The sequence below is a fragment of the Ruegeria sp. CDSC079 genome (genome assembly GCF_059610505.1).
In genome coordinates this window covers 560093-617763 of the sequence record NZ_JBXWNT010000001.1, presented here as the reverse complement: position 1 = coordinate 617763, position 57671 = coordinate 560093, and the positions used below count along the sequence as shown (strand labels likewise).

The following is a 57671-nucleotide window of genomic DNA, read 5'->3' as shown; positions in this document are numbered from 1 at the left end:
ACCCAGATTGACCCAGCCAGCACACAGCCGATGGATGCGACCACGAAGATCGACATGCAGATCAACAGGACCGGCCTGCGCCCATATCGATCCGACAGAGGACCCATGATCAGTTGCAGCACAGCAGAAACCGCCAGATATCCCGCAACCGCCAGATTCATAAGGCCGTAATCCACCTGAAAGTCCGCGCTCATATGCGCCAGCGATGGCAGGAACATATTCAGCGTCAGTACCGACAACGCCGTGGCAAAGACCAGCGTGACCAACGACGGAGGTGTTCGGGCTGAATGCATGATGGAACCGTGTGAAAACTTCAGGCAAATCAGCGCTAACACATCGAATGCCGGTTGAACATGCAAGCTGCTGGCGGCGGCATAAAGGCTCTGCTAAGAGCAGCATATGTTACGGATTCAAGACATCACCTATGCCGTTGAAGGCCGCCCTTTGTTCGAGGGCGCAAGCGCAACCATCCCCGATGGCCACAAGGTTGGACTAGTGGGGCGCAATGGCACCGGCAAGACCACCCTGTTTCGCTTGATCCGGGGGGAACTGGCGCTGGAATCGGGCAGTATCGCTGTCCCGAAACGGGCGCGTATTGGTGGCGTGGCGCAAGAGGTGCCCTCGTCCGAGGCCTCACTGATCAATACCGTTCTGGCCGCCGATACCGAGCGCAGCGCGTTGATGACTGAAGCCGATAGTGCCACGGACCCCGGACGCATCGCCGATATTCAGACCCGGCTGGCCGATATAGACGCCTGGTCGGCCGAAGCGCGCGCAGCCTCGATCCTCAAAGGGTTGGGGTTCGATGACGAGGATCAACTGAAACCCTGTTCGGACTTTTCCGGCGGCTGGCGCATGCGCGTCGCGCTAGCAGCGGTGCTGTTCTCGCAGCCTGATCTGTTGCTGCTGGACGAACCGACCAACTATCTGGATCTGGAAGGCGCGCTGTGGCTGGAAAGCTATCTGGCGAAATATCCGCACACGGTGATCATCATCAGCCATGACCGCGGCTTGCTGAACCGCGCTGTGGGGTCGATCCTGCATCTGGAAGACCGCAAGCTGACCTATTACGCGGTGCCTTACGACAAATTCGCCGAACGCCGTGCTGAACGTCTGGCACAGGCGGAATCGGAAAACGCCAAGGCGAAGGCGCGCATCGCGCATCTGCAAAGCTTCGTGGATCGCTTTCGCTATAAGGCGTCCAAAGCAGTTCAGGCCCAGTCGCGCCTGAAGATGATCGAACGCATTCAGTTGGTCTCGACCCCGCAAGAGGCTGCTCTGCGCGCTTTTTCCTTCCCAGAACCCGAAGAACTGTCGCCCCCGATCATTCAGATCGAAGGCGGTGTGACGGGATACGGCGAGACCGAGGTGCTGCGCAGACTGAACCTGCGCATTGATCAGGATGACCGTATCGCGCTGCTGGGCAAGAACGGTCAGGGCAAATCGACCCTGTCCAAGCTGCTGTCTGATCGTCTGCCGTTGATGGCTGGCAAGATGAGCCGCAGCACCAAGCTGCGCATCGGCTATTTTGCACAGCATCAGGTGGATGAGCTGCATGTGGACGAGACGCCCTTGGATCATCTGCGCCGATTGCGCCCGAATGAAGCACCGGGCAAGTGGCGCTCGCGTTTGGCCGGGTTCGGATTGAATACCGATCAGGCAGAAACCAAGGTCGGGCGGCTGTCCGGCGGTCAAAAGGCGCGCCTGTCGCTGCTGCTTGCCACCATCGACGCCCCGCATATGCTGATTCTGGACGAACCGACCAACCATCTGGACATCGAAAGCCGCGAGGCGCTGGTTGAGGCATTGACCGCCTATTCCGGGGCCGTAGTGCTGGTCAGTCATGACATGCACCTACTGTCGCTGGTGGCGGACCACCTCTGGCTGGTCTCGGACGGATCCGTCAAACAGTTTGACGGGGATCTGGAATCTTATCGGTCCCTTCTGCTGGGCCGCGACAAACCTGTTAAGGAAAAGCCGCTGACGGCCAAGCCCAAACGCCCATCACGCGAGGTGGTTCTGACCCTGCGCGCCGATCTGCGCAAATGTGAGGAACGGATCGAGAAATTGACGGATATGCACGAAAAGCTCTCGGCCAAACTGGCGGACCCCAGTTTGTATGAAGACGACAAGATCAACGACCTGGCAATCTGGAACCGGAAATTTGCCGAGGTGGTCAAGGCCATGCAAAAAGCCGAGGCACTTTGGGTGGTTGCAGCAGAGCGGCTGGAACAGGCAGAGACCGCAGCATGATGGATACAGCCTTTCTCATCACCTCGTTTACAACATTGCTTGTGGTCATTGATCCGCCAGCACAAACGCCGATCTTTGTGGCCCTGACACAAGGCATGGATCGGCATGCGCGTTATACAATAGCGGTGCGCGCCTGTCTGACAGCGGCTGGGATTCTGGCCATGTTCGCCGCATTCGGCGAGGCGGTTCTGGGCTTTATTGGCATCTCGATGGAGGCGTTCCGCGTTGCGGGCGGAGTTCTGTTGTTCCTCACAGCGCTGGACATGCTGTTCGAACGGCGCACCAAGCGGCGCGAAAACAGCGCCGAAGAAGAAGAGCATCCTGATCCTTCGGTATTTCCGCTGGGTATTCCCCTGATTGCAGGACCCGGCGCGATTGCCACAATGATCCTGCTGGCCGGGCAGCATCCGGGCATAGAGGGTCTGGCCGTGGTGATCGGCATGATGCTGATCGTAGTGGCGATGGTGTTCGTCACCTACCTGTCTTCAGGCGCGGTGGCACGAATTCTGGGCAAGACCGGGCTGAATGTGCTGACCCGCCTGTTGGGCATGCTGCTGGCGGCCTTGTCAGTTCAGTTTATCTTGGATGGGCTAAAAGCCTTTGGATTTGCGTCATAAATCCCCATATTGGATTCGAGTGACGCAGTAAGGTAGCGGTATGGACGGCGACAGCATTGCAAATCTGGCCTATCTTGGATTGCTGGGCGCAGCGGTCGTGGCCTGGTTTATCTCTCAGAACCGGCAAAGCCTGAACAAAACGTTGCAACAGGCTCTGGCCTGGGTGTTTATTTTTATCGGTATCATTGCCGCCTATGGACTGTGGGGCGATATCCGCAGCACTGTGGGCCCTGCCCCGCAGATGACCGTGACCGGAGAAAGCATCGAGGTGCCGCGCGCCTATGACGGGCATTACTATCTACCGGTTCTGGTCAATGGAGAGCCCATCACCTTTTTGGTCGATACCGGCGCCAGCCAGATTGTGTTGAACGAGGCGGATGCAAGACGCATCGGTGTTGACCCCGATCAGCTGAACTATTTCGGGCGGGCCCTGACGGCCAATGGCGAGGTGCGCACCGCCCCGATACGGCTGGACAGCCTTGAACTGGGGCCGATCACGGATCGCAATGTCTCGGCCTGGGTGAATGAAGGGGCGCTGGATCAGTCCTTGCTGGGCATGGATTACCTGCACCGGTTCTCGAATATTCAATTCGCGGATGGGCGTCTGATCCTGTCGCGCTGATGCCCTCTCGATATTGAGAACATAATAAGAACATGCTAGAGTAATAGCATGTCCACACATCTTCTTGGCCGCAAGCCTGCACGACAAATGGCGGGGCTGCAGCTCCATCCGCAGATCACTCTGCAACTGGCCCGCGTGCACGAGGCCTGCGGCCCCGCCCGGCGCAGCTTTGCCATGTGGTTGGCCGGTCAGGCACAGGGGCCGGTGTTGTGGATTTCCCCCGCGTGGGAGGCCAGCCAGTTGCACCCGGGTGGGATGATGGCCTTTGCCGATCCTGCTCGGTTCCTGTTTGCCCGCCCCAACCATGCCGAGGACCTGCTGTGGTGCATGGAAGAAGCGTTGCGCAGCGGGGCAACCCCACTGGTGATCTGCGATCTGCCCGAGGCGCCCGGCCTGACGCCGGTCCGACGGATGCATCTGGCCGCGGAACAAGGCGGCACGATGGGGCCAGCCCCGCTGGGCCTGTTACTGACCCCTGGCGATGGCGGCGCACAGGGGGTTGAAACCCGCTGGCACATGGCTGCGGATCATCACGCCGGGGTTCCCTGCTGGACCCTGACCCGCCGTCGCGCCCGCGCCCTGCCCCCGGTCAGCTGGCAGGCCACCCAGACCAAGCCACATGCCGGGCTGAACCTGACGCGGATCAAGGCCCAAGATGTGTATTGGGGGGAATAAGTTACGCGGCTCACGGCACTTGTGACTAGCCAAGTGCCACATCCAACCCTAGCGTTCCGGTATGAGCCATCCAATCCATGACAGCCGCTATTCTTGGCTTCGCCTTCTGATCACCCTCGCAATCGCTACGGTGGCGAATGTGGGCATGTGGGCGGTAATCGTCGTGATGCCCGCGATCGAGGCGCAATTCAGCGCCGGTCGGGCCGAAGCCTCATTTCCCTATGTCTTGTCGATGATCGGGTTTGCACTGGGGAACATGTGGCTGGGGCAACTGGTTGATCGGTTGGGCGTGACCAAGGCACTGATCGGTGCCGCCCTTCTGAGCGCGGTCAGCTATCTGTTGGCAACATGGGCGCCGAATATGCTGCTCTTGTCACTGGCCCATCTGCTGTTGGGGTTGGGCACGGCTGTTGGTTTTGGCCCTCTGATCGCGGACATCTCACACTGGTTCATGAAACGCCGCGGGATTGCGGTGGCGTTGGTTGCCAGTGGAAACTACCTGTCCGGGGCGATCTGGCCAACGCTTCTGTCAGGCATCCTTGCACGTGAGGGATGGCAGCAGGTCTATCTGACGCTGGCGGTCATAACGCTGCTCGTTGTCATACCCCTGTCTCTGCTGCTGCGCCGGCAAGTCCCGATCGAGGCCCATCAGACCGCCGCCGCCAATGCGCAGATCAACGCGCGCAGCGTGGGAATATCGCCGCGCAGCTTGCAATACGTTCTTGGTCTGGCCGGAATCGGCTGTTGCGTGGCCATGTCGATGCCGCAGGTCCATATCGTGTCCTACTGCGTCGGGCTCGGATATGGCCCGGCGGTCGGAGCCGAGATGCTCTCGCTGATGTTGCTGGGCGGCGTGGTCAGCCGAGTGATCTCGGGGTTGGTCGCCGACAAGCTGGGCGGGTTGATGACATTGCTGGTCGGCTCTTTCCTGCAATGTATCGCCCTATTTCTGTTCCTTCCCTATGACGGGATGGCCTCACTTTACATTATCAGCCTCATGTTCGGTCTGGCGCAGGGCGGCATTGTCCCCAGCTATGCGCTCGTCGTACGTGAATATATGCCCCCGCAAGAGGCCGGAGCACGCGTTGGCTTTGTCATGATGATGACCATCATGGGCATGGCACTGGGCGGATGGATGTCCGGGTGGATTTACGACTTAACCGGAAATTATCAACTGGCCTTTATCAATGGCATCCTCTGGAACGGGCTGAACATCGCTATCCTGCTGATGTTGCTAAGGCGATCACGGCCCCGCAGGCTGGAGGTCATGATATGACCCAACTGACAAGGCGCGCTGTACTGTCCGGGTTGACCACCCTTCCATTTGCGCACCCGGCTCTGGCCGGGTTGCGTCCCTATGAACTGGTCCACAATGGCACTTCCGTAGATTTTACGTTCGAGCTGTCCGGAATCACACAGTCCGGAACCATGCCGATACGATCTGCAGATATCCGAATTGACATGACCGACCTGGCCAACAGCCGGGTGGATGTTTCGCTGAACGTTGCCAAGGCGCGCACCAACCTGCCCTTTGCCCGCAAACCCATGCTCAGCGCTGGGGTTCTAGACGCCACAGGATTTCCCACAATTCATTTCACCTCGACCGATATTCAGCTTGGCAACGGTGGACGTATCTCGAACGGGGCCGAGATCACAGGAGATCTGACCTTGCGTGGTGTAACGCGACCAATCACATTGCGCGCCAATATTTTTCGCCCGCCCGGCAGCGCCCGAGACAACTTGAATAACCTCTCCGTCCAACTCAGCGGTTCACTGAACCGTCACGAATTTGGCGCCTCGGGTTATTCCGACCTCGTAAAGGAAACTGTTGGCCTTGATATCCGGGCCAAGATCAAAAAGACTGGATAGATCAAAAACGACGCCACAAAGTCGATAAGCCGCGCGCACCGCGCTGGAAATATCGCAATCTGAGCCCATCATGCGCACGATCATTTCCTTTGCCGCCCTATTTCTTTCCGTCATTCTGCTTCAACTGTCCACCGGTGGCGTTGGCCCGCTGGATGCGATTTCCGGCCTGACCCTGAATTTCACCACCGGGCAAATTGGTCTGTTGGGCTCGGCCCATTTCGTTGGCTTCTTTGTGGGATGCTGGTGGGCCCCGCGCCTGATGGGAAGCGTCGGCCATTCGCGGGCATTTGCCGTTTGCACAGCTTTGGGCGCAATGGGGTTGCTGGGGCACACCCTGACGGACAACGCTTATATCTGGGCGGCCCTTCGAATCGCGTCAGGCGCCTGTGTCGCCGGGTGCTACACAGTGATCGAGGCCTGGCTGAACGCAAAAGTCACGAATGAGACGCGCGGGCGCGCCATGGGCACCTATCGCATCGTCGATATGGGCGCGTCCCTCTGCGCCCAGCTGATCATCGCAGTTCTGCCACCAGCATCATATGTCTCGTATAACTTGCTGGCGATCCTGTGCTGCGCTGCCCTGTTGCCGCTAACACTGACCCGCGCCAGCCAGCCCGAAACGCCCGACGCCCCGCGCTTGCGCCCGAAACTGGCCTGGAACAGCTCTCCTCTGGCGGTGGCCGGGGTGGTGGTTGCCGCGTTAAGCTCGGCGTCCTTTCGGATGGTCGGCCCTGTTTACGGGCAAGAGGTTGGGCTTGGCGTCGATCAGATCGCGTTTTTCCTGGCGTCTTTCGTGCTGGGCGGCGCGTTGGCGCAATATCCGATGGGATGGCTGGCCGATAAATACGACAGGCGCTGGGTACTGATCTGGCTTTCGGTTGCCGCCGTCCTAAGCTGCGGTGTGACCATGGCCGCCGGCAACACCGGAACCGTCGGCGTCATGCTGGCCGCGTGTTTGTTCGGCTTTACGACCTTCCCGATTTTCTCAGTTTCATCCGCGCACGCCAATGACTTTGCCACAACCGAACAACGGGTCGAGCTCTCTGCCGCGCTGATGTTCTGGTATGCGCTGGGTGCGATTGCCTCGCCTTACGTGTCATCCACTTTGATCCAATCCTTTGGACCCGGCGCGCTTTTTGCCTTTGTGGCACTTGGCCACGTGTTCCTGATCATCTTTGGTCTGGCGCGGATGCGGTCGCGGCCAACACCCGAGGAACGCACCAGCTATGTCTATTCACCGCGAACCTCGTTTACCATCGGGCGCTTGCTGAAACGATCCCGCGAGGAACGATAGAAAAAGGGCCGGGAAAATCCCGGCCCTTTCGTTTTAGTGTTCGGTGTGAGGTTCCTTGTCGACAACTTCGACCTCTTTCACCGGATCAACCGTCGGCTCTAGCGCGCCGTTGACGATGCCCCCGACCCCGTTTTCCATCGACAGGCCCAGCTCTTCGCCCAGCTTTTTCAGCGCGGGCATCTGCACGGCCATACCCATGATCGAATCCAGCGCCTGGTTCACCACCGGCTTGTCGCCATTGGCGCCTCCGCCACCACCGGCGGCACCGATCCCGCCAACCTGGTGGATCTTGATCGAGTCGATCTTTTCGGCAGGTTTGACCATTTCCGCAATGATCGTCGGCATCGCTTCAATCCGGGCCAGATCAACCTTCAGGCGGATCTGATCAACGGACAGGGCATTGTCAGCCTCGACAATCGCGCGCTTACCTTCCGCTTCGGCCAGCATGTCGTTCTTCTTGGCCTCGGCGCGAATATTCAGCGCATCCGCTTCGGCTTGCGCCTCTTCACGGCGGGCTTCGGCGCGGTCGGCGGCAGCTTCTTTCTCGGCCTGGGCGGCCAGACGGATGGCTGTGGCCTGACGTTCAGCCTCACGCGTCGCTTCGATCAGCACGATCTGCTTCTGACGCTCGGCCTCGGCCACCTGACGGGCGGTAACCACTGCTTCGGTCGCTTTGGTCGCCTCAGCGCGGGCCAGATCGGCAGACGCACGGGCGCGGCTTTCCTCTTCGGATTTCTGCGCGATGATGATCTGACGCTCTTGCTCGGCAACCTCTAATTCGCGCTCTTTCGAGATCTCGGCCTCACGGATTTTACGCTCGCGCTCGATATCGGCGCCACGAATGGCTTCTTCACGGGCAATCCGGGCACGTTCGGTTTCACGCACCGAATCCTCGGTCCGCGCGGCGATCTCGGCCTCTTGCGCCACGCGCAGGGTTTCGATCTGTTGCGTCTGTTCGATGCGGGCCTGCTCTTCGTCCTTGTCGATCAACAGCTTTTGACGCTGAGCTTCCATGGCAGCACGGCGCACTTCTACCTCGGCATCCGCATCAATCTGCGCGCGCTCTTTTTTCGAGGTCGCAATCACCTCGGCCAGCTTGCGCATACCCACGGCGTTAAAGGCGTTGTTCTCATCCAGCGCTTCGAACGGCGTCTGGTCCAACGCGGTCAGCGAGACCGATTCCAGCGACAGGCCGTTTTTCAACAGGTCTTCGGAGACCGCATTCTGCACCTCTTGCACAAAGTCAGCGCGGTTTTCGTGCAGACCGTCCATGGTCATCTGCGCGGCCACGGCGCGCAGACCGTCGATCAGTTTGCCTTCGATCATCTCACGCAGTTGTTCGATATCGAATGTGCGGGCGCCCAGGGTTTGGGCGGCACGTGCGATGCCTTCGTCCGTAGCCATCACCGAGACATAAAACTCGACACCTACATCGACACGCATCCGGTCTTTCGTGATCAGGGCAGCCTCAGCGCTGCGTTGAACTTCAAGGCGCAGCGTTTTCATGTTTACTGGGCTGACTTCGTGCAGAAGGGGGATAACCCAAGCGCTACCGTCCATAATAACTTTCTTGCCGCCAGCACCAGTCTTAACAAGACTGATCTCGCGGGTGGTCCGTCGGTACAACCGTTTCAAAACCAATCCAATTAACACTAGTATCGATAAAACGGTCGCAACAATAATGATCAGGAGTTCAAGTCCCATGCAAAATCCTCCAAGATTGGGGTTTGAAATTTAGTTAGTCTGACAAGCCGACCAGAACGAACCGGTCGCGCCGTCGGTCGCGCAGGACAAGCACTTCGGTGCCTTGTTCCAGCGTATCCTTGTCCTGCAGGGGCTCAGCGCGCAGGTAATGCGCATTGCCAAAGCGGTCCATGACCCGCACTTCGGCCGGGCGGCCTCGGGATGCCGTCCCTTGCGAGATGAAACCGCGACGGCGGGCCAGCATCCGTTCTGACATCGCCTCGGTCTCGGTTTTCGGCAGCAGGCGGGCAAAGACCGCGCTAAAGCCACGCGCAAACCAGATGCCAAAGGCCCCGGCCGGGATCGCGGCCATCCATGAGGGCAGATCAAAGCCCATCACATCACGCAGGCCCAGCTGCAGACCGATGCCCGACAGGCCGAAGCCAGCCAGCAGAACCACCAGCCAGATCATGAACGGCACTTTGCCAAAGCCCAGCCAGCTTGCAGGACCGTCCGAGGCCACAACCGGCGTTTCCGCCGCGACCTCGGCCAGCTCGAACTCACCCAGATCGACATCCGCGTCCAGATCAAGTTCGAAATCACCAATGTCCAATTCCGGAGCGTCAACCACATCAAGGTCAACCTCGCCCTCACCCGCCATCAGGCTTCCACCCAGCAACAGCGCCACCAGTTCCAGCCCCAAAAGGCCAAACAACAGCGCAATCGCAATGGTAAAGGGCACAAATGCACCCTCGAGTAGAAAACTGAGCATCAGTGGGCTGTCTCCGTAATTGTATACTATGGTATGCAGTAAATATGGGGAGTCATGACAAAGTTTCAAGAGGTTGTGATTCTATATTTCAACCTATGGGTAATTAACATGGTGACACAGCGGCAGTCGGGAAATCCGTTCTTTGGGGTTTTTTCGGTGCCTGGGGCCGGAAAGTGGCATCCGGGCAAAAGCCGGGCTTTTGCTGGGCTGTGACATAAGATAGACGAGCCTGCAGTTACATACGCGGAAACGGAACATGGCTCGGATTCTCATCACCTCGGCGATCCCCTACATCAACGGGATCAAGCACCTCGGCAATCTGATCGGCTCGCAACTGCCCGCCGACCTGTATGCGCGGTATCAGCGCGGCCGGGGGAATGAGGTCATGTTTCTCTGCGCCACCGACGAACACGGCACCCCGGCCGAGCTGGCCGCCGCCAAGGCAGGCAAGCCGGTCGCCGACTACTGTGCCGAGATGCATGGCGTGCAAGCCGATATCGCACAGCGCTTTGGCCTGAGCTTTGATCACTTTGGCCGCTCGTCCAGCGCCCAGAACAAAGCGTTGACCCAGCATTTCGCGGGCAAGCTGGAAGATGCCGGGCTGATCCGCGAAGTGAGCGAGAAGCAGGTCTATTCCCACGCCGATGGACGGTTTCTGCCGGATCGCTATATCGAAGGCACCTGCCCCAACTGCGGCTATGACCGGGCGCGCGGTGATCAGTGCGAAAACTGCACCAAGCAATTGGACCCAACTGACCTGATCGAGCCGCGCTCGGCCATTTCCGGGTCAACCGATCTGGAGGTACGCGAAACCAAACACCTGTATCTGCGCCAATCCGCGATGAAGGATCAGCTGGACGCCTGGATCGACTCCAAGACCGATTGGCCGATCCTGACCACATCCATTGCCAAGAAATGGTTACATGACGGCGACGGCCTGCAAGATCGGGGTATCACCCGCGATCTGGACTGGGGCGTGCCGGTCAAGAAAGGCGATCAGGACTGGCCGGGTATGGAAGGCAAGGTCTTTTACGTCTGGTTCGACGCGCCGATCGAATACATCGCCTGCGCCAAGGAGTGGGCTGATGTGACCGGCAAGCCGGATGCCGAGTGGGAGCGCTGGTGGCGCACTGACAAAGGTGCCGATGACGTGCGCTATGTTCAGTTCATGGGTAAGGACAATGTGCCGTTCCATACCCTGTCCTTCCCGGCGACCATTCTAGGTTCGGGTGAGCCGTGGAAGATGGTCGACCATCTGAAATCCTTCAACTACCTGAACTATGACGGCGGCCAGTTCTCAACCAGCCAAGGTCGCGGCGTGTTCATGGATCAGGCGCTGGACATCCTGCCTGCCGATTACTGGCGCTGGTGGCTGCTGAGCCATGCGCCCGAAAGCAGCGATAGCGAATTCACCTGGGAGAACTTCCAGCAATCGGTGAACAAGGATCTGGCCGATGTGTTGGGCAACTTCGTCAGCCGGATCACCAAGTTCTGCCGCTCAAAATTCGGCGAGGCGGTGCCCCAAGGCGGCACCTATGGGGACCGCGAGCAGGCCCTGATCGAAGAGCTGACCCGCCGCGTCCGCGCCTATGAAGGGTTCATGGAGGCGATGGAAGTTCGCAAATCCGCGCAGGAATTGCGCGCCATCTGGGTTGCCGGGAACGAGTATCTTCAATCCGCGGCACCCTGGTCGACCTTCAAGGAAGATCCCGAACAGGCCGCGGTACAGGTTCGTCTGGGTCTGAACTTGATCCGGCTCTATGCCGTGCTCAGTGCGCCGTTCATTCCCGAAACCACCGCCCGTATGCTGAGCGCGATGAACACGCTGGATACCGGCTGGCCTAACGATGTTGCGGCGGCCCTGTCCGCCCTGCCCGCAGGCCACGACTTTGCCGTTCCTGATGTTCTGTTCGCCAAGATCACCGACGAACAGCGCGAAGATTGGCAGGACCGTTTTGCAGGTGTCCGCACCTAAGACACCCGACCGGGAAAAGAATACAGGGGGCTTAACGGCCCCCTTTTTTCATTTTGCGTTTAATCCAGATTGCCGGAAACGCCCTTGCCAGATCAGGAAACTAGCCCTGGCCGATTTTCGTAAACCTGCCGCCCTACAGAAAAATATCCTTGGGTAAGCGATTGCCCTACGGGCTAACACGCTTGAGAAACCTACCAAAACCAGCCATCCTCACAAAGAGTTTAGGCGACTCGGACCGCTGGCGGCGACCCGAGTTGTGTCCAGTTTTTGTTTCAATGGGGCTTCTGCCATGATCCTTGCATCAACACTTTTCAGCTTTCGACCGAATGACCCCATAGCCAAATCCGTTTGGTATGCCGCAGCTTTTGCCCTGTGTGGGTTGGTGGTGCCAGCTGCCGCGCAGGATAAAGGTGACGCCCCACCGCCGAAAGTGTCCATCGCAGCGGCCTACACACAAGAAATCACGGACGAGGCGACTTTCATCGGTCGAGCTGAGGCGCTGAACAAGGCCGATATTGTCGCCCGGGTCAGCGGTTTTCTGGACAGTCAGAATGTTGAAGACGGCGCGATGGTGAATGAAGGCGACCTTATGTTCACGATCGAGCCGGACCTGTATCAGGCGACACTAGATGCACGGAATGCCGATCTGGACCGTGCCGAAGCAAATCTTGAGCTCGCCAAAGTTGACCTGGCCCGTAAAGAAGAACTTTACAAACGCGATGCCACTCCGGAAAGCGAACGGGATATCGCCCGTGCCAACGAACTTGTGGCCATTGCCGAAGTCAAAGCCGCGAAAGCCGCAATCCAACAGGCCGAACTTGATCTGAGCTATACTAAGGTCCACGCACCGTTCACCGGCCGTATCGGGCGGGTCGCTATCAGCGTCGGGGACGTTGTCGGCCCGAACAACCCACCATTGGTGAATATCGTCAGCGAGGCACCAGTGTATGTGAATTTCTCGTTGAACGAGAAACAGTTTACCTCGGTTCTTGAACAATATGGCGAGAATGCATCGTCGCTGGCCGAAAGCCCCAAAAGCCCGAATGTGCATGTAACGCTGCCCAATGGATCGGATCTGGGCGAAACAGGTTCGATTGTTTTCGTTGACAACCATATCGACCCGCTAACTGGAACGATTGCAATGCGGGCCGAATTCACAAATGCCGACCGGCTGATCCTCGATGGTCAGTTCCTGAGCGTTCATATCGAAGCCCTGGAGCCGACCTTGCAGGTTCTGATCCCGCAGGCGGCCTTGTCGCGTGATCAGCGCGGTGATTTCGTTCTGGTCGTTAACGATAAGCAAATGGTCGAACAGCGCTATATCACCACCGGCGACAATGTCGGAACTGCTGTGATCGTTCTAGACGGCCTGCGCGAAGGGGAAAGCGTGATCGTCGAGGGCCTCCAGCGCGTGCGCCCGGGTGTGGCAGTGGATGCTGTCACCGCATCCGAGCAGCCGGGAGAGTAACAGATGTTCTCATCCCTGTTCATCAGCCGGCCCAAGCTGGCCCTAGTTATTTCGCTTGTCCTGACGATCATGGGCGGGATCGGCTATATGGTTTTGCCGGTCGCCCAGTTTCCTGATATTACGCCACCGGTCGTCAGCGTTTCCGCCACCTATACCGGTGCCAATGCCGAAACGGTCGAGAACACCGTCGCCGCGCCGATCGAGGCGCAGGTCAACGGCGTGGATGACATGATCTACATGACGTCCACCTCTTCGGATAACGGCTCGTATTCGTTGAATATTACCTTCGAAGTCGGCACCGACCCCGACATTGCATCCGTTAACGTGCAGAACCGCGTTGCGCAGGCCATGTCTTCGCTTCCGTCAGAGGTGACTTCGTCGGGTGTCGTTACTCAGAAGGCATCGACCAATATGCTGATGCTGGTCACGCTGACCTCACCCAAAAGCACCTATGACAGTGTATTCTTGTCGAACTACGCTTCGATCAACCTGAAAGATGCGTTGGCACGGGTACAGGGTGTTGGTAAAGCCGATGTTCTGACTAACCTTGAATATGCAATGCGGATCTGGATGGATCCCGACAAGATGACCGCCCTGTCGATTTCACCGGGTGATGTCATAGACGCTATCCGAGAACAGAATATCGAAGTGTCTGCCGGTTCGATAGGCTCGCCTCCGGTCCCTGAGGGACAGACATTTCAATATACGATCAAGACCAAGGGCCGGCTGACCTCGGCCGCTGAATTTGGCAATATTGTCATCCGTACTGGTGATGCAGGGGCAATCGTACGCATAAGGGACATTGCCAGAACCGAACTTGGAGCGCAGTTCTACTCGGCTTCGGGGTATTTCCAGGCAGAACCCGCAACGGTTATCGGAATCTATCAAGCCCCCGGTGCCAATGCGTTGGCTGTTTCTGATCGTGTTCAGGCCGAATTGGACCGGCTGTCGCGTTCGTTCCCAACAGATGTTGAATATCAGGTTCCGTTCAACACGACGGACTTCGTGGAACAATCTCTGAACGACGTGGTTTCCACCCTGATGCTGACGTTCGTTTTGGTGATTTCGGTCGTATTTGTCTTTTTGGGCAGTTGGCGTGCCACGATCATTCCGGCGGTTGCTATTCCTGTTTCGCTGATCGGGACGTTCGCGTTCCTGCTGGCGTTTGGGATGTCCCTGAACACAATTTCTTTGTTCGCGCTTGTACTGGCCATCGGGATCGTGGTCGATGATGCCATCGTGGTGGTTGAAAACGTTGAACGCATTATCGCCGACGAAGGGTTGTCCCCGCCTGAGGCGACACGGAAAGCGATGGGCCAAATCACCGGACCCGTCATCGCAACCACACTGGTTCTGCTGGCCGTTTTTGTGCCCGTAACCTTTATGCCTGGCATCTCGGGGCGACTGTATTCTCAGTTTGCAGTCACCATCTCGACTGCGGTCGTGATTTCGTCAATCAACGCTTTGACCTTGTCTCCGGCGCTTTGCGGATTGGTTCTGCGCGCACGCTCGGGTCCGCCCAAGGGTATTCTGGCCCTGTTTGAGCGTTTCATCGGAACGCTGCGTGACGGTTATGTTGTCATTGTCCGAAAACTGTTAATTCTGCCAGTCGCCGGACTGGGCGTCATCGTTGTTCTGGCCATGGGTACAGGGACGATCATGTCGAACACATCAAGCGGTTTTATTCCGCTTGAAGACAACGGCTATCTCTTTGTGGACATCCAGTTGCCAGATGCGGCAACGCTGGAACGCACCGAGACTATCGCAGGTCGGGTCGACGACCAGATCCGCGATATCTCGGGGGTCGCCAGTACGGTTCTGATCAACGGGTTTTCGCTGCTGAACGGCACAACCACAAATGGAGCGACCGTTTTTGTGAACCTCGACAACTGGGACGAGCGGCAAGATCCCGACCTGTCTGCCGATGCCATTCTGGGCAAGGTTCTGGCGATTGCAAATGGCGAATCCGCAGCTTCGATCGTGGCCTTCAACCCGCCACCGATTCAGGGCCTCGGCATGTCAGCCGGTGTGGAAATGGAGGTTCAGCAAGTCGGGGGCGGTACGCCTCAGGATCTGGCCTCGGCCGTTGGGTCCTTCGTCTATGCTGCAAACCAGCGACCCGAGATTGGTCAGGCCTATACAACATTCCGGGCCAATGTTCCTCAGCTATTTGTCGATCTGGACCGTGAGAAAGCGAAAACCCTGGAAGTGTCTGTTGCTGAGATTTTCCAGACGATGCAAGCCCAACTAGGCTCGTACTATGTGAACGATTTCAACCTGTTTGGCCGCGTCTACCGCGTGATGATTCAGGCCGAGGGGAGCTATCGAAACAAGGTCGAAGATATTTCGAACCTGTATGTGCGCTCGACCAAGGGCGATATGGTTCCATTGGGTACGTTGATCGACGTGGAAAACGTGTTGGGGCCAGTCCTGTTAAAACGGCATAACCTGTTCCGTTCGGCAACAGTTACAGCTGTACCTGCGCCAGGGCTGTCCAGTGGCGACGCTATCACTGTGATGACAGAAGAATCCGCCAACGCCCTACCCTCGGGATACGCGTTTGAATGGACAGGCACCGCACAACAGCAGCTTGCATCCGGCAGCCTTGTGATCATTATCCTCGGGCTTGCTGTCCTGTTCGCTTATTTGTTCCTGGTGGGGCAATACGAAAGCTGGTCGATGCCGGTGTCCATTCTTCTATCGGTTATTGTTGCCCTGTTCGGGGCGGTTGCGGCGGTGGCCATCGTGGGCAGCGACATAAACCTGTACACGCAGATCGGGATGATCATGCTGGTGGGGCTTGCGTCGAAGAACGGTATCCTCATCGTTGAATTCGCAATGGAACAGCGTGCCAATGGCCTTTCGATCAAAGATGCTGCAGCCGAAGCCGCCCATCAACGTTTCCGCGCGGTGATGATGACTGCCCTCTCCTTCCTGTTGGGTGTTGTACCGTTGCTTGCCGCGAACGGCGCGGGAGCGGCTAGCCAGAAGGCCATCGGTGTCGCCGTCTTTGGCGGAATGCTGGCGGCAACTCTGGTTGGCGTTATCCTTGTGCCGGTACTTTACGCCCTGATGCAGGGGCTGAGGGAATGGCTCAAAGGGACAAAGAACGACCCCGACCCTTCGGAAGAAGCCGCATAAATCAAAAAAAGCCCCGCCAAAAACGCGGGGCTTTTCTTTAATGGGCCAGGCGCTTTTCGATCCAGCGCTGGATGGCAGCGATCTGATCGGCATCAAGTCTTAGGCCCAGCTTGTTTCTGCGCCAGATGGCATCTTCAGCGCAGCGCACATATTCCTTGGTGACCAGCCATTCCATTTCGCGTTCGGTCAGAGTCGCCCCGAACTCTTCCCCCAGATCCTCAGCGGTCTTTGCATCGGCCAGAATAGCGCGCGCCTCGGTTCCATAGGCGCGCACCAGCCGTTCCGCCCATGTGCGATTCAAAAAGGCATAGTCGAATTCCAGACCGGCAATAAGGTCTTGCACTGCGCTAACGGGGAAATCGCCACCCGGCAAAGAAACACCAGCGGTCCATGGACCGGGCAAATCCGGGAAGTACTCAGCGATTTTCTCAAGCGCACTTTCGGCCAATCTGCGATAGGTCGTAATCTTGCCGCCGAAAACATTCAAAACCGGAGCGCCGCCAAGCCCATTGACCTTCAGAGTATAGTCTCTGGTCGCGGCCGTTGCGCTGCTGGCCCCATCGTCATACAGAGGGCGCACACCGGAATAAGTCCAAACGATGTCTTCGTGGGTCACAGGCTGCTCAAAATATTTTGACGCAAATGCACACAGATATTCCTGTTCAGACTCAGTACAGACTGGAGAAACCGATGGATCTGGGTGATCCTGATCAGTTGTTCCAATAAGGGTGAAATCTCTCTCATAGGGAATGGCAAAGATGATGCGCCCGTCTTCGCCCTGAAAGAAATAGCATTTGTCATGGTTGAATAACCTGTGGGTTACGATATGGCTGCCGCGAACCAACCGAACGCCTTCACGCGAGTTCACGTGGATTTTGTCCTGAATAATGTCCCCGACCCAAGGGCCACCGGCATTGATCAGCATCTTGGCCTGGACGACGCGCGTTTCATCACTCTGCTTGTCGCGGATCGTGACATGCCACAGGTCATCGACCCTTTCGGCAGACAGAACCTCTGTCCGGACCAGAATTTCGGCACCTCTGGCCTCGGCATCACGGGCGTTCAGAACCACCAGACGGGAATCCTCAATCCAGCAGTCGGAATATTCATAGGCAGTTTCGAACCTGTTCTGCAGCGGGCCGCCTTCGGGCGCAGACCGTAGATTCAGCGACGAAGTTCCCGGCAGAATTTTACGCCCCCCGAGGTGGTCATACATGAACAGGCCCAGACGGATCAGCCAGGCCGGGCGACGACCGCGCATCCAGGGCATCACCATGCTCAGCAGGCGCGATGTCGGCGTGTCCGAGTCAAAGCGCATCCCATCGTGGTACGGAAGCACAAAGCGCATCGGCCAACTGATATGCGGCATTGCCCGCAGCAAGGTCTCACGCTCGATCAGCGCCTCGCGGACCAGTCGGAATTCAAAGTACTCAAGATACCGCAGGCCGCCATGGAACAGTTTGGTCGAGGCAGAGGACGTCGCCGATGCCAAGTCGTTCATCTCGGCCAATGTCACCGACAATCCCCGCCCGGCCGCATCACGCGCGATCCCGCAACCGTTAATACCGCCACCGATGATGAATAGGTCAGTAACCTGGCCAGTCTGCTGTGCCATTTGCAGGTCAGTCCTTTTGCTGAAAACGTGCGGCAATTAACCCGTTCGATACTCGGTTCGTCAATGTGGATTTTCGTTTTTTTTCGCGTAACGAACAAGAATAGTGATTTTTTGTTGTTGTCAAACGATGTTTGTTTTCTGCCGGTTGCAATATTGCGAAAAAAGGAACAAAAACGAAAGAACCCAATAACCGGAGCTTCCCTTGTCTCTTTCGTTCCGCCAGTCAGACATCATAGAAATCGCCAAGCAGAATGGTCGCGTCATGGTCGAGGATCTGGCGTTGCAGTTTGGTGTCACGGTCCAAACGATCCGGCGTGATCTTTCCGAGCTTGCGGAACTGGGCAAGCTGGACCGGGTTCATGGCGGCGCGGTCCTGCGATCCGGCGTTTCGAATATCGGTTACGAGGACCGGCGCGCCCTGAATGCTGAAATCAAGACCCGTATCGCACAGGTTTGCGCTGCCAACATACCGGATGGTGCATCGCTTTTTTTGAACATCGGTACATCGACCGAGGCTGTCGCGCATCAGTTGCTAAACCACAAAGATCTTATGGTGGTGACAAATAACATGAATGTCGCGCGTATCCTGGTGGAAAACACGAACTGCCAGATCGTCGTCGCCGGTGGTGTTCTGCGCCGGTCGGACGGTGGTCTGATCGGCAACCTGACCAATTCAACGATTGAACAATTCAAGTTCGATTATGCGGTAATCGGGTGTTCCGCACTGGACGCCGATGGTGATCTTCTGGATTTCGATTTCCAAGAAGTCCGTGTCAGCCAGACTATCATTGCACAGGCCAGACACAGCTTTCTGGTTGCCGATCATTCGAAATTTCAGCGCTCGGCCCCTGCCCGTATTGCCTCGATGTCCGAAGTTGACGTTTTCTTTACAGATCAACCTCTTCCAAGTGGGCTTGCACGTAAATGTAAGGAATGGGGAACGCGGGTCGTATACAGCGGCCGAACCACTGGAGATTCGCATTAAACGCGTAATTCCAAACGTGGTTCTTGTCATAGGCGACCGGCCCTGACAGTATCACAACATATTGCAATCAGTGCACGGCAAGGGGGAGATCCGGGCCATGATCGCGCTTTTATTTGCGTTACTCACAGCCACTATGGGGCTGAATTATTATAGAAAAACCAAAGCGGCCAATGTTGTGTTCTTCATTACCATGGCCCTAAGTGTTTATTGGCTGAAGTTTCATGCCACCAGCCAACTGACCATTCAGCTGTAGGAGGCCACAATGACACCCGAGCTTTCCCGCACCCTGAACGCGTTGGGAACCCTGGCGGTCAGCCTCGTTCTTGTACTGGCCTTCGGATACCAGCTGGCGCTGAACGAACTGCCCTGCCCGCTTTGCTTATTGCAACGGGTCGGGTTCGTAGCGGTGGGCGTTGGTTTGGGCCTGAACCTGCTATACGGAGCCCGGCCGCAGCATTATGCGTTGATGTTGCTTGCGGCACTGTTTGGGATCAGCGTTTCCGTTCGCCAGATCTTGCTGCATATCGTACCGGGTACCGGCCACTATGGTTCGCCTGTTTTTGGGTATCACTACTACACATGGGCCGCGATCTGCTTTTTTCTGATCCTGCTGGGCACGGCAATCTTGCTGCTTTTCGACCGTCAATATCAGGACACAACCGTCGATCAACCACGGTTCGGGGGCAATACGCTGGCCAAAACCGCGTTCTTTGTGATGCTAGGGCTGGCCGCTCTGAATGCGGGGGCGACCTTGTTGGAATGTGGCCCAGGTATCTGCGCTGACCCGCCAACAAGCTACAAATTGATTGACGAACTGGACACCAACAACTGAGGATGGATAAACCTTCCCTCATGGAGGCATCGGAATGGGACTACTGGGGCAGCCGCTAGGCTATTATGACTATCTGACATTTATCGCACTTATACTGCTGCTGGCCGCTGTAATGGCGCTGTTTCTGTTCATAATGGGACTGCCCGGCCGCATCGCAATCAAACGCAACCATCCCCATGCCGAGGCAGTCAAGATCATGGGCTGGATGGGGTTTCTGGCCGTCGTTCCCTGGATTCACGCCTTTATGTGGGCTTTCCACGATGCAGCCACAGTCGATATCCGCCGTTTGCCCGACGATGAACGCGATGCGATACGCAAGGATATCAAACGGTTGGGCGGTGAACTGACTGAAGAATATCGCGATCCGCTGGACCCGGACGAAACACAAAAAAGCTAAGGCTAAAGGAAGTCCCACAATATGTTTGTCGCTCTTGGCATTACGCTTTTCTACATCATTTTTGTCTGGCTGATCTTCTTCAAACTGCAATGGCTTAAGTTCAGTATCGCCTGGGGCATCGTTTCCTTCTGGGTGGGTGCTCATCTGTTATTGATCTTTATGGTTGCGCTGCGGTTCTTCCAGCCATTTTCGATCGACAGCCACGTGGTCCGCTCAACCATACAGATCGTGCCGCGTCTGACTGAACCAACCATCCTTTCCGAGGTTCTGGTCGAGCCGAATACAGAGGTGAAGAAAGGGGATCCGCTGTATCGGTTCGACGACACCGTCTTTGCGCTTGAATTCGAAGAGGCATCCGCACAGTTGGTTGCAGCCCAGCAGAACGCCAAAATTCTGGAACAGGATGTGATCGTCGCGGGTGAAGCCGTCGAGCGAGCCAACGCACAACTGGCATATGCGCTGACCCAGCAAGCACGGTATGAAAACCTTGTCCCAGCGGGTGGTGCCCGCGAGGATGAGCTGGATCGCTGGAACGAGCAGGTCACGGAAGATCAGGCCAAGATAAAAGAGGCCGAAGCCAATCTGGAAAAGGCAAAGCTGGCGCTGGATTCGCAGATCGACGGGGTCAATACCGGAATCGTTCAAGCTCAGGCTCAGTTGGAAAAGGCCCGGTACTTTCTGGACAATACTACGATCTACGCGCCCGAAGATGGTATGATCGTTTCACAACAGGCACGCCCGGGTCTGGTTGTCGGTGACATCCGATTGGGCGCAATCGCCAGCTTTGTGACCAAGGAAAATCCCTATATTCTCGCCACTTACCGGCAGCAAAACCTGAAATTTGTGAAACCCGGGCAACAGGTTGAGGTCGCGCTGGACTTATATCCCGGAGAAATCCTGACCGGCAAAGTCGAGGCAATCTGGTGGGCAACCCGCCAGGGTCAATATCTGCCATCAGGCCGCCTGCCCGGATTTGAACTGCCAAAAATTCCCGGACATATTGCCGTGCAGATTTCGGTCGAAATTCCAGATGGCCACGTCTTTCCCGCCGGTGGACATGCCGCGGTGGCAATCTATACCGGCCAGGGCAAAAGCTTTGAGTTCCTGCGGCGCATCAATATCCGCCTCTATTCCTTCGCAAACTTCATCCGACCACTGGACATTTAAGGACACGCTGTATGACACGGGCCAGGCTAAACCGCAGTTTGATGGGCACAGCCCTGTGTGCCGCGCTGCTGGTGGGATGCGCACCTGTCGGTCCTGATTTTGTGCGACCGAACTCTCCGGTCGTGAAGGAATGGATCGAGGTAAACAACCCTTCAGTCGGTGCCAGCGGCCTCACCTCGCGTAGTGCCCCTGTTGCAAAATGGTGGGAGACCTTCAACGACGCCACTTTGAACCGGTTGATCGCCGAAGCCTATGCCCAGAACCTGGCGCTACAGGTGGCCGGTGCACGCGTATTACAGGCCCGCGCACAGCTTGGGATTGCCTTTGGTGAGCTTTACCCCCAATCGCAGGCCATCGGAGGTTCGATCGAGCGGCGCCAGATCAGCGATAATATCGGGCCGATTTCCGATATCAATCGGATCATCCCTCTGGATACCGAATTCTCGACCTCGCAGGTTGGCTTCGACGCCCAATGGGAATTGGATGTGTGGGGGCAGCAACGCCGGGGTGTACAGGCCGCACGATCCAATCTGGCACTTCAGGTCGCTAATTACGATGACGCTTTGGTCACGCTGACCGGCGATGTAGCAGCGTTATATGTAAGCTTCCGCGCGCTGCAAGAAACTCTGTTCGTGGCACGAGAGAATATCAAGCTGCAACAGGAATCGGTTGATCTGACGCAACTGCGTTTCAACAACGGCGTCACCACTGAATTGGATGTGCAAGAGGCCACCGCCCTGCTGAACAATACCATGGCGCTGGTGCCGGAAATTGAAAGCGATCTTCAACAGACCAAGAATGCTTTGGCTGTTTTACTGGGAACAACACCCTCGCGCATGGCCGGGTTGCTGGGTAATTCCGGTCGTATCCCTTCGGCCCGATCCAACGTCGCCGTTGGAGTACCAGCGGAATTGCTGCGCCGACGCCCGGATGTACGCGCCGCAGAACTGGCCGCTGCCACACAGTCTGCGCAAGTTGGGATCGCGATTGCTGACCTGTATCCCCAGTTCATCCTGTCCGGTTCGATCGGCCTGCAGGCCTCGGGCAGTCAGGACCTGTTTTCATCCGCCAGCAATACTGGGCTGGCCAGTGCCGGAGTGGTCTGGAATGTGCTGAATTATGGGCGGATCAAGAATAATGTCCGCGCCCAGGACGCAGCTTATCAGGCATTGATTGCGAACTATCAAAACACCGTCCTGACCGCTTATTCCGAGGTTGAAAGCGCCATGGTCGCCTATGCGCAATCACGCAAACAGGTGACATTCTACCAAAACAGCGTCACCGCATCGCGCAAAGCTGCCGAGATCGCGGTGAACCAATACCGGGATGGCATCGCCAGTTATTCCCGCGTTCTGAACACGCAAACCGCATTGCTTCGATCACAGGCCAATCTGATCGAAGCCCGCCAGCAGGTCTCGAGCAATCTGGTTGCAGTCTACAAAGGTTTAGGCGGTGGTTGGCAAATCCGGCAAAATCAGGAGTTCCTGCCGGAAACCGTGCTGGCCGAAATGGCCTATCGCACCGATTGGGGAGACCTGCTGCAACAGGCTCCGACCCAAGCCAGCCTGAACTGAGCGCTATTTCGTCAGACCGCGCAAGCCGCCCGAAATCAGAATGTTGACCTCGTAGAGAATACGCGGCGCGGCCAGTCCTCCGGGGCTGGCCAAATAGTTCGGGCTCCATTCTGGTTCAAATTTCTGCTTGAACGAGCGCAGCCCCTCGAAGTGATAAAACTGTTCGCCATGTTCATAGACAAAGCCGCCAATGCGGTTCCACAGCGATGCCAGTTGCCGGTTTTCGATCCCGGAAAACGGTGCCGCCCCCAGCGAGAACCAGTGGAACCCCTGCTCGGCCCCCCATGACATCATCTCGGCAAACAGCGCGTCCATAACAAAACTTGGGCTATCTGGTTCATACCGCATCAGATCCAGCGACAGTTCTGATTTTTGCCCGCCCTGAAACAGGTTAGCAAACGCGACGATCTCACCTGTTTCGCCATTCCGCAGCACCGCGTGGTCGAAATAGGACAGATAGGTTTCATCAAATCCGCCAAGCGCAAAACCTTTCTCGGCCCCAGCTTTTTGTGCCAGCCAGTCATCCGAAATCTTGCGCAACTCGGGCAGGATCGGGGTTAGTTCCTGTTTTGGAATAATCTCGAAAACATACCCTTCGCGTTCGGCCCGGTTCTTGGCCTGACGGAACCGCTTGCGGGATTTTCCGTCCAGCGAGAAATCTTTCAACGGCACCCGCGCTACTTCGCCAATTTTCAGGATCGACAGGCCAAGGTCTAGAAAGGTCGGCAGGTATTTGGTGGAAACGCTGTAGAAGGCACAAAGTTTACCCTCACGGTCCGCCATCTCGCGCAGCTGCCAAATCAGCTGTTTACCGGCGGTTTCATCCCCTACTGGCTCACCTTTGGTGACCAGTGCGTTGCCGGTATCGGCATAAGCCAGAAAAGCGGTTTCATCCGGCGCGATCAGGAACTGCTTGTCCCCGGTCAGGGAAATCTGGGATTCCGTGTCTTCGCTTTCCATCACCAGACGTTCGACTACTTCGGGGATTTCTGTGCGGACTGGAACAGGAATCTCGCGCCCGAACAGAGAGCTAACGGCAACCACCCCAAGGATGACCGCAACCACAAGGCTGGATCGTAGGAACCGCGAGGCGTCGCCGTTCCAGGCAAACTCCCACCACAGGGCATTTTGATATTCGACATGGGAATAAGCAAACAGACCCACCCAAAAGATCACGGCAAGCAATGCAAGAACGCTGACCAGCCAAGGTATGTTCAACCTGAAGATCGACGCGCCGCTAACCCGATAGAAAGCATCCCGGAACATGGCCAGCAGAACGATGCTACCCACCATGCTGAGCGCTTCGTGCGTATCCAGCCCTTTGGTCAGCGAAGCGACAAAACCGGCCAGCATCAACAGCATGGCCACAACCCAAGCCCGGTAAAGCTTGCGAAACAGCCCCCGTGACACAAGGATCAGCAAGACCCCTACCGCACTTCCGGCCAGGTGGGACGCTTCGACAAAGGACAGGGGCAGGAAATCCCGTAGCACACCCAGGTTACCGCTGCTTGCAGGCAACGCGCCGGAGATCAGAAGTATCACACCGGCCACTGCGGCCACGCCTGCGGCCACCATGGGCACGATCGGACGGATCACTCGATAAACCCAAGTGGCTGCACCAGTAATATGTCGACGATGGGTCAATGCCGATGCCACAGCGATCGAGAGTGTGGCGATGAGGAAGGGAAGAAACGTATAGACCAGGCGGTACAGCAGCAGCGCGGCAATGACATCCGACCGGCCTGACGCGCCAAGTCCCGCGATCATAGTCGCCTCGAAGGCGCCAATTCCACCCGGCGCATGGCTGAGGATACCGACCGCAATCGCGCCAATAAAGATGGTGAAGAAATAGGGGTAGCCGATCCCAAGGTCTGTCGGCAGCAGCACATACAGAACCATCGACGCACCAAACACATCGCCCAAGGCCGCCAGCGTCAGCAACCCGGCCAGTTTGCCGCCGGGAAGGTTAAATCCAACCCCGCCATAGGCCAGCCTGCGCCCGCCTTTCGACAGCCAGATGAACAGCGTTGCCAGAGCGATCAAAAGGCCCAATCCTATGACCGTCTCGACCGTATCGCTGATTGGCAAAACCTTCGATATCCCGTCGGGATGAAAGGTCAGCAAAGCCCCCAACAGCAAGGTCATGCCAGACCAGAAAGCGATCCACGAGGTCGCAATGACCCCGGCGACGCGCCCTAGATCCAACCCTAGAGACGCATAGATCCTGTACCTGATCGCCGTGCCCGTGATGTAGGAAAACCCAAGGCAGTTTGACACCGCATAACCACAGGCCCCGGCCATGCCCGCAACCGGCAAAGGGACCTCACCGTCGGCAACGCTCTGGACTGCAAAGACGTCGTATAAAGACAGGGATACAAAGCTAAAAGCGGTCCAGCACAAGGCGATGAACAACAGTGTCCAAGAGGTGTTCGCCACATCCGTCTGAACGGATGACCATTTCACATGTGCAGACAGTTCATGCAGCACGGTCAGGGCGACCAGCATGACGATTACGGGAATGGTGATTCTGACCAGGGGTCGTTCCAGAAAACCGGATACTCTTTCGGCAAGTCGGATGGCCCAGAGTTCTTTGCCTGTATCCTGATCAGTCATGTGATTTCCCTGTTTCAGGTTCGCAGCTGCCTTTGCGCAGGTGGCGAACGCATCGCAACTTTTACACATATTCCTTGCTGCTCAAAGCACTACAGCAATCAGACGCGGCCTTTCCGAGTAGAAAGAAGCAAGTTGGTTTCAGATCGCGTAATCCCCTCGATCCTGCGGATGCGAAACAGGATTTCATCCAGTTCGGCCAGGGTTTCGGTTCCAATCTCGGCAATCAAGTCCCAACCGCCATTTGTCGAATGGACAGCCCGCACCTGCGGCATGGCAGCAATTTGGGCCATGGTGCGCTCGGTGCCGCGCCCTTCGATTTCCAGCATCATCAACCCTCTGACCGGGCTTTGCGCCACATCCTGCCGTGTCAGAACCGTAAAGCCCACAATCTCGCCGGATTGCTTCAAACGTTGCAGACGGCTGCGCACTGTTGTGCGTGTGACCCCCAGTGTTTCAGCCAGTTCCGAGAGTGAAGCACGGGCATCCCGGTGCAGAGCGCTGAGAAGCTTGCCATCCAAATCGTCCATTCAGTACTTCCGTTATGTCACTTGCGGTTCCATTTTGAGCATTTTGATCCCTATCCGCAAGCCACATTGCCGGAGTAGTAGTACATATGGATACAAACAACGTGATTCTGGTTGGCGCCCCGATGGATTCGGGCAAGCGTCGACAGGGCTGCCGGATGGGCCCCGATGCCTATCGGGTTGCGGGGCTTCAATCAGCTCTTTCCGATCTCGGCCTTCACCTACGAGATCTCGGCGATATCACACCTGACATTCCGGATATGTCCGAACATTCGCATCTCTTCGCCCTGCCCGAGTGTGTCGGTTGGACCAAAGCTCTCAGCCGTGTTGCGCAGGAAGTCGCCCCACAAGGCCTGCCAATTTTCATGGGCGGCGATCATGCGCTTTCGATGGGCACGGTTTTGGGCATGGCACAGCACGCCGAGCGGATCGAACGTCCACTGTTCGTTCTCTGGCTGGACGCGCATAGCGATTTCCACACACCCGAGAGCACCGATAGCGGCAACCTGCACGGGACACCCGTAGCCTATTTCACCGGACAGCCCGGATTTGACGACTTCCCACCGGTTTCATCGCCAGTTCCGACCGACCGGGTCGGCATGATCGGTCTGCGCTCGGTCGACCCAGCCGAACGGGCTCGGCTGGAACAGGATCGCGCAATGCTGGCCGATATGCGAAGCATCGACGAAAACGGCATCAAAGCACCGCTGATGGCCTTTCTGGAGCGGGTCCGGGCAGCGGATGGCATCCTTCATGTTTCGCTGGATGTGGATTTCCTTGATCCGTCCATTGCTCCTGCAGTTGGCACAACAGTTCCAGGTGGCGCGACCGAACGCGAGGCCCATCTAGTGATGGAACTGCTGCACGAAAGCGGTCTTGTCTGCTCGCTGGATCTGGTAGAATTGAACCCGTTTCTGGACGAACGCGGCCGCACTGCAAAGTTGATGGTCGATCTGGCCGCCTCATTGCTGGGCCGCCGCATCTTTGACCGCCCCACCCGGAGCTTCTGATGCAATCTCTACAAGCCCCACCAGCCGTTGTGATGATCCGGCCCCATGCGTTTGCTTCGAACCCCGAGACACGCGACGACAATGCGTTCCAGACCTTGGCCAACCGCTCGGCAGCGGCCACGTCTGTCCAAGCACGCGATGAACATGATCAGGCGGTGGCGCTGCTGCGCGACGCGGGTGTTAAGGTTCATGTCTTCGACGATTTCGGAGACCTCGACACACCAGACAGCGTATTTCCGAACAACTGGTTCTCGACCCATCCCGGCGGGCATGTGGCTATCTATCCGATGTTTGTGCCGTCGCGCAGGCGCGAACGTCGCGCCGACGTCATAGAAATGTTGAAACAGGAGTATCGTGTTCAGGACGTGATCGATTATTCCGGGCTTGAACAGGACAGACTGGCGCTGGAAGGCACCGGAGCGATGGTTCTGGACCACATTGGCCGCGTGGCCTACACGGTCAAATCCAACCGCGCCGACCCCGTTCTGTTGGAGCGTTTCTGCACCCATTTCAACTATGAGCCCATCGCATTCGAGGCGCATGATGCCGCAGGACGTGATGTCTATCACACGAATGTTCTGATGGGCATCGGCTCCAAATACGCGCTGATCTGTCTTGATATGATCGCGGACCCCGAACGCCGCGCGACAGTGAAAGCCAGGCTGGAAGAATCCGGTCGCACGGTCATTGACCTGACGCATGATCAGATCGCTGAATTTGCTGGCAACGCCATCGAACTGAGCGGCCTGAATGGTCCCGTGCTGGCGCTGTCCAGCCGGGCACTTGCCGCCCTGACCCCGGTACAAATCGCTACAATCGAAGCCAGCGCGACACCTCTGCCGCTTTCGATTCCCACCATTGAAACTGCCGGTGGATCCGTGCGCTGCATGATTGCGGGCATCCACCTGTCCCGCCGATAGGAGCCCCTAATGCAACCATCTGAAAAGGCCCTGGTGCCGTTTGTGTCTGTCGACAATATGATGAGACTGGTCCACCATATCGGCGTCGAACGTATGATCACCGATATTGCGGCGCAAATCGAAGCTGATTTCAAACGGTGGGAAAGCTTTGACAAAACACCCCGCATCCCTGCCCACTCGCCGCATGGGGTTATTGAACTGATGCCAACCTCAGACGGTGAGGCCTATGGGTTTAAATACGTCAACGGCCACCCCAAGAATACCTCCGAGGGCCTACAGACCGTTACCGCATTTGGACTGCTGGCAGACGTCTACACAGGCTATCCGACCCTGCTGACCGAAATGACCATGCTGACTGCATTGCGCACCGCAGCAACCTCTGCTCTGGTCGGCAGCTATCTTGCGCCCAAATCGGCCTCGACCATGGCAATGATCGGGAATGGCGCGCAATCCGAGTTTCAGTGCCTCGCCTTCAAGGCCATGTGCGGGATTGATACTGTTCGCTTGTACGACACCGACGCGGCTGCCACCGAAAAATGTGCGGCCAACTTGGCGGGCTCTGGCCTCTCGGTCGTGAAATGCAAATCCCCTGAGGACGCCATCGAAGGCGCGCATATCATCACGACCTGCACGGCGGACAAGAAAAATGCCACGATCCTGACCGATAACTTGGTCGGCCCAGGCGTCCACATCAACGCGATCGGCGGCGACTGTCCAGGCAAAACCGAACTGCACAGAGATATCCTGCTACGCTCTGAAATATTCGTCGAATACCCGGAACAAACCCGTATTGAGGGCGAGATTCAGGCCCTTGAAGACGATCATCCCGTCACCGAGTTGTGGCAGGTCATGACGGGACAGGCCGAGGGTCGCAAAGATGATCGTCAGATCACGTTGTTTGACAGCGTAGGCTTCGCGATCGAGGATTTTTCAGCCCTGCGCTACATCCAGTCCGCAGTCCGGGGCACAGATTACTACGAACCCCTGGACATGCTGGCAGACCCTGACGACCCGCGCGATCTGTACGGAATGCTGATGCGAGCGAAATAGAGATACCCTGCCCCCGTGCGCCAGCCGGGGGCAGGTATCACCAAAGATTGACTTTGCCAGATGCCACCAATTACCCGGCCAGCGAAGGCAGGTACAGAACGATGCCCGGAAAGGCGACCAGCAGCGCAATCGTCACGGCGTCGGCGATGAAAAACGGCGTCACGCCCTTGAACACGTCCTGAACGCTCAGATCAGGGCGGACGCCGGCAACGACAAAGCAATTCAAACCGATCGGTGGTGTGATCAGGCAGAACTCGGCCATTTTCACTACCAAAATACCAAACCAGATGGCGCACATCGGACCGGACATCCCAAACGTACTTTCCGCAGCGGTGACGGCCTCGCCCCCGTTCAGCGCCATAACTGCCGGATAGACAACCGGCAGAGTCAGCAGCAGCATCCCGATGGCATCCATGAACATGCCGAGCACCGCATAGGCCAGCAGGATGCAGATCAGGATCAGCATGGGTGACATGGTCAGCGATGTGATCCAATCGGAAAACGCGTTCGGCAAATCGGCGAATCCCAGGAACCTGACATAGATCAGCACACCCCAGATGATCGAAAAGATCATTGCGGTCAATTTGGCTGTCTCGAGCAGTGCGGATTTCAACTCTGCCCATCTCATGCCGTGGAACAAGGCGAAACAGAATACGATGAAGGCACCTATTGCGCCGCCCTCGGTTGGTGTGCCCCAGGCTTTCTCACCAAAGGGGTTATAGACAAAACAGATGATGATCAGGATCACCGCCACAATCGGCAGAGCGCCAGGCAAAGAAGCAAAACGCTGTTTCCAGGTAAAGCCAGTGACCGGTGGGCCGACATTCTTGAACACCACCGCGATACCGACGATCAGCAACCCGTAAATAACCGCCGAAAAGGCTCCCGGTATGAACCCGGCGAGCAACAGCTTGCCCACATCCTGCTCTACGATGATCGCATAAATCACAAGGATCGCAGAAGGTGGGATCAGCGAGGCCAACGTGCCGCCTGCGGCGACAACGCCCGCCGCAAATTGTTTGTTGTACCCTACCTTCAGCATTTCCGGGATCGCGATCCGGGCAAACACCGCAGATGTCGCGACCGATGCCCCCGAGACTGCAGCAAACCCAGCGGTGGCGAACACGGTTGCGACCGCAAGCCCACCCGGAACCCAGGCCACCCAGCGCTTGGCCGCCTCGAACAGCGCGCGCGTCAGGCCTGCGTAATAGGCAAGGTAACCGATCAGGATAAAGGTCGGGATCAGGCTGAGCGTATGGGCTGCAACCTTGGAATGCGGCACTTGCCCTGCGGTTTTTACCGCAACGGTCAGCGCCTTGCCAAATCGGTCAGGATCATATCCGAATTTGGCCCAGAATATCCAAACCAGACCGATCAGCCCCGCCAAAGCCGCGGCAAAAGCCACACGCATTCCGGTGATAACCAGAACCAGCAGACCACCGGTGACCCAGAGGCCAATCTCAATCGAGTCCATATGCTAGTCCTGTCCTTCGAATTGTTCGGCTTCAGCGGCAGCCTGCGCAGCAGCGTCCTGTATCATCGGCACCGCAACTGGGTTTTGTAGGCCCAGCACAAAGGCCCGTCCATAACCCCAGATTTGCAGCACAAGCCGCAAGCAAAGTACCGAAAACGCAATAGGTGCCAGTAACTTGGCAGGCCAGAGCGGGATGCCAATGTCGATCGAGCTGTCCCGGCTCCACAGAGGTGCGCCAAAGTCGAATGATCTGTCGAAATGGGACCAGCTGCCCCAGACCAATGCCAACATGAGCACCAGGATGAGAACGACCGAAATCAACTCGAACAGCCACAAAGCCCGTCCGTGTAGCCGCGAAATGACAATATCCATCCGGATATGGCCCCCATCGCGTTGTACGTAAGAGATACCTAGAAACGCAATCAAAGGCATGGCTTGCTCGATCCAATCGACATAGCCCGGCAATGGCGCGTTATAGGCGTTGCGCCCGCTCACCGAGACAACTGCCAGCACCATTAACCCGAACACGGCAATTCCGCTGATCAGTGCAAGCGTACGCTCGGCCCTTAACAGCAGCTGGTCCAGCCTGCTCAGACGGCTATCATCCGCAAGCACCGTCGCCTGTCCTGCCATTCCGCTGGCCCTCTCTGTATTGGAATCAGTGTCCGGGTACCGCGCTGGGTACCCGGAACGCGTGATCAGTTCCCGCCACGCTGTTGTTTCAACGTCAGTTGAACAAGATCATATAGATCCTGCGCAGGCAGACCCTGCGCGGACATGTCAGCGATCCACTGCTCGCGGATCGGATCAGCAGCCTTGGTGCGGAATTCCTCCAGCACGGCTTCGTCGATCTGAACTTTCTGCACGCCTTTTTCGGTCAACACACCATCCCACTGCTCCAGCAGACCGCCGTAATTGGCGAGATAATGGGCAATGGCCTCGTCGACAGAACTGTTAAGCGCTTCACGATGTTCCGCAGGCAGAGCTTCGTAGGCGTCGATATTGACCACAACCGGACAGTTTACAGTGCCGGGGTTCAGGTTGGCCGTCCACCAGTCGGCTTCGTTGATAGTGCCGAAAGACAAATGTGCGTGCTGAGCAAAGGCCACTGTATCAACAACACCAGATTCCATCGCATTAAACGCCTCGGTCGCGGGCACCGATGTTGGAACACCGCCAACGGCCTCAAACGCCTTGCCCAGCCCGCCAGTCGCACGTACACGCATGCCGTCAAAATCGGCAAGCGTTGAGCGCGGATCACCGGTTCCAACGATATTATACTGGGGCATTGGCGACGTCATGATGATCCGGGCATTCCACTGAGCCATCTCATCCTTAACGGCGGGATGATCATATACAGCGTGGCTGATGGCCACCTCTTCTTCCAAATTGTTCACACCCAGGAACGGCAGTTCAAGTACAGTGATCGCCCGATTTTTGTCGCGGTGATAGCCTGCGCAGAACTGCGCCATCTCGAATGCACCGATCTCAATCCCGTCCAGATTCTCTTTCGGCTTTGACAGCCCGCCATAGCTGACATTGATCGTGAATTCGCCACCGGTTTTTTCGCTGACCAGTTCAGCCAGTTTCTCGACATGTTCGGTAAAGGCCCGGCGTTTGCCCCAGACCGAAGCATTCCATTCTGTTGCTGCAGCTTCGGTAACGAATGCAACAGTCAGGGCGGCGACGGCGGCACCGCTCAACATTTTAGTCATAGTGATTTCTCCCATTGATGCGCCCCCTTTTTTGGGTCGCTTGCGCGTAAAGCTAGCGCCAACATCGATATGTGCCAACCCCTGCCAGACCACCCATCAAAATCTGCAATCCGCCCGCCAGCGCTAACAATCATAAGGTGTATATGAAATGTGTAAATTTCACGGGCGAGCACTTTGAAAACAGTTGAAATATGGTTAACATCTATATTGCTGTTTTAAATATGTTTTTTTACTATCTTACGATTTCCTTTACAACCCCCCCAGAGAGAATGAAATTTATTAACAAATAAACCCTGCTATTTCTGTAATTTATTTCTTTGTTTTCTGATCTCCGTATTATCCTGCATCGGGAGGAAACAGGTCGACATTGCCTGTTCAGCGGGCAAGATTGTCCCAGTGAATTTAAGTCCAGAGGGAGGAACCTCAGAATGACAACCGCTGCTCAGGCAGATGCCAAAGTTTATCCGCCATCCGCAGAAATTTCAGCGCGTGCGCATGTCGATGCCAAGAAATACGGCGAAATGTACACGGCTTCTATAACCGACCCCGTTGCATTCTGGGGCGAACAGGGCAAACGCGTTGACTGGATTAAACCCTATACCCAAGTGAAAGACGTCAGCTATGATTTGGGCTCGGTCGGGATCAACTGGTATGCGGATGGCACTCTGAACGTTTCAGCCAACTGCCTGGATCGTCATCTGAATACACGCGGCGATCAGACTGCGATCATCTGGGAACCTGATGACCCGAATGAACCCGCCCAACACATCACCTATGCCGAACTGCACCGCCGTACCTGCCGGATGGCAAATATCCTGGTTTCCATGGGCGTGCGCAAAGGCGACCGTGTGGTCATTTATCTTCCGATGATCCCCGAGGCTGCATATGCGATGCTGGCGTGCGCACGTATCGGTGCAATCCACTCGATTGTTTTTGCAGGGTTTTCCCCCGATGCCCTGGCTGCACGCGTCAACGGATGCGACGCCAAGGTTCTGATTACAGCTGATGAGGCCCCTCGCGGCGGCCGTAAGACACCGTTGAAGTCAAACGCAGACGCGGCCCTGCTGCACTGCAAGGACACGGTGAAATGCTTGGTTGTCAAGCGTACCAACGGCCAGACCACATGGATCGACGGGCGCGACTACGACTATAACGAGATGGCGCTCGAGGCGGATGACTATTGCGCGCCTGCGGAAATGGACGCCGAAGATCCTCTGTTCATTCTGTATACCTCCGGTTCGACCGGTCAGCCCAAAGGTGTCGTGCACACGACCGGCGGATATCTGGTCTATGCGGCAATGACGCATGAGATCACCTTCGATTACCATGAAGGCGACGTCTATTGGTGTACCGCCGATGTCGGCTGGGTGACCGGCCACAGCTATATCGTCTATGGCCCGCTGGCCAATGGCGCGACCACGCTGATGTTCGAAGGTGTTCCGACCTATCCGGATGCATCCCGCTTTTGGCAGGTCTGTGAAAAGCACAAGGTCAATCAATTCTACACGGCCCCTACCGCTTTGCGCGCCCTGATGGGGCAAGGCAATGAATGGGTCGAGAAATGCGATCTGAGCGATCTGCGCACGCTGGGCACTGTGGGTGAGCCGATCAACCCGGAAGCGTGGAACTGGTACAATGACGTTGTCGGCGGTGGGCGTTGCCCGATCGTGGACACCTGGTGGCAAACCGAAACCGGTGGTCACTTGATGACCCCCCTGCCCGGTGCCCACGCGATGAAGCCCGGCTCGGCCATGAAACCGTTCTTTGGCATCCAGCCTGTGGTTCTGGACCCGCAATCCGGGGTCGAGATCGACGGCAACGGCGTCGAAGGCGTGCTGTGCATCAAGGACAGCTGGCCCGGCCAGATGCGTACGGTCTGGGGCGATCATGAACGGTTCGAGAAGACTTATTTCTCGGACTACAAAGGCTACTACTTCACCGGTGACGGCTGCCGCCGGGACGAGGATGGCGATTACTGGATCACCGGACGTGTGGACGATGTGATCAACGTCTCGGGGCACCGCATGGGTACGGCCGAGGTTGAAAGCGCTCTGGTGGCACATGCTGCCGTGGCCGAGGCCGCGGTTGTGGGCTATCCCCATGATATCAAAGGGCAAGGCATCTATTGCTATGTCACCTTGATGAATGATCGCGAACCCTCGGACGAGCTTGTGAAAGAGCTGCGCACCTGGGTTCGGACCGAGATCGGACCGATTGCCAGCCCGGATGTGATCCAATGGGCTCCTGGCCTGCCAAAAACCCGCTCGGGCAAGATCATGCGCCGTATCCTGCGTAAGATCGCCGAGAATGATTTTGGATCGCTCGGTGACACATCGACCCTGGCTGATCCGTCCGTGGTCGACAACTTGATCGAAAACCGCGCAAGCAAGTGAGGATGTGATGGACGCTGCCACGATCACTACACCCACCGTACTGATCCTTCTCGGCCCCCCGGGCGCCGGGAAGGGTACACAGGCCCGTATGCTCGAAGACAAGTTCGGGCTTGTCCAACTCAGCACGGGTGACCTGTTACGGGCGGCAGTTGCCGCAGGAACCGAAGCCGGAAAAGCCGCCAAAGCTGTCATGGAGGCGGGTGATCTGGTCAGTGACGATATCGTAATTGCAATCCTGCGGGATCGTCTGGCCGAACCGGACTGCGCCAAGGGCGTCATTCTGGACGGCTTCCCCCGCACCACGGTTCAGGCACAGGCGCTGGACGCGCTGCTGTCAGAGACCGGTCAGCAGATCAACGCAGCCATCAGTCTTGAGGTTGAAGACGCTGAAATGGTGATCCGTATTTCCGGCCGTTACACATGTGCCGGATGTGGCGAAGGGTTCCATGATCGGTTCAAAACGCCCGCAGTCGAAGGCAAATGCGACAAATGCGGCAAGACCGAGTTCAAGCGCCGCGCAGATGATAATGCTGAAACCGTCGCCTCACGGCTGGCTGCCTATCACGCGCAGACCGCGCCGCTGATCACTTATTACCAAGACCACGGCGTTCTGAAAGGTCTGAACGCAATGGGCAATATCGAAGACATCGCCGGCAATCTGGAACGGATCGTCAGCGACACAATGAACTAGGGGAATATGGCCCGCCCTCAATAAGGGCCGAATTCCTAAAGGAAAACTTCAAAGGACCCGCTCTGGCGGACCAGAGAAGCCTTGCCTGATGCCACCTGGCATCAAGCATATCGAAAAGTGGCCCCGCGCGCTGGAGGGTTAGGACAACGGGCCGCTCAAAGAGGAAGCGAAGGAGGAACCCGCGATGGCGGATCAATCAACACACTCCGCGCAGACTGCCGAAGCCGATAAGGGCTATTGGCAGGCCAACCTGCGTCTTATCTACATCAGCCTGGTGATCTGGGCGCTGGTGTCGTTTGGATTCGGCATTTTGCTGCGTCCACTTCTGTCCGGCATTTCCGTCGGCGGAACCGATCTCGGCTTTTGGTTCGCGCAACAGGGATCCATCTTGGTCTTTCTGCTGCTGATCTTCAACTACGCCTGGCGGATGAACAAGCTAGACGCTGAATACGGCGTTGAGGAGGAGTAAGACCCTATGGACCAGTTTACCATCAACCTGCTGTTTGTGGGCGCGTCCTTTGCGCTTTACATCGGCATCGCGATCTGGGCCCGTGCTGGGTCCACATCAGAATTCTACGCCGCCGGTCGCGGCGTTCACCCGGTCACCAACGGTATGGCGACAGCGGCAGATTGGATGTCTGCAGCCTCGTTCATCTCGATGGCGGGCCTCATCGCCTTTACCGGTTATGACAACTCGTCCTTCCTGATGGGTTGGACCGGTGGTTATGTGCTGCTGGCGCTGCTTCTTGCCCCTTACCTGCGTAAGTTCGGCAAGTTCACCGTGTCAGAGTTCATTGGCGACCGCTTTTACAGCCAGACCGCGCGTATCGTGGCGGTGATCTGTCTGATCGTAGCGTCTGTGACCTACGTGATCGGCCAGATGACCGGCGTTGGCGTAGCTTTTGGCCGCTTCCTTGAAGTGTCAAACACCACCGGGTTGTTAATTGGTGCAGCCGTTGTGTTCGCCTACGCGGTGTTTGGGGGGATGAAGGGCGTGACCTACACACAGGTCGCTCAGTACTGCGTGCTGATCACCGCCTACACAATCCCAGCCATCTTTATTTCCCTGCAACTGACTGGCAATCCGGTTCCGGCTCTGGGTCTGTTTGGTGATACCGCCAGCGGTGAACCGCTGCTGACCAAGCTGGATGCGATCGTGACCGAGCTGGGCTTTAACGAATACACCGCCCACCACTCGGACACGCTGAACATGGTGCTGTTCACGCTGTCGCTGATGATCGGTACGGCCGGTCTGCCGCACGTTATCATGCGTTTCTTCACCGTGCCGAAAGTGGCTGATGCCCGCTGGTCTGCCGGTTGGGCGCTGGTGTTCATCGCACTGCTGTACCTGACCGCCCCCGCGGTTGGCGCAATGGCCCGTCTAAACATCAGTGACATGATGTGGCCAAATGGCGGCATCGAAGGTGGCGCCGTATCCGTCGAAGATATCGACAACGACGCCCGTTATGACTGGATGGCCACATGGAAGAAAACCGGCCTGCTGGACTGGGAAGACAAGAACGGCGACGGCAAGATCCAGTACTATAACGACAAGAATGCCGACATGCAGGCGCTTGCGGAAGAGAAGGGCTGGGTCGGAAACGAGCTGACCAAGTTCAACCGTGACATCCTGGTTCTGGCCAACCCCGAGATTGCCAACCTGCCGGGTTGGGTGATCGGTCTGGTCGCTGCCGGTGGTCTTGCGGCTGCTCTGTCGACCGCTGCAGGCCTGTTGCTGGCGATCTCGTCCGCGGTGTCACACGACCTGATCAAAGGCGCGATCAACCCGCAGATTTCGGAAAAATCCGAGCTTCTGTCGGCGCGGATCGCAATGGGCGTGGCCATTGTTGTGGCGACATATCTGGGCCTGAACCCTCCGGGTTTTGCAGCGCAGACCGTTGCCCTGGCGTTTGGTCTGGCAGCTGCCTCGATCTTCCCGGCGCTGATGATGGGGATCTTCTCGACCCGCATCAACAACACCGGTGCAGTTGCTGGTATGCTGGCTGGTCTGACTGTGACACTGGTCTACATCTTCCTGCACAAGGGCTGGTTGTTCATTCCGGATACCAACTCGTTCACGGATGCTGATCCTCTGTTGGGTACGATCAAGTCGACTTCGTTCGGTGCGATCGGTGCATTGGTCAACTTCACTGTCGCCTATGTGGTGGCTGGCATGACCAAGGAAACCCCGCAAGAGATCAAGGATCTGGTCGAAAGCGTCCGCATTCCCCGTGGCGCGGGTGCCGCTCAGGATCACTGAGTAGAGATGCGGCCCCTGAGCACCTTGCCAAAGGCCGTGTCTTTCGACTGACTACTCCCGCCCGGCATTCCACCGGGCGGGATTTTTCGAATAGAAACCGAGGAGTATCCGATGCCCCTTCCCCAAGCCGAGATCACGCGGTTTCTGAAATCCGTTCACCCTTACGACGCCCTGCCCGCCGATGATCTGGCAACGCTGTCTGATCAGATCGAAGTTTGGGAGGTCGAAGAAGGATCCCCGGTGTATCAACTGGGCGCGCCCCTGCCCGGCGTATTCGTGATTTACGAAGGACAGGTTGAAATCACTGACAGGAACGGCGCGATTGTCTCTCATCTGGGACTGCGCAATTCTTTCGGGGAACGCGGTTTACTGAAAGACGGTAAAGCCGCGACCAAAGCGCAGGCACACGCAAACTCGGTTTTTCTGGTGATCCCGCCCAACCTGATCCGAGACCTCATTGACGAACATGAAATCGTCGCCAAATTCTTTGATCGGACCCGCACGGAACGCCCCAGCCCCCAAAGCCTTGCAACCAGCGCTATCGACGTTCTGATGGCACATAACCCCGCAACCTGCCCCCCAAATACCACCGTTCGCGAAGCGGCGCAGATGATGAGGGACAGACATATTTCCTCTCTCTGCATCACCAAGGGGGACATTCTTTTGGGGATCGCCACCTTACGAGATATCTCGGGCAAATACGTTGCCGATGGGATGTCTGTGGATACCCCTGTATCGGCAATAATGACGGCAAACCCGGTGACGCTGTCACCGTCGGATATCGGATCGGATGTTCTTCACATCATGATGGAGCGCGGCATCGGCCATATTCCGGTATCCGAAGCTGGGCGTCTGGTCGGAATTGTCACCCAGACAGACCTGACCCACTATCAGGCGGTCAATTCCGCCGAGTTGGTGCGCCGGATAGCAAATGCGCAAACCGCGCAGCAGATGGCAGAAGTGACCGAAGAGATTCCCCGGCTTCTGGTCCAGCTTGTCGCTGCCGGAAATCGCCACGAGATCGTTACACGCCTGATTACCGATATCGCCGACACAGCCACCAGACGTTTGCTGGCAATGGCAGAAAAGCAGCTTGGACCACCACCTGTGCCTTACTTATGGCTGGCCTGCGGATCGCAGGGACGACAGGAACAAACCGGGGTGTCGGATCAGGACAACTGCTTGATGCTGGATGACAAAGTAACCGATGACGACATGCCATATTTCCAGGCACTGGCAAAAATCGTTTCGGACGGGCTGGATAAATGTGGGTACTTTTATTGCCCGGGCGACATGATGGCGACAAATCCACGCTGGTGCCAACCGGTAAGTGTCTGGCGTGATTATTTTCGCGGGTGGATCGCCAAACCAAACCCCGAGGCGCAGATGCTGGCCTCGGTCATGTTCGACCTGCGCCCCATTGGCGGCGCATTTCACCTGTTCGATGACCTGCAGTCCGAAACGCTGGCCGCGGCCCAAGCGAATTCAATCTTTGTGGCGCATATGATCTCGAACTCGTTAAAGCACACGCCGCCGCTGGGCCTGTTACGCGGGTTTGCCACGGTACGCTCGGGCGAACATCGCAACACGCTGGATCTAAAGCATAATGGCGTTGTGCCTGTGGTTGACCTGGCCCGGATATACAGCCTTCAGGGGCAACTGTCCCAGGCCAATACACGTGCCCGCCTGAAAGCAGCTGGGGCGGCAGGCGTCCTCAGCCCCTCAGGTACCCGCGACCTGCTGGACGCTTACGATCTGATCGCCGAAACGCGGCTGGACCATCAGGCCCGTCTGGTGAAAGGCAACAAGAAGCCGGACAATTTCCTGCCCCCTTCCGATCTTTCGGACTTTGAGCGAAGTCATCTGCGAGATGCCTTTGTCGTGGTAAAAACAATGCAATCGGCGGTCGGCCACGGTAAAGGAATGCTGGGCTAAACCCTCAGGAACCTTGGAGAGTATTCATGTTCTTAGAACTGATCGGCACGATATTTGCAGGCGTCGCCCTAGCCGGCATCGTGATGGTGATCAACAAACTGACAGGCGGTCGCCTGCCTCGTTGGTCCGCACCAGTCGCGGCGGGCATTGGCATGATCGGGATGACGATCAACAGCGAGTATTCATGGTTTGACCGCACGCGCGATACGCTTCCAGATGGTCTGATCATCATTCAAGAGGTCGAAAGCCGCGCTTTGTACCGTCCCTGGACCTATGCGATGCCCTTTGTTGATCGTTTTGCCGCAATCGACACCCTATCTGTGCGCACCAATGACCAAGTGCCTGAGCAGCGCCTCGTTGAACTGTATTTCTTTGGCCGCTGGGCACCGGTTTCAAAATTGCCGGTCGCTGTGGATTGCGACAAGAACCAACGCGCCAATCTGGCGGATGGGGCAGAGTTTGGTGACAACGGCCAGTTGCTGAACGCCGATTGGGTAACAGGCTCTACGAACGATCCGATCATCGAGGCCACTTGCGGAGTGTAACATGCTGACCCGATTAAGCCTGCGCCTGCGGATTTTCCTCTTCTTCTGCCTGCTGGCGGTCGGCGGGGTTGCCGTCAGCTCGGTTGCGCTTTGGGTCAGCTACAGGCGAGCGGCGGATCCGGCCCTTTTGGACGCGTTCATCTTTGCAGAGATCGTCATCGGGTTCGGTCTGCTGGCCCTGATCGCCGCTGTCTGGCTATTGTTCGACGATAATGTCGCCAAGCCGATCGAAAGGCTTTCCGCTGAACTGCGCGCACGGGCGCATGCCGGTGTCAGCCGCGACCTCGATCTGCAAGCCGCGCGGTATCTTGGCGACCTGGCCCCTGCGGCTGCCGGTCTGGCCAACCAACTGTCCGACAAGACCATGGGCGTGGCAGAGGCTGTCGCTGCTGAAACCGAGCATCTGGCTGTGGAACAGCAAAGGCTTAGGGCGCTTTTGACTGAAATTCCTGTAGCCATATTGCTGGCTAGCCCCTCTCACAGGCTCGTTTTGTATGACGGACAGGCGGCCGAGGTTCTGGCACAGATTTCGCATCCACGCCTGAATGCGCCACTGTTCGATTACTTCCAGCCAGACGCGCTGCAGAAAGCCTATGCCAAACTGGCCAAGACCGGGATGGAGGCATCCTGTTCGCTGACCAGCATTGATGGGGCGCAGACCTATTCAGCCCGCATGAAACCGCTGGGGGAAACTTCCGGCTATATGCTAATCCTAGATGACAGCGCCGCCAATATAGCGCCTGAGGCTGCCAGACCTCTGGTCTATGACTTTGGTTTGCTGAACACATCCACCGACCAATCATTCGAGACATTGCCTCTGCGCGAGCTTTGTTTTGTTGTCTTCGACACCGAAACCACCGGCCTGCTGCCGCACAAAGACGAGATCGTCCAGATCGGCGCAGTCCGTGTGGTAAATGGACGGATGGTCGAAGGCGAAAGGCTGGATATGCTGGTGAACCCGGTCATGCCGATCCCTGCCGCCTCGACCAAGGTTCACAAGATCACGGATCGAATGGTCGAAGGCGCGCCGGAAATCGCCGAAGCCGGGCGTATCTTTCACGAATTCGCGCGAAATGCTGTAATCGTGGCGCATAATGCACCTTTTGATATGGCGTTTCTACGACGCCACGCCGACTGTATGAAAGTTGAGTGGACGCATCCCGTACTGGATACGGTCCTGCTATCTGCGGTCCTGTTCGGCGCCAGCGACACGCACACTTTGGACGCGCTGTGCGAACGGCTGGACATTACAATTCCGCATGAGCTGCGCCATACGGCATTGGGTGATGCAGTTGCCACCGCCGAGGCGCTGGTTCGGATGCTTCCGATGCTGCAAGCGCGCGGGATGAATACGTTTGGCGAGGTCATCGAAGCAACCCGCCGGCACGGTCGTCTGCTTGAGGACCTGAACTGAGGGCGAAATATGCAACTCAGGCGCAGCTTTTCATGGACAATCCCGACTTGCCGTGGCACCTGAGGCGCGGCCACAGAATGAGCGTGAGATGACGGACCGCACCTTCACCCCAACCCCGGACAACAGCACCGCGTTTCGCGAGGCATTGGGGTGTTTTGGAACCGGGGTCACGGTCGTCACCACCGAAACAGCGCTGGGGCCCCGCGCAATCACGGTCAATTCGTTTTCCTCGGTCTCGCTGACGCCTCCGCTGGTGCTGTGGTGCCTGGCGAAGGATTCAAACCGGTTCGACGCTTTCAAAGACTGCGATCACTATTCGATCCATGTGATGGCTGAAGAGCAGCAGGAACAGGCCCTAAAATTCGCGCGCGAGGGTGCGGATTTTTCACATGCCAACTGGGCCGCAGATCACCGTGGTCGCCCTCGTCTGGCGGATTGTCTGGCGCGGTTCGACTGCCAGCTTCATGCCCGGCACGAGGCAGGGGATCATCTGATCATCGTGGGTGAGGTCGAACATGCCATGTACCGCACCGGCAAAGGCCTGATCTTCAAACGCGGTCAATTCGGCGGCTTTGCTGATCTGCTATAAGCCCTATTCGTCCAGCGATCCGTGGACGGCCAGCGCCTCAAGCTGGGTTTCCTGCGGTGTGATGATGCGAAACGCCTCAAGCACCCCGGTTTCAGACAGCTCACGGGCGACGGTCAGCAGAGTATTGGCGGCGTGATCATCGCATAGCTCTGCCATATGCGCGATCTCTTCCTGCGCAACACCCAGGGCGGCCTCGACCGATGGGGCTCCGTAGAATTGCACGAAATGTTCCGCCAAATTCCGGGCAATCTGGTCGATCTCGGCCTGTTCAACCTGCGTCACCGCTACAAAGGTCACCCGGCCGAATGTCTCAACCCCCAACCAACCATTCGCAAAGGCCTGGCGGGCTTTACCCTCCAAATCGCCTTCGCCCCAATTCGAAAACTCGAACCCGCCGGAAATGCACCACTCACCCGTTCTCGCCGGAGAATGAAACACATTCATGTCGCTTTCATCGAAATGGATCGCACGGGCCAATTTCATTATCCGTTCTCCAGTAAGTTAGTCAGCGGGTGCAGGCGGGTGTCCGCACCATTGCGGATAAGCATGCCAAACCGTTCATCAGTGCCCAAAAAGACCCCGATCTCGCCATAGGGTTCGCCAACACCACGCAGCAGGCCCAACCATTCGCTGTGCAACGGCGCGTTTCCGTCTTCTTGCCAGCGGTTGAGCCATGTCAGCATATGGCGCGACCAGCTTTCAATCAGTTGGACAGGCTGGACCTCGGCACACCCTTCATCATAGAGCGCTGTGATATCCGGGGTCTGGCCTGGCGCAGTGCTGGTCTGTAGCAAGGCCAGCTCCCAGCCGACAATCAACCAGTCGGGCTCAATCTGAGGGTCTGAAGTCGACGCAGCAACCTGAAACTTGCCGCAGGTCGCACCATTCACACAGATAGGGCCGCCCCAGTCCAAATGAACGGCAACCTCGGGCGGGGCCAGAGCGCCCAGCGCATTCTGAAACCCAACTCCGCAAAGCGGCAACATCACCATGGCGTCCTGCAACGGAACCTCAGGTGCAAATACAATGGCAACGCGCAAATGGTTGGCCTGAATGTTGTAGACCACCGTTCCGGCATCACAGCCCAGCGCTGCCATCGCCTGGGCGCGTTCGAACGGGTCTTCCCCGCCCTGAACGCCATGTCCAGTTAGCAACGGAGGAAAGACCGGCTGGGTCATGCATTGCCCTTGGTGATCATGTCGCGGGCAATCTTGCGGAAAGCTTCGGCCTGTGCGCTGTCCGGCTTGCTGACAACGATGGGCGCGCCCCCATCCGCCGCAACCCGGATATCCAGATGCAGCGGAATCTCACCAAGCAACGGAATGCCCAGCGCCTCGGCCTCAGCGGCGACGCCACCATGTCCGAACACATGTTCCTCATGCCCGCAGTTGGAACAGATATGGGTCGACATATTCTCGATCATTCCAATAATCGGCGTCTTGAGCTGATTGAACATATCGATCCCTTTGCGCGCGTCGATCAGGGCCACGTCCTGCGGGGTCGACACCACGATGGCCCCGTTCACCTTGAACTTCTGGCTGAGCGTCAGTTGCACATCGCCGGTGCCCGGCGGTAGGTCGACAATCAATACATCCAATGCGCCCCATTGCACCTGCCCCATCATCTGTTGAAGCGCGCCCATCAGCATCGGACCACGCCAGACGACCGCCTGACCTTCGTTGGTCATCAGTCCCATCGACATCATCGTGACGCCATGATTGCGCAGGGGCAGGATCGTTTTGCCATCCGGGCTGGCCGGGCGGCCAGAGACACCCAGCATCCGAGGCTGTGAAGGGCCATAGACATCGGCATCCAACAACCCGACACGCCGCCCTTCTGCAGCCAAAGCACAAGCCAGATTGGCGGATACGGTGGATTTACCGACTCCGCCCTTACCGGATGCAACGGCGATGATCCGATCGACACCCGGAACGGCCTGCGGACCTGTCTGAGATGGTTTCGGCTTGGGCTTCAGTTCAGGCGGGGCCTTTTCGGAATGCGCAGTCATCATGGCGGAAACCTTGTCGACCCCCTCCACCAACTGCGCAGCCTGCTCGGCGGCGGCGCGCACCGGCTCCATCCGCTCTGCCTGTTTCGGATCAATCTCAAGCACAAAGCGCACTGTATCGCCATCGACATTCAACGCGCGGACAACTCCGGCGCTGACGATATCCTGGCCTGAAACCGGATCGGTGATTTTCTTCAGGTTCGCCAGAACCGCGTCACGAATACTCATGCCATTACCCTTTTGGTTTGCCCGGTCGTTGGGATACGTTTCATTGCATGTGTCTCCGTCTTTTTTTCGTTCATTTGACGCATTCGGGCGCAGGCCGATAAGCTGCCTTTATGCGGGTTACCTTCTTTTGCCTGAGCTTGCTGCTCTCTGCTACCCCCTCTTGGTCGCAAGAGGCGCTGGGGCTTGCCGCCCCGGATGAGGTTACAGACTCTGGTCTGTTGCAACATATTCTTCCGCGTTTTTCTCTCAAGACCGGGATACGCGTCGTTGCAGACGATTCCGGCGCTATGGCTTTGGACGGTTCACCGCCAGGTGATCCGGTATTCGAGCGTCATGGCGTCACCTATCACCTGCGCATACTGGACGACCCAAAGCAGCTTCGGTTTCGGGACTGGCTGCTGTCCGACATCGGCAAGCGCACCGTTGAGAGTTTCGCGCCCGAAAGCGGCCCGCCCTATTCCGCCAGCTTAACGGTCGGGGCCGCGACCGAGACCGACAAGATCGACGGCGACGCTGTCCTGGGTGCGAATTTGTCGATGACCCATTGCGGGCGGTGCCATGTGATCGGTCCAGAGAACCAAATGAACGGGCTTGGCTCCACCCCCTCTTTCGCCGTGCTGCGGGCTATGCCGGACTGGTCCGAACGGTTCGAGGCCTTCTTTGCCCTGAACCCTCATCCCGCTTTCACGCAGATTGAGGACATAACCCCACCCTTCGATCCTCTGCGTCCCCCTCCAATCCACCCGGTCGAGATGACACTAGAGGAGTTAGAGGCCATTCTGGCCTTTGTCTCGGCCATCAAGGCAGCAGATCTGGGCGCGCCGCTACAGCTTCAATGATCCTTTCTTTTCGAGAAATAGTCCTCGGTCGTGACGACTTTGGGTTTCGGGTTTGACTGAAACGGGTTGTCCTTGTGTTGGAACTGCGCGTTCACGCGACAGTTGTCACACATCTGGATCATGCGCGCCTGCTCGGATGTCGCAAACATCGGATGCGTACCAGACAACTTTTCCATGATACGTTCGACGGTCGATTTGACACCAAAGAGAGCACCGCATTCCACACATGCAAAAGGATCTTCTTCGTTCAACACGTCCTGAGACAGGGCCGCATCACTTAAATCCAGTTGCGGAACCAGAGTTATTGCATTCTCGGGACAGATTGTCCGGCACAGACCACATTGCAGACAGGCATCCTGTTGGAAGTTCAGCTGCGGCATATCCGGGTTGTCGGCCAAAGCGCCTGACGGACAAAGGGACACGCAGCTGAGGCACAATGTACAGGCATCCGTATCCACCGCGATGGCCCCATAGGGTGCATTCTCGGGCAAGGGCAACGGGGCTGCGGCCTGCGGGTTCAGCGCCTGTGCGGCCAGTCGCGTAATCTGCCTACGATTTCCCAGCGGCAGAACCGGGTCGGCCAAGGGGGGCGGCACGTCCTGCGCATATAGCAGGTCGGACAGCGCATCGGGATCAGCCTGGTCGATCAGTGCCATCCCTGCAGTCCCAGCGATAGCCTGCGCCAGCGCCAGTTCGCGGTCCAAGGCATCCCTTTCGGTTGTTGGGGCCAGCAGCACATCAACCCGCGCAAACCCATGCGCCAGCGCGGCCAGCATCTCGGCATGGCCAAAGCCCGAGATCACGTTCAGTTCTAGCGGGATCACATCCGCTGGAATCCCGCGTCCGAAACGGGCGGACAGACGGATCATTTCGGCCCCATGCGCGTCATGCACCAACAGTCGGGGTGCTTGCCCGCCTGCACGCCGGTAGGTTCGCGACAGAATGTGCATCCGTGACAGCAGCGCAGAAACGGGCTGATCCTCGTAAGTTATCGCGGTAGATGGGCAAACCGCCGCGCATTCTCCGCATCCCGCGCAAACCATAGGGTCGATGGCCACATGCTCACCCGAAGGGATGATCGCCCCGGTCGGGCAGATATCCAGACAATTTGTACAGCCGACCTGTTCGGCACGGGAATGCGCACAGAGGGATTCTTCCAACCGGACATAGAGAGGCTTTTCAAATGTCCCGACCAGTTGCATGGCCTCAAACGCCAGCCGTTCGACAGCGACCGCATCTTTGGGATCAGCTCGCAAATACCCTTCGCGCTTGGCTGGGGCCTGAACCAGAGGCGTGCCGCCGGTCAGATCCACAACCATATCGCATGAGGAGTTCGCCCCATCGCGCGGTTCGGTCCAGCCAAAGGCCCCGCGTCCTCCGGGTTCAAGCTGCTGCAACGCATCCAGCTTTATCGAAAACCCGCCCAGCGCACCTTTCACAGTACGAACGCGCCCGCGCACCACATCAAAGCTGCGCGACATGGGGTCCATGTCATCAGTAGCCAAGACCGTCACGGCCAACTGGTCCGACAGGCGTTCTGCCACTTCAAAGCTCAGCGCGCCGGGCCCGACGATAAAGCATGTCCCTTCACTGACCACATCCACGCTGCGTGTGATCGGCTGAGGCAATACCGCCTCAGCAGCTAGCGCGGCCATTTTGGGGGCGGCATCCTGCCCTTGTTCAGACCACCCGGCCCGATCGCGCAGATCGACAAAGCCCGGCGCCTCGACACCTAACTCATCGGCCAATGCCAGGAAAACATCCTGCTCTTGCATACAGGCAATTACGACGTTGCCCTCTTGCAGCGGCTTGGCGGCGGATTCCAGTTCTTTCGTACATAATGCGGTGTGAATTCTGGAGCAGGCGACATCGCAAGCTGACGATAGCTTCTCAGCGTCAATGGTTTGCGTTCCCGCACAGTCACATAGCAGCAATCTCGTACCCATAACCTCCCCCGGATGTCCTCCCCAGTCCAAGGTCAGCTTAGAACCTCTGAAGAAAGTAGCAATGCCCGTGGGGGCCGGATCGCCGGAACAAAGCCCGATAAGAGCCGCGAGGACCGTAAACAATCGGTGAAGGGTGCATATTCGACCACCCAAGGACTTGGCAGGAAGCTACTTTGTGTACCATAGTAGACCCTGAGGAAGGCAGGGGAGAGCTTTCCAGGGAGGACTTAGTGGCCAAGGCCGCCAGCCAGATTGAAATGCCAATCGGCGTCGTCGTGCGCAAAACACCCGGGGTTACACGCTGGGCGCAATGGAACTGGCGCGCCGTCGCCGTGCTGCCCGGCGCTGGACCGGCCGATTGGCTGGAGATGCGGCGCGAGGGTGAAGCGGTCGAGTACCACGCGGCCACCCTGCCCCTGACCCTTTGGTCAGATGAGGCCGAAGCCTACATGGTCAACCTGTCGGACGGGCAACCCTCGATCTATCTGGTCCTGCGCGATGCGCTGGATGGAACACAGCCGATGGACGCGGTGCTGGTGACCGCCTCACCCTTCGAAGGACAGGACTACGCCGATACCGGCGAAGAGCTTGTCGAGAAAATCCCAATGACTGATGGGCTGATCGCTTGGGTACGTGATTTCGCACTGGAGCATCATCGCAACGAAGTCTTCGTCAAGCGCCGCCGTGATAAGAAACGCACCGATCTGGTTGAGGACGGCAAAGGGGATGTACGCATCCGGCAAGACTCGGATGTTTTCCGCGCCCCGCGGAGGATTGTGCAATGACAGAAACCCGCGATTTCTGGTCGCGCCGTAAAGCCGCCGTTCAGGCTGAGGCCAAAGCAGAGGTTGTAGCAGCACAAGAACAGGCTTTCGCTGAACAGCGGGGCGAGCTGGAAGAAAAGACTGACGCTGAAATTCTGGCAGAATTCAATTTGCCCGATCCTGATCTGTTGCAAGTTGGTGACGACGTCTCGGGCTTTATGGCCAAGGCAGTGCCTGACCGGTTGCGCCGCCGCGCCCTTCGGCAGCTCTGGCGCCTAAACCCGGTTCTGGCCAATGTCGATGGGCTGGTGGATTACGGCGAAGATTATACAGATGCCGCCTGCGTGATCGAAAATATCCAGACCGCCTATCAGGTCGGCAAAGGGATGCTTGCCCATATCGAAGCTCTGGCCACTCAGGCCGAGGAGGAAGACGCAGACCCGATCCCTGAGGTTGAAGAAACCACGCAAGAGCCTGAGTTGCCCGAGGTAGCCGAGATGCAATCGTCAGAGCCTGTAATGATTTCTGAAATCGACGACCCGGAAGAGGCAGAGCTTACGCCTGCCCCACGCCGCATGAAGTTTGAATACGAAGGATAACCGTATGAACGCAAGCAACGCGCAAAACCTGGACGTCTCAGCCGAGGATCGTCTGCGCGCGGATTTCTATAACTTCCTTGGGCTGCTGCTTGCGGCGCCTCCGGATCAGATGCTGCTGTCTCAGGTTACTGGTCTGACCGGCGATGAAACCGATCTGGGTCAGGCTATCAAGGCCATGTCGCGGGTCGCCAAGGTGACCAAACCCGCGGCTGCCGAACGCGAATTCAATGCCCTGTTCATCGGGCTAGGACGCGGAGAACTGCTGCCCTATGCCAGTTTCTACCTGACTGGTTTCCTGAACGAAAAACCGCTGGCGCAACTGCGCAACGACATGGCGGTTCGTCAGATCACACGGGCGCAGAACGTGTTTGAACCCGAAGACAATATCGCCTCGTTGATGGAGATGATGGCGGGCATGATCGTCGGACGCTTTGGTTCACCCGCCTCGCTGGAAGATCAAAAAGCGTTCTGGAACAAGCATATCGGCCCCTGGGCCGCACATTTCTATTCAGATTTGGAAGCTGCGGAAAACTCGGTTTTCTATGCCTCGGTCGGCACCGCCGGTCGGGTTTTCATGGAAATCGAGCGTGAAGCCTTTCGAATGACGGCGGGATGATCCCGCCATTCGCCAGCGCCCCAAAAGGCGCTAGATCGCAATTGGGAAAGGAGGATCCCATGAGCAAAACCAAGGAAGAAGGCGCCACGCGCCGTGATTTCTTGAAACTGGCCGGAACCGCAGCGCCCGCTGCAGTCGCCGCCGCCAGCCTGAGCGGACAAGCCGAAGCAGCCGAGCTGCCAACGGATGAGACCCGCATGCAGGACACCGCGCATACGCGCGCATATCTGGACAGCGCCCGGTTCTGAACCCCGGACGATGTCACCACCCGACTGACGGTTGCGATTGGCCCTGACGTCGGCACCAACAGGACCAAGCCAGCCATGGAAAACATGGCCAGCAAGGGAGGAAAGAAATGCTTAGGAAAAAGACCAACGGGGTTGCGAGACGCTCCCAGCGGACAAGTATCCTGTCCCAGGTCGGCGAGAAAACCGTCGATCGCCGCGCATTCCTGCGCGGATCGGGCCTGACGATCGGCGGGTTGGCCGCGATCAGCGCCACGGGTGGAACCGTGACGCCAGCCAGTGCCCAGTCAGCGGCCAATCAAGCCGTCGAAAACATCAAATCCATATGCACGCATTGCTCGGTCGGCTGTACCGTCGTCGCCGAGGTGCAGAACGGCGTCTGGATCGGGCAAGAACCCGGCTGGGACAGCCCTTTCAACCTGGGTGCGCACTGCGCCAAGGGGGCCTCGGTCCGTGAGCACGCCCATGGTGAACGCCGCCTGAAATATCCGATGAAAAAGGAAGGCGGCGAGTGGAAGCGCATCAGCTGGGAAGAGGCGATCAACGAGATCGGCGACGGCATGATGAACATCCGCGAAGAATCCGGACCGGACAGTGTGTACTGGCTTGGTTCCGCGAAACATAACAACGAACAGGCCTATCTGTTCCGCAAATTCGCCGCCTATTGGGGCACGAACAACGTGGACCATCAGGCCCGTATCTGCCACTCGACCACTGTTGCGGGTGTTGCGAATACATGGGGCTACGGCGCCATGACCAACAGCTATAACGACATCCACAACTCCAAGGCTATCTTCATCATCGGTGGCAACCCGGCTGAGGCACACCCTGTCTCTCTGCTGCATGTTCTGCGCGCAAAAGAGCAGAACAACGCGCCGCTGATCGTTTGCGACCCGCGCTTTACGCGCACCGCAGCGCATGCGGATGAGTATGTCCGGTTCCGCCCCGGCTCTGACGTGGCTCTGATCTGGGGTATCCTCTGGCACATCTTCGACAACGGCTGGGAGGACAAGGAGTTCATCCGCACCCGTGTCTGGGGCATGGATCAGATCCGCGAAGAGGTCGCCAACTGGAACCCGGAAGAAACCGAGCGTGTGACCGGCGTACCCGGATCACAGCTTAAGCGCGTGGCGCGCACCATGGCCAATAACCGGCCCGGCACGGTGATCTGGTGCATGGGCGGCACCCAGCACACCAATGGCAACAACAACACACGCGCCTATTGCGTGCTGCAGCTGGCTTTGGGCAACATGGGAACGTCGGGCGGTGGCACCAACATCTTCCGTGGCCACGACAACGTGCAGGGTGCGACGGACCTTGGTGTTCTGTCCCACACCCTACCCGGCTATTATGGCCTGTCCGCAGGGGCATGGGGCCATTGGGCGCGCGTTTGGGGTGAAGACCCTGAATGGCTGTCCGGCCAGTTCGCCTCGATCAAGGACAAGGAGGGCAAGGATAAACCGCTGCAGAACGAGCGCGGCATCCCGGTCTCTCGTTGGATCGACGGTGTTCTGGAAGACCCTGCCAACATGGATCAGGACAACAATGTCCGCGCCATGGTTCTGTGGGGGCACGCTCCGAACTCGCAAACCCGCGGGCCGGAAATGAAGACGGCGATGGAAAAGCTGGACATGCTGGTCGTGATCGACCCGTATCCCACCGTTTCCGCCGTTCTACATGATAGGACCGATGGCGTTTACCTACTGCCGGCCTGTACGCAGTTCGAAACCCGTGGCTCGGTCACGGCCTCGAACCGCTCGTTGCAGTGGCGCGACAAGGTGGTCGAACCGCTGTTCGAAAGCCTGCCGGACGAGGTCATCATGGCCAAGTTCGCCAACAAATTCGGCTGGGCGGATCGGTTCTTCCGCAATATCGAGATGGAGGACCCTGAGACCCCGAATGTTGAAAGCATCACGCGTGAGTTCAACTCGGGCCTCTGGACCATCGGCTATACCGGCCAATCGCCGGAGCGTTTGAAAAGCCACATGGCCAATCAGCACACGTTCGACAGAACCACGCTGCAAGCCATTGGTGGGCCAAACGATGGTGAATATTACGGTCTGCCCTGGCCGTGCTGGGGAACGCCCGAGATGGGTCATACGGGGACACCGAACCTCTATGACATGTCCAAACCGGTGGCCGAAGGTGGCCTGACCTTCCGCGCGCGCTTTGGCGTGGAACGTGATGGTGACAACCTGCTGGCCGAAGGGGTCTATAGCGTTGGGTCGGAAATTCAGGACGGATACCCTGAGTTTACGATGCAGATGCTGATGGATCTTGGTTGGGACGGCGATCTGACGGCCGAAGAACGTGCGGCCATTGACGCCGTTGCGGGGCCAAAGACCAACTGGAAAACCGACCTGTCAGGCGGCATCCAGAGGGTTGCGATTGCACATGGCTGTGCGCCCTTTGGCAACGCCAAGGCCCGCACCGTGGTCTGGACTTTCCCGGACCCGATCCCGTTGCATCGCGAGCCGCTTTATACCAACCGGCGCGATCTGGTAGAAGACTATCCGACCTATGAGGATCGTCAGTCCTATCGCCTGCCAACCCTGTATGCCTCGATCCAGAAGAACGACTTTTCAAAGGATTACCCGATAATCCTGACGTCTGGTCGTCTGGTCGAGTATGAGGGCGGAGGTGAGGAATCCCGGTCGAACCCCTGGCTGGCCGAGTTGCAACAGGACATGTTTGTCGAGATCAACCCCCGTGATGCCAACAATCTGGGCATTCGCGATGGGGCTCAGGTCTGGGTCGAAGGGCCTGAGGGCGGCAAGGTCAAGGTGATGGCGATGCTGACCAACAGGGTTGGTGCCGGCGTGGCCTTTATGCCATTCCACTTTGGCGGCCATTTCCAGGGTCAGGATCTGCGGGACAAATACCCCTCAGGCGCTGATCCCTATGTGCTGGGAGAAAGTTCGAACACCGCCCAGACCTATGGCTATGATTCAGTAACCCAGATGCAGGAGACCAAAGCGACTCTCTGCAAGATCTCAGCAGCGTAAGGAGGACGACAATGGCTAGAGCAAAGTTTCTCTGCGACGCTGAACGCTGCATCGAATGCAACGCCTGCGTAACCGCGTGTAAGAACGAGCACGAGGTGCCCTGGGGCATCAACCGCCGCAGAGTGGTGACGATCAATGACGGCGACCCGGGCGAACGCTCGATATCGGTTGCCTGTATGCATTGCTCGGATGCGCCCTGTATGGCGGTGTGCCCGGTTGACTGCTTCTATCAGAACGAAGAAGGGGTCGTCCTGCACTCAAAGGACCTGTGCATTGGCTGCGGCTATTGCTTCTATGCGTGCCCGTTCGGCGCGCCGCAATACCCACAGGCAGGCAACTTCGGATCACGCGGCAAGATGGACAAATGTACCTTCTGCGCCGGTGGCCCCGAGGAAACGCACTCGACCGCAGAGTTCGCCAAATACGGTCGCAACCGGATCGCAGAAGGCAAACTGCCCATCTGCGCCGAGATGTGTTCCACCAAGGCCCTGCTTGCCGGTGACGGCGACGTGGTATCGGCCATTTATCGCGAACGCGTCGTGGCGCGCGGTTTCGGGTCTGGCGCCTGGGGTTGGGGCACAGCCTACGACCAAAAAGACGGCTGATCCTTGGCCAAACCTTCCCCGGCGCGCAAACCGTGTGCCGGGGAGCACTAAGATTTTTCGACGAAAAATCTCTGCCCGCCCGGAAAAGGGCCTACGCCAATGACCGCGTCACGAGGTTCATATGACTTTCCTGCGACTTCTGTTCTGTCTCATTGTTTTGACTGTTCCTGCCCTTGCTCAGGATGCTCCGGATCGCAATTCGACGGGTGGTGCGACCACGCTCGAGGATATCTTGGCCCGGCAGCGTGGCGAGACGGTCGATAACGGTTATCGCTCAGGTAACACCGGTCAAGGCAACGCCGAAGGTCTGATGGGCCAGTTGGGCACACGTGGCGTTGCGTCTGACAGCGACGTCTATCGCGCTTTGCGGTATGGCTCGGCGGATGTGACCGTTTCGTCGAACGGCCCTGCAGCCAGCGTCTTGATACAGGACGGTGGCATGTGGTGGTTGAATTTCCGAACAGGCCCATTGCGCGATTACGGCACGTATATTCTGGCCGGGATGCTTGGCATCCTTCTGCTGTTCTTCTTGATCCGGGGTAAAATCCGCATTGATGGTGAAAAGACGGGACGCACGGTTACGCGTTTCTCGGGCTTTGAGCGGTTCGGACATTGGCTGTTCGCGGGCTCTTTCCTAATCCTTGGCCTGACCGGATTGCTGACCCTTTATGGTCGAGACTTTCTGATCCCGATCTTCGGGAAAGAAGGCTTTGCGGCCATAGCGCAGGGCTGCAAATGGCTGCATAACAACCTCGCCTGGGCCTTCATGCTGGGTTTGATCATGGTCACTGTGAACTGGATCGCCCACAACATCCCCAACCGCACCGACCTGAAATGGCTGGCTGCCGGCGGCGGGTTGTTCACGAAAGGCAGCCATCCCCCGGCCAAAAAATTCAACGCGGGTCAAAAGATCATCTTCTGGGCCTGTATCCTGCTGGGCGTATCGATCAGCCTGTCTGGCCTGTCTCTGCTGTTCCCGTTTGAGATGCCGCTGTTTGCTAAGACCTTCTCAATCGCAAATGCAACCGGCATCCCGCAGATGTTGGGTCTGAACCTTCCGGTGCAGATGTCACCACAAGAAGAGATGCAATATGCGCAGGTTTGGCACGTGATGGTCGCCTATGTCTTCATCGCCATCATCATCGCGCATATCTACCTGGGCTCGGTGGGCATGGAGGGCGCTTTCGACGCGATGGGCACAGGCGAGGTCGAGGAACAATGGGCGCGTGAGCACCACTCGCTTTGGCTGGAAGAGGTCCAGGAAAAAGAGGCCAATAAGGCAGTGGCCTCGCCTGCGGAATAGATGCGCGGTCTAATCCTTGCACTGGTGTTGGCCCCCCTGCCCGCTTTGGCCGAGTTTTTCACGCTGAAAGGTCATGGCGGGCCGATCATGGGGATTGCCTCCGCGCCGGACGGCCGGATTGCGACGGCCAGCTTCGACAACTCCGTCGGCCTGTGGTCAGACCGCACGCCGCAATGGCTTGAAGGGCACGAGGCTGCCGTGAACAGCGTCGCCTTTGGCGACACAGCGATCTATTCTGCTGGTGACGACTTTACCCTGCGCCGGTGGCCGGATGGCCAAATCCTCGGGCGGCACAAAGGCAAGATCGTTGATATTGCTGTTTCAGACTCCTACATCGCCACTGCCAGTTGGGACGGCACGATAGGGGTTTGGCCGCTTGACGGGACAGAGCCAAGGGTATTAGGGCCCACAGGCAGCGGTGTGAATGCTGTTGTGTTCACACCAAACGGGGATGCGCTGTATACCGGCGGGGTTGATGGGGCGGTTCGTCTTTGGGATGTCGCAACCGGTCAGGAAAAACTGCGACTGGTTGATAACGGGTTCGGCATCAACGAACTGGTCCTGAACCCCCATGAAAACTGGATTGCCTATGGGGCCGTCGATGGCGTCACGCGCATTCGTGATCTGACTACAGGCGACGAGCATGATTTCACCCTGGACCGCCGTCCAATCCTTGCGCTGGCTCTCAGCCCGGACCGCAGCTTGCTGGCGGTGGGGGATGGTGAGGGTCATATCATGTTGGTCGATACCATCGACTGGCGCATCGCACAGGATTTCCGGGCCACATTGCGCGGCCCGGTCTGGGCGCTGGCCTTCTCAACCGATGGTAAAAACATCTATGCAGGTGGTATAGATGAGGCGATGTATAGCTGGCCGGTATCTGACCTTGGCGACCAACAACAGATGGCCGCGACTGAACCGAGTTTTCTGAAGAACCCTGACCAGATGGACAATGGCGAACGCCAATTCGTGCGCAAATGCTCGATCTGTCACAGCCTGACGGCGGACGGGCACAGACGTGCTGGGCCTACGCTCTCTGGTGTGTTTGGTCGCCGGGCGGGCAGCTTACCGGGATATTTCTACTCGGACACGCTGCAAGACTCTGATATCATTTGGAATGACGAGACGATAAATGCCCTTTTCGACCAAGGACCAGACCATTACATTCCGGGATCGAAGATGCCCATGCAACGGATTACACAAGCGGATGACCGCAAAGATTTGATCGCCTTTCTGCGCCGCGTCACGGCACCGGAAAACTGAACCGGAGGTAAATATGAAAGCCTTTCTAGCCGCAGTTGCCACGATGGCTGTAATTGCCGTCGCTGCGCCGTTTGCCTTAGGCCAATTCGGATTCAGCGCGGCGAATGCCAGCGCGGGTTCGGCCGTGCGCCTCGACTGAATGTCAGAATACCTGACCACCAAAGAACTGGCGGACCTGCTGCGCATTGGCGAGCGTAAAGCCTATGACCTTGCCTCATCCGGCGAGGTCCCCTGTGTCCGTGCCATGGGCAAACTCTTGTTTCCAAGGGCCGAAGTCATTGCCTGGCTGAACGCATCACGTAGCGGACCGCAGGTCGCAGAACCGTCGCTGCCGCCGATCGTGGCGGGCAGTCATGATCCGCTGTTGGATTGGGCTCTGCGGGAAAGCGGGTCGGGCCTGGCAACTTATTATGACGGCTCATTTGACGGCTTGAATCGTCTGAAAGAACGATCAGCGCAGGCTGCGGCGCTGCATATCCACGAGACAGACGGATTCAACACGCAATCTCTGCAGGACCATCTGGGAGAGGCACCCGTCATTCTGTTCGAACTAGCAAAACGCCAGCGTGGGCTACTGATGGCCCCCGGTGTGACTGGGATATCGGACTTTTCTGACCTCAGGGGCCGTCGCATTCTTCTTCGTCAGGACAGTGCCGCCAGTCAACGGTTGTTCGACACGCAACTGCAGGCGCACGGCCTGAACCGAGACGATCTGGATACCCTGCCGACCTGCGCACGTACCGAAGAAGAGCTGGCCATAGCCCTGCATGACAGCAAAGCCGATGCCGGATTCGGCCTGGGTGCGCTTGCGGGGCTGTACAATCTGGGCTTTGCCCCGACCCATACCGAACGCCTGGACCTTGCTATCTGGAGGCGCGCCTATTTCGATGGCCCGATGCTTCGGTTGCTCGGCTTTGTGCAATCCGACCGCTTTGCCACTCGGGCAGAAGAATTCGGCGGGTATGACTTGTCGGATCTGGGAACCATCCATCACAATGGAGCCAGCGGCTGACCCTATTGGGCGTTGGGAAAGAACAGCTGCTGGCCGTCCAGCGTGTAAGATGCGATTGCCGCCTGCCCTTCGGGTCCAGTCAACCAGTCAACAAAGCGCTGCCCCGAGGCCGCCCGCACTTTGGGATGCTTGTCAGGGTTCACAAGAATAATCCCATATTGATTGAACAGGAGTGGATCGCCCTCAACCATGACCTCTAGGTTTCCCTTGTTGCCAAAGCTCTGCCAGGTCGCCCGATCCGTCAGCGCATAGGCACCCATCCCACTAGCCACGTTCAGTGTCGCCCCCATCCCGGATCCAGTTTCCCGGTACCAAGTGCCCGAAGCGTCGGTCGGGTCGATACCGGACGAGGCCCAATGGCCCAGCTCCGCCTTATGCGTCCCGCTGTCATCCCCGCGTGAGGCGAAGGGCGCCTTGGCCTTAGCCACGGCGGTCAGCGCCGCGATAATGTCAGTTCCCCCTTTCACTTTGGCGGGATCGGATTTTGGCCCCACAAGGACGAAATCATTGTACATCACGTCCGACCGCTCAACGCCCCAACCGTCAGCCACAAATTTCTCCTCGGCAGGTTTGGCGTGAACCAGCAAGACGTCCCCGTCACCGTTGATCGCATTGCGGATCGCCTGCCCTGTACCAACAGCCACCACGCGGACATCAATCCCGCTTTCGGCTTCAAAGCCTGGCAGGATATGGTCGAACAAGCCCGAATTCTGCGTCGACGTGGTTGATTGGACTACAATAAATGGGGTTTCGGTCAATGCGGCTGTAGTGTTCAGGCCAAGCGCTATTACTGCAGCCCCGACGAATTTGCGGATCATTTGAACTCCATATTCTGATTAGGTTACCAGACCACCGGCAACAAACCGGCGCGCGGCGTCACTTGTCGGGGCATCCAGCACTTGTTTGGCAGCACCGTGTTCGACCACGTGTCCGGCCTGCATCATGACGATATCCGCTGCCAGACGGCGTGCCTGACCGATATCGTGGGATACCATGACAATGCGAACCCCTCGGTTCGAAGCGCGCAAGATCATCCGTTCGATCATCTGCGTAGCACCAGGATCAAGCGAACTGGTAGGTTCGTCCAGGAACAAAGTCTCCGGGTCCAGCGCCAGCGCGCGCAGGATGGCCAGCCGTTGCGCTTCGCCCCCGGACAGCGATCTGGC

Annotated in this window: 53 protein-coding genes (2 of these 53 running past the window's edge); 38 read left to right on the top strand and 15 right to left on the bottom strand. The window is 57.6% G+C overall.

The features are described from left to right. A protein-coding gene (locus tag AC2FIC_RS03135) for a multidrug effflux MFS transporter (protein ID WP_496690683.1) crosses the window boundary here: on the bottom strand, positions 1-293 show its start. The gene continues 910 nt to the left of window position 1, outside the view; the window shows 293 of its 1203 coding nt (coding positions 1-293); the start codon lies at positions 291-293; its stop codon lies off the left edge, out of view. A 106-nt stretch (positions 294-399) separates the two neighbouring features. On the opposite strand from AC2FIC_RS03135, the gene AC2FIC_RS03130 reads away from it, so the two are divergent. From AC2FIC_RS03130 to AC2FIC_RS03100, 7 genes are all read left to right on the top strand, one after another. Further along, positions 400-2253, top strand: coding sequence for an ABC-F family ATP-binding cassette domain-containing protein (locus AC2FIC_RS03130; RefSeq protein ID WP_496690684.1), 1854 nt, complete (start codon positions 400-402; stop codon positions 2251-2253). Then, the gene (locus AC2FIC_RS03125; protein WP_142634274.1) at positions 2250-2870 is read left to right on the top strand and encodes a MarC family protein; all 621 of its coding nucleotides are present in this window, start codon (positions 2250-2252) and stop codon (positions 2868-2870) included. Before AC2FIC_RS03130 ends, AC2FIC_RS03125 begins: the two co-directional genes overlap by 4 nt. Positions 2871-2910: 40 nt before the next feature. Then, on the top strand, positions 2911-3492 hold the full coding sequence (locus AC2FIC_RS03120) for a retropepsin-like aspartic protease family protein (RefSeq protein ID WP_142634277.1): 582 nt from the start codon (positions 2911-2913) through the stop codon (positions 3490-3492). Between the two features lie 48 nt (positions 3493-3540). Continuing rightward, positions 3541-4167, top strand: coding sequence for an ImuA family protein (locus tag AC2FIC_RS03115; protein WP_496690685.1), 627 nt, complete (start codon positions 3541-3543; stop codon positions 4165-4167). 61 nt (positions 4168-4228) lie between these two features. Next, complete coding sequence (locus tag AC2FIC_RS03110; RefSeq protein ID WP_496690686.1) at positions 4229-5443, top strand: MFS transporter; 1215 nt, start codon at positions 4229-4231, stop codon at positions 5441-5443. Further along, positions 5440-6036, top strand: a complete 597-nt coding sequence (locus AC2FIC_RS03105) for a YceI family protein (RefSeq protein ID WP_496690687.1) — start codon at positions 5440-5442, stop codon at positions 6034-6036. Before AC2FIC_RS03110 ends, AC2FIC_RS03105 begins: the two co-directional genes overlap by 4 nt. Positions 6037-6106: 70 nt before the next feature. Beyond that, on the top strand, positions 6107-7330 hold the full coding sequence (locus tag AC2FIC_RS03100; RefSeq protein WP_271946650.1) for an MFS transporter: 1224 nt from the start codon (positions 6107-6109) through the stop codon (positions 7328-7330). Positions 7331-7363: 33 nt separating this feature from the next. Here the strand turns inward: AC2FIC_RS03100 and AC2FIC_RS03095 are convergent, their stop codons facing one another. Beyond that, positions 7364-9034: a flotillin family protein gene (locus AC2FIC_RS03095; protein ID WP_496690688.1), complete on the bottom strand. Its 1671-nt coding sequence runs from the start codon at positions 9032-9034 to the stop codon at positions 7364-7366. A 34-nt stretch (positions 9035-9068) separates the two neighbouring features. Further along, positions 9069-9785, bottom strand: coding sequence for an OB-fold-containig protein (locus AC2FIC_RS03090; protein WP_496690689.1), 717 nt, complete (start codon positions 9783-9785; stop codon positions 9069-9071). Positions 9786-10041: 256 nt separating this feature from the next. Here AC2FIC_RS03090 and metG point away from each other — a divergent pair, with 256 nt between their 5' ends. The 3 genes from metG (at position 10042) to AC2FIC_RS03075 (ending at position 16369) form a co-directional block, all read left to right on the top strand. Beyond that, a complete protein-coding gene (metG, locus tag AC2FIC_RS03085; protein WP_496690690.1) occupies positions 10042-11760 on the top strand; it encodes a methionine--tRNA ligase in 1719 nt (572 codons plus the stop codon). A 289-nt stretch (positions 11761-12049) separates the two neighbouring features. Beyond that, positions 12050-13228, top strand: coding sequence for an efflux RND transporter periplasmic adaptor subunit (locus AC2FIC_RS03080; RefSeq protein ID WP_496690691.1), 1179 nt, complete (start codon positions 12050-12052; stop codon positions 13226-13228). 3 nt (positions 13229-13231) lie between these two features. Then, positions 13232-16369, top strand: coding sequence for an efflux RND transporter permease subunit (locus AC2FIC_RS03075; RefSeq protein ID WP_496690692.1), 3138 nt, complete (start codon positions 13232-13234; stop codon positions 16367-16369). Between the two features lie 37 nt (positions 16370-16406). Here AC2FIC_RS03075 and glpD read toward each other — a convergent pair whose 3' ends face one another. Further along, positions 16407-17984, bottom strand: coding sequence for a glycerol-3-phosphate dehydrogenase (gene glpD / locus AC2FIC_RS03070; protein WP_496690693.1), 1578 nt, complete (start codon positions 17982-17984; stop codon positions 16407-16409). A 202-nt stretch (positions 17985-18186) separates the two neighbouring features. On the opposite strand from glpD, the gene AC2FIC_RS03065 reads away from it, so the two are divergent. The 6 genes from AC2FIC_RS03065 (at position 18187) to AC2FIC_RS03040 (ending at position 22939) form a co-directional block, all read left to right on the top strand. Continuing rightward, the gene (locus AC2FIC_RS03065) at positions 18187-18969 is read left to right on the top strand and encodes a DeoR/GlpR family DNA-binding transcription regulator (RefSeq protein WP_271946633.1); all 783 of its coding nucleotides are present in this window, start codon (positions 18187-18189) and stop codon (positions 18967-18969) included. Between the two features lie 97 nt (positions 18970-19066). Beyond that, positions 19067-19222, top strand: a complete 156-nt coding sequence (locus tag AC2FIC_RS03060; protein WP_271946630.1) for a DUF5993 family protein — start codon at positions 19067-19069, stop codon at positions 19220-19222. 9 nt (positions 19223-19231) lie between these two features. Next, on the top strand, positions 19232-19801 hold the full coding sequence (locus AC2FIC_RS03055) for a disulfide bond formation protein B (protein ID WP_496690694.1): 570 nt from the start codon (positions 19232-19234) through the stop codon (positions 19799-19801). A 34-nt stretch (positions 19802-19835) separates the two neighbouring features. Continuing rightward, on the top strand, positions 19836-20198 hold the full coding sequence (locus AC2FIC_RS03050) for a DUF3302 domain-containing protein (protein WP_496690695.1): 363 nt from the start codon (positions 19836-19838) through the stop codon (positions 20196-20198). 21 nt (positions 20199-20219) lie between these two features. Beyond that, positions 20220-21365, top strand: a complete 1146-nt coding sequence (locus AC2FIC_RS03045; protein WP_281994737.1) for an HlyD family secretion protein — start codon at positions 20220-20222, stop codon at positions 21363-21365. Positions 21366-21376: 11 nt separating this feature from the next. Continuing rightward, positions 21377-22939: an efflux transporter outer membrane subunit gene (locus AC2FIC_RS03040; RefSeq protein ID WP_496690696.1), complete on the top strand. Its 1563-nt coding sequence runs from the start codon at positions 21377-21379 to the stop codon at positions 22937-22939. Between the two features lie 3 nt (positions 22940-22942). Here AC2FIC_RS03040 and mprF read toward each other — a convergent pair whose 3' ends face one another. Both mprF and AC2FIC_RS03030 read right to left on the bottom strand, forming a co-directional pair. Further along, the gene (gene mprF, locus AC2FIC_RS03035; RefSeq protein ID WP_496690697.1) at positions 22943-25552 is read right to left on the bottom strand and encodes a bifunctional lysylphosphatidylglycerol flippase/synthetase MprF; all 2610 of its coding nucleotides are present in this window, start codon (positions 25550-25552) and stop codon (positions 22943-22945) included. 98 nt (positions 25553-25650) lie between these two features. Then, the gene (locus AC2FIC_RS03030) at positions 25651-26079 is read right to left on the bottom strand and encodes an Lrp/AsnC family transcriptional regulator (RefSeq protein ID WP_142634311.1); all 429 of its coding nucleotides are present in this window, start codon (positions 26077-26079) and stop codon (positions 25651-25653) included. An 86-nt stretch (positions 26080-26165) separates the two neighbouring features. Here AC2FIC_RS03030 and rocF point away from each other — a divergent pair, with 86 nt between their 5' ends. The 3 genes from rocF to ocd are packed head-to-tail and all read left to right on the top strand — an operon-like array spanning position 26166 to position 29056. Next, positions 26166-27086, top strand: a complete 921-nt coding sequence (gene rocF / locus AC2FIC_RS03025; protein WP_271946613.1) for an arginase — start codon at positions 26166-26168, stop codon at positions 27084-27086. After that, entirely contained in the window at positions 27086-28006 is a 921-nt protein-coding gene (gene ctlX, locus AC2FIC_RS03020; RefSeq protein WP_496690698.1) for a citrulline utilization hydrolase CtlX, read from the top strand. The genes rocF and ctlX overlap by 1 nt, the downstream gene beginning before the upstream one ends. Before the next feature lie 9 nt (positions 28007-28015). Next, positions 28016-29056, top strand: coding sequence for an ornithine cyclodeaminase (gene ocd, locus AC2FIC_RS03015; RefSeq protein WP_142634317.1), 1041 nt, complete (start codon positions 28016-28018; stop codon positions 29054-29056). A 70-nt stretch (positions 29057-29126) separates the two neighbouring features. Here the strand turns inward: ocd and AC2FIC_RS03010 are convergent, their stop codons facing one another. The 3 genes from AC2FIC_RS03010 to AC2FIC_RS03000 form a co-directional block, all read right to left on the bottom strand. Next, on the bottom strand, positions 29127-30530 hold the full coding sequence (locus tag AC2FIC_RS03010; protein WP_496690699.1) for a TRAP transporter large permease: 1404 nt from the start codon (positions 30528-30530) through the stop codon (positions 29127-29129). Between the two features lie 3 nt (positions 30531-30533). Continuing rightward, positions 30534-31163 carry a TRAP transporter small permease subunit gene (locus tag AC2FIC_RS03005; RefSeq protein WP_142634321.1) on the bottom strand — a complete coding sequence of 210 codons (630 nt, stop codon included), beginning with the start codon at positions 31161-31163 and terminating at the stop codon, positions 30534-30536. A 65-nt stretch (positions 31164-31228) separates the two neighbouring features. Then, a complete protein-coding gene (locus tag AC2FIC_RS03000) occupies positions 31229-32245 on the bottom strand; it encodes a C4-dicarboxylate TRAP transporter substrate-binding protein (RefSeq protein WP_496690700.1) in 1017 nt (338 codons plus the stop codon). A gap of 428 nt (positions 32246-32673) precedes the next feature. Between AC2FIC_RS03000 and acs the strand changes: the two genes are divergently transcribed. The 8 genes from acs to AC2FIC_RS02960 all read left to right on the top strand — a co-directional run bounded on the left by acs (position 32674) and on the right by AC2FIC_RS02960 (position 42072). After that, positions 32674-34638, top strand: a complete 1965-nt coding sequence (acs, locus tag AC2FIC_RS02995; RefSeq protein WP_496690701.1) for an acetate--CoA ligase — start codon at positions 32674-32676, stop codon at positions 34636-34638. Positions 34639-34645: 7 nt separating this feature from the next. After that, positions 34646-35329: an adenylate kinase gene (locus AC2FIC_RS02990; protein WP_142634327.1), complete on the top strand. Its 684-nt coding sequence runs from the start codon at positions 34646-34648 to the stop codon at positions 35327-35329. A 184-nt stretch (positions 35330-35513) separates the two neighbouring features. Beyond that, positions 35514-35798 (top strand): DUF4212 domain-containing protein, encoded by a 285-nt coding sequence (locus AC2FIC_RS02985; RefSeq protein WP_142634329.1) that lies wholly within the window; start codon positions 35514-35516, stop codon positions 35796-35798. 6 nt (positions 35799-35804) lie between these two features. Further along, the gene (locus tag AC2FIC_RS02980) at positions 35805-37589 is read left to right on the top strand and encodes a sodium:solute symporter family protein (protein ID WP_142634331.1); all 1785 of its coding nucleotides are present in this window, start codon (positions 35805-35807) and stop codon (positions 37587-37589) included. Positions 37590-37700: 111 nt separating this feature from the next. Continuing rightward, positions 37701-39524: a DUF294 nucleotidyltransferase-like domain-containing protein gene (locus AC2FIC_RS02975; RefSeq protein ID WP_496870014.1), complete on the top strand. Its 1824-nt coding sequence runs from the start codon at positions 37701-37703 to the stop codon at positions 39522-39524. A gap of 26 nt (positions 39525-39550) precedes the next feature. Next, positions 39551-40069, top strand: a complete 519-nt coding sequence (locus AC2FIC_RS02970) for a hypothetical protein (RefSeq protein ID WP_142634335.1) — start codon at positions 39551-39553, stop codon at positions 40067-40069. Between the two features lies 1 nt (position 40070). After that, a complete protein-coding gene (locus AC2FIC_RS02965) occupies positions 40071-41483 on the top strand; it encodes a 3'-5' exonuclease (RefSeq protein ID WP_496690704.1) in 1413 nt (470 codons plus the stop codon). Positions 41484-41571: 88 nt separating this feature from the next. After that, positions 41572-42072, top strand: coding sequence for a flavin reductase family protein (locus AC2FIC_RS02960; RefSeq protein ID WP_496690705.1), 501 nt, complete (start codon positions 41572-41574; stop codon positions 42070-42072). Positions 42073-42075: 3 nt separating this feature from the next. Here the strand turns inward: AC2FIC_RS02960 and AC2FIC_RS02955 are convergent, their stop codons facing one another. From AC2FIC_RS02955 to AC2FIC_RS02945, 3 genes are read right to left on the bottom strand one after another with little or no spacing between them, the layout of a single operon-like run. Next, positions 42076-42555, bottom strand: a complete 480-nt coding sequence (locus AC2FIC_RS02955) for a DUF6505 family protein (protein ID WP_496690706.1) — start codon at positions 42553-42555, stop codon at positions 42076-42078. Further along, positions 42555-43250, bottom strand: a complete 696-nt coding sequence (locus tag AC2FIC_RS02950) for a biotin/lipoate--protein ligase family protein (protein WP_496690707.1) — start codon at positions 43248-43250, stop codon at positions 42555-42557. Before AC2FIC_RS02950 ends, AC2FIC_RS02955 begins: the two co-directional genes overlap by 1 nt. Next, positions 43247-44308: an Mrp/NBP35 family ATP-binding protein gene (locus tag AC2FIC_RS02945; protein WP_496690708.1), complete on the bottom strand. Its 1062-nt coding sequence runs from the start codon at positions 44306-44308 to the stop codon at positions 43247-43249. Before AC2FIC_RS02945 ends, AC2FIC_RS02950 begins: the two co-directional genes overlap by 4 nt. Positions 44309-44418: 110 nt before the next feature. On the opposite strand from AC2FIC_RS02945, the gene AC2FIC_RS02940 reads away from it, so the two are divergent. After that, positions 44419-45147, top strand: coding sequence for a hypothetical protein (locus AC2FIC_RS02940; RefSeq protein WP_496690709.1), 729 nt, complete (start codon positions 44419-44421; stop codon positions 45145-45147). Here the strand turns inward: AC2FIC_RS02940 and AC2FIC_RS02935 are convergent. After that, positions 45141-47093: a 4Fe-4S binding protein gene (locus AC2FIC_RS02935; protein WP_496690710.1), complete on the bottom strand. Its 1953-nt coding sequence runs from the start codon at positions 47091-47093 to the stop codon at positions 45141-45143. The genes AC2FIC_RS02940 and AC2FIC_RS02935 overlap by 7 nt on opposite strands. Before the next feature lie 230 nt (positions 47094-47323). On the opposite strand from AC2FIC_RS02935, the gene AC2FIC_RS02930 reads away from it, so the two are divergent. From AC2FIC_RS02930 to AC2FIC_RS02885, 10 genes are all read left to right on the top strand, one after another. After that, positions 47324-47878, top strand: coding sequence for a DUF3305 domain-containing protein (locus AC2FIC_RS02930; RefSeq protein WP_142634353.1), 555 nt, complete (start codon positions 47324-47326; stop codon positions 47876-47878). Beyond that, positions 47875-48456 (top strand): DUF3306 domain-containing protein, encoded by a 582-nt coding sequence (locus AC2FIC_RS02925; protein ID WP_496690711.1) that lies wholly within the window; start codon positions 47875-47877, stop codon positions 48454-48456. The genes AC2FIC_RS02930 and AC2FIC_RS02925 overlap by 4 nt, the downstream gene beginning before the upstream one ends. A gap of 4 nt (positions 48457-48460) precedes the next feature. Next, positions 48461-49072, top strand: a complete 612-nt coding sequence (locus AC2FIC_RS02920; protein ID WP_281972244.1) for a TorD/DmsD family molecular chaperone — start codon at positions 48461-48463, stop codon at positions 49070-49072. A gap of 59 nt (positions 49073-49131) precedes the next feature. Continuing rightward, complete coding sequence (locus AC2FIC_RS02915) at positions 49132-49320, top strand: ubiquinol-cytochrome c reductase iron-sulfur subunit N-terminal domain-containing protein (protein WP_142634359.1); 189 nt, start codon at positions 49132-49134, stop codon at positions 49318-49320. Between the two features lie 107 nt (positions 49321-49427). Further along, a complete protein-coding gene (locus AC2FIC_RS02910) occupies positions 49428-52322 on the top strand; it encodes a formate dehydrogenase subunit alpha (protein WP_142634361.1) in 2895 nt (964 codons plus the stop codon). A gap of 11 nt (positions 52323-52333) precedes the next feature. Next, positions 52334-52927: a formate dehydrogenase FDH3 subunit beta gene (gene fdh3B / locus AC2FIC_RS02905; RefSeq protein ID WP_085821701.1), complete on the top strand. Its 594-nt coding sequence runs from the start codon at positions 52334-52336 to the stop codon at positions 52925-52927. Positions 52928-53048: 121 nt separating this feature from the next. Beyond that, positions 53049-54230 (top strand): formate dehydrogenase subunit gamma, encoded by a 1182-nt coding sequence (locus AC2FIC_RS02900; protein WP_496677794.1) that lies wholly within the window; start codon positions 53049-53051, stop codon positions 54228-54230. Continuing rightward, the gene (locus tag AC2FIC_RS02895; RefSeq protein ID WP_282021340.1) at positions 54231-55493 is read left to right on the top strand and encodes a c-type cytochrome; all 1263 of its coding nucleotides are present in this window, start codon (positions 54231-54233) and stop codon (positions 55491-55493) included. A 13-nt stretch (positions 55494-55506) separates the two neighbouring features. After that, a complete protein-coding gene (locus tag AC2FIC_RS02890; protein ID WP_271946568.1) occupies positions 55507-55632 on the top strand; it encodes a hypothetical protein in 126 nt (41 codons plus the stop codon). Beyond that, positions 55633-56505 carry a substrate-binding domain-containing protein gene (locus tag AC2FIC_RS02885; protein ID WP_281972249.1) on the top strand — a complete coding sequence of 291 codons (873 nt, stop codon included), beginning with the start codon at positions 55633-55635 and terminating at the stop codon, positions 56503-56505. Positions 56506-56507: 2 nt separating this feature from the next. Here the strand turns inward: AC2FIC_RS02885 and AC2FIC_RS02880 are convergent, their stop codons facing one another. Next, positions 56508-57323, bottom strand: coding sequence for an ABC transporter substrate-binding protein (locus AC2FIC_RS02880; protein WP_496690712.1), 816 nt, complete (start codon positions 57321-57323; stop codon positions 56508-56510). 18 nt (positions 57324-57341) lie between these two features. Further along, positions 57342-57671 carry the end of an ATP-binding cassette domain-containing protein gene (locus AC2FIC_RS02875; protein WP_496690713.1) on the bottom strand. The gene runs 405 nt beyond the window's last position, so 330 of the gene's 735 nt are visible here — the last part of the coding sequence; its start codon lies off the right edge, out of view; it ends in the stop codon at positions 57342-57344.

Bases quoted from the DNA above. Each gene is read 5' to 3' on its own strand.
- AC2FIC_RS03130 (WP_496690684.1), top strand. From the start codon at position 400: ATGTTACGGATTCAAGACATCACCTATGCCGTTGAAGGCCGCCCTTTG.
- AC2FIC_RS03125 (WP_142634274.1), top strand. From the start codon at position 2,250: ATGATGGATACAGCCTTTCTCATCACCTCGTTTACAACATTGCTTGTG.
- AC2FIC_RS03120 (WP_142634277.1), top strand. From the start codon at position 2,911: ATGGACGGCGACAGCATTGCAAATCTGGCCTATCTTGGATTGCTGGGC.
- AC2FIC_RS03115 (WP_496690685.1), top strand. From the start codon at position 3,541: ATGTCCACACATCTTCTTGGCCGCAAGCCTGCACGACAAATGGCGGGG.
- AC2FIC_RS03110 (WP_496690686.1), top strand. From the start codon at position 4,229: ATGAGCCATCCAATCCATGACAGCCGCTATTCTTGGCTTCGCCTTCTG.
- AC2FIC_RS03105 (WP_496690687.1), top strand. From the start codon at position 5,440: ATGACCCAACTGACAAGGCGCGCTGTACTGTCCGGGTTGACCACCCTT.
- AC2FIC_RS03100 (WP_271946650.1), top strand. From the start codon at position 6,107: ATGCGCACGATCATTTCCTTTGCCGCCCTATTTCTTTCCGTCATTCTG.
- AC2FIC_RS03095 (WP_496690688.1), bottom strand. From the start codon at position 9,034: ATGGGACTTGAACTCCTGATCATTATTGTTGCGACCGTTTTATCGATA.
- AC2FIC_RS03090 (WP_496690689.1), bottom strand. From the start codon at position 9,785: ATGCTCAGTTTTCTACTCGAGGGTGCATTTGTGCCCTTTACCATTGCG.
- metG (WP_496690690.1), top strand. From the start codon at position 10,042: ATGGCTCGGATTCTCATCACCTCGGCGATCCCCTACATCAACGGGATC.
- AC2FIC_RS03080 (WP_496690691.1), top strand. From the start codon at position 12,050: ATGATCCTTGCATCAACACTTTTCAGCTTTCGACCGAATGACCCCATA.
- AC2FIC_RS03075 (WP_496690692.1), top strand. From the start codon at position 13,232: ATGTTCTCATCCCTGTTCATCAGCCGGCCCAAGCTGGCCCTAGTTATT.
- glpD (WP_496690693.1), bottom strand. From the start codon at position 17,984: ATGGCACAGCAGACTGGCCAGGTTACTGACCTATTCATCATCGGTGGC.
- AC2FIC_RS03060 (WP_271946630.1), top strand. From the start codon at position 19,067: ATGATCGCGCTTTTATTTGCGTTACTCACAGCCACTATGGGGCTGAAT.
- AC2FIC_RS03055 (WP_496690694.1), top strand. From the start codon at position 19,232: ATGACACCCGAGCTTTCCCGCACCCTGAACGCGTTGGGAACCCTGGCG.
- AC2FIC_RS03050 (WP_496690695.1), top strand. From the start codon at position 19,836: ATGGGACTACTGGGGCAGCCGCTAGGCTATTATGACTATCTGACATTT.
- AC2FIC_RS03045 (WP_281994737.1), top strand. From the start codon at position 20,220: ATGTTTGTCGCTCTTGGCATTACGCTTTTCTACATCATTTTTGTCTGG.
- AC2FIC_RS03040 (WP_496690696.1), top strand. From the start codon at position 21,377: ATGACACGGGCCAGGCTAAACCGCAGTTTGATGGGCACAGCCCTGTGT.
- mprF (WP_496690697.1), bottom strand. From the start codon at position 25,552: ATGACTGATCAGGATACAGGCAAAGAACTCTGGGCCATCCGACTTGCC.
- AC2FIC_RS03030 (WP_142634311.1), bottom strand. From the start codon at position 26,079: ATGGACGATTTGGATGGCAAGCTTCTCAGCGCTCTGCACCGGGATGCC.
- rocF (WP_271946613.1), top strand. From the start codon at position 26,166: ATGGATACAAACAACGTGATTCTGGTTGGCGCCCCGATGGATTCGGGC.
- ctlX (WP_496690698.1), top strand. From the start codon at position 27,086: ATGCAATCTCTACAAGCCCCACCAGCCGTTGTGATGATCCGGCCCCAT.
- ocd (WP_142634317.1), top strand. From the start codon at position 28,016: ATGCAACCATCTGAAAAGGCCCTGGTGCCGTTTGTGTCTGTCGACAAT.
- AC2FIC_RS03010 (WP_496690699.1), bottom strand. From the start codon at position 30,530: ATGGACTCGATTGAGATTGGCCTCTGGGTCACCGGTGGTCTGCTGGTT.
- AC2FIC_RS03005 (WP_142634321.1), bottom strand. From the start codon at position 31,163: ATGGCAGGACAGGCGACGGTGCTTGCGGATGATAGCCGTCTGAGCAGG.
- AC2FIC_RS03000 (WP_496690700.1), bottom strand. From the start codon at position 32,245: ATGACTAAAATGTTGAGCGGTGCCGCCGTCGCCGCCCTGACTGTTGCA.
- acs (WP_496690701.1), top strand. From the start codon at position 32,674: ATGACAACCGCTGCTCAGGCAGATGCCAAAGTTTATCCGCCATCCGCA.
- AC2FIC_RS02990 (WP_142634327.1), top strand. From the start codon at position 34,646: ATGGACGCTGCCACGATCACTACACCCACCGTACTGATCCTTCTCGGC.
- AC2FIC_RS02985 (WP_142634329.1), top strand. From the start codon at position 35,514: ATGGCGGATCAATCAACACACTCCGCGCAGACTGCCGAAGCCGATAAG.
- AC2FIC_RS02980 (WP_142634331.1), top strand. From the start codon at position 35,805: ATGGACCAGTTTACCATCAACCTGCTGTTTGTGGGCGCGTCCTTTGCG.
- AC2FIC_RS02975 (WP_496870014.1), top strand. From the start codon at position 37,701: ATGCCCCTTCCCCAAGCCGAGATCACGCGGTTTCTGAAATCCGTTCAC.
- AC2FIC_RS02970 (WP_142634335.1), top strand. From the start codon at position 39,551: ATGTTCTTAGAACTGATCGGCACGATATTTGCAGGCGTCGCCCTAGCC.
- AC2FIC_RS02965 (WP_496690704.1), top strand. From the start codon at position 40,071: ATGCTGACCCGATTAAGCCTGCGCCTGCGGATTTTCCTCTTCTTCTGC.
- AC2FIC_RS02960 (WP_496690705.1), top strand. From the start codon at position 41,572: ATGACGGACCGCACCTTCACCCCAACCCCGGACAACAGCACCGCGTTT.
- AC2FIC_RS02955 (WP_496690706.1), bottom strand. From the start codon at position 42,555: ATGAAATTGGCCCGTGCGATCCATTTCGATGAAAGCGACATGAATGTG.
- AC2FIC_RS02950 (WP_496690707.1), bottom strand. From the start codon at position 43,250: ATGACCCAGCCGGTCTTTCCTCCGTTGCTAACTGGACATGGCGTTCAG.
- AC2FIC_RS02945 (WP_496690708.1), bottom strand. From the start codon at position 44,308: ATGAGTATTCGTGACGCGGTTCTGGCGAACCTGAAGAAAATCACCGAT.
- AC2FIC_RS02940 (WP_496690709.1), top strand. From the start codon at position 44,419: ATGCGGGTTACCTTCTTTTGCCTGAGCTTGCTGCTCTCTGCTACCCCC.
- AC2FIC_RS02935 (WP_496690710.1), bottom strand. From the start codon at position 47,093: ATGGGTACGAGATTGCTGCTATGTGACTGTGCGGGAACGCAAACCATT.
- AC2FIC_RS02925 (WP_496690711.1), top strand. From the start codon at position 47,875: ATGACAGAAACCCGCGATTTCTGGTCGCGCCGTAAAGCCGCCGTTCAG.
- AC2FIC_RS02920 (WP_281972244.1), top strand. From the start codon at position 48,461: ATGAACGCAAGCAACGCGCAAAACCTGGACGTCTCAGCCGAGGATCGT.
- AC2FIC_RS02915 (WP_142634359.1), top strand. From the start codon at position 49,132: ATGAGCAAAACCAAGGAAGAAGGCGCCACGCGCCGTGATTTCTTGAAA.
- AC2FIC_RS02910 (WP_142634361.1), top strand. From the start codon at position 49,428: ATGCTTAGGAAAAAGACCAACGGGGTTGCGAGACGCTCCCAGCGGACA.
- fdh3B (WP_085821701.1), top strand. From the start codon at position 52,334: ATGGCTAGAGCAAAGTTTCTCTGCGACGCTGAACGCTGCATCGAATGC.
- AC2FIC_RS02900 (WP_496677794.1), top strand. From the start codon at position 53,049: ATGACTTTCCTGCGACTTCTGTTCTGTCTCATTGTTTTGACTGTTCCT.
- AC2FIC_RS02895 (WP_282021340.1), top strand. From the start codon at position 54,231: ATGCGCGGTCTAATCCTTGCACTGGTGTTGGCCCCCCTGCCCGCTTTG.
- AC2FIC_RS02890 (WP_271946568.1), top strand. From the start codon at position 55,507: ATGAAAGCCTTTCTAGCCGCAGTTGCCACGATGGCTGTAATTGCCGTC.
- AC2FIC_RS02885 (WP_281972249.1), top strand. From the start codon at position 55,633: ATGTCAGAATACCTGACCACCAAAGAACTGGCGGACCTGCTGCGCATT.
- AC2FIC_RS02880 (WP_496690712.1), bottom strand. From the start codon at position 57,323: ATGATCCGCAAATTCGTCGGGGCTGCAGTAATAGCGCTTGGCCTGAAC.